General features: G+C 49.5%; 58 protein-coding genes (2 of these 58 only partly in view). 36 read left to right on the forward strand and 22 right to left on the reverse strand.

Features of this window, described 5'->3' with window-relative positions:
- Nucleotides 1-563 carry the 3' portion of an NAD(P)-dependent oxidoreductase gene (locus EDM56_RS20950; RefSeq protein ID WP_122919862.1) on the forward strand. The gene continues 76 nt to the left of window position 1, outside the view, so the window shows 563 of its 639 coding nt (coding positions 77-639); its start codon lies off the left edge, out of view; its stop codon occupies nt 561-563.
- 62 nt (nt 564-625) lie between these two features.
- Here the strand turns inward: EDM56_RS20950 and EDM56_RS20955 are convergent, their stop codons facing one another.
- The 3 genes from EDM56_RS20955 to EDM56_RS20965 form a co-directional block, all read right to left on the reverse strand.
- Nucleotides 626-1,828, reverse strand: coding sequence for an MFS transporter (locus tag EDM56_RS20955; RefSeq protein WP_122919863.1), 1,203 nt, complete (start codon nt 1,826-1,828; stop codon nt 626-628).
- 32 nt (nt 1,829-1,860) lie between these two features.
- Complete coding sequence (locus EDM56_RS20960) at nt 1,861-2,736, reverse strand: LysR family transcriptional regulator (protein ID WP_122919864.1); 876 nt, start codon at nt 2,734-2,736, stop codon at nt 1,861-1,863.
- A gap of 171 nt (nt 2,737-2,907) precedes the next feature.
- On the reverse strand, nt 2,908-3,978 hold the full coding sequence (locus EDM56_RS20965) for a branched-chain amino acid aminotransferase (RefSeq protein WP_122919865.1): 1,071 nt from the start codon (nt 3,976-3,978) through the stop codon (nt 2,908-2,910).
- 242 nt (nt 3,979-4,220) lie between these two features.
- Between EDM56_RS20965 and EDM56_RS20970 the strand changes: the two genes are divergently transcribed.
- The 7 genes from EDM56_RS20970 to EDM56_RS21000 all read left to right on the forward strand — a co-directional run bounded on the left by EDM56_RS20970 (nt 4,221) and on the right by EDM56_RS21000 (nt 10,041).
- Nucleotides 4,221-5,372, forward strand: coding sequence for a thiolase family protein (locus EDM56_RS20970; RefSeq protein ID WP_122919866.1), 1,152 nt, complete (start codon nt 4,221-4,223; stop codon nt 5,370-5,372).
- A 199-nt stretch (nt 5,373-5,571) separates the two neighbouring features.
- Nucleotides 5,572-6,456, forward strand: coding sequence for an ABC transporter ATP-binding protein (locus EDM56_RS20975; RefSeq protein WP_122919867.1), 885 nt, complete (start codon nt 5,572-5,574; stop codon nt 6,454-6,456).
- Between the two features lie 34 nt (nt 6,457-6,490).
- Nucleotides 6,491-7,231 (forward strand): ABC transporter permease, encoded by a 741-nt coding sequence (locus EDM56_RS20980; RefSeq protein ID WP_122919868.1) that lies wholly within the window; start codon nt 6,491-6,493, stop codon nt 7,229-7,231.
- Nucleotides 7,232-8,371 (forward strand): sensor histidine kinase, encoded by a 1,140-nt coding sequence (locus EDM56_RS20985; RefSeq protein WP_122919869.1) that lies wholly within the window; start codon nt 7,232-7,234, stop codon nt 8,369-8,371.
- Nucleotides 8,368-8,970 carry a response regulator transcription factor gene (locus tag EDM56_RS20990; protein WP_122919870.1) on the forward strand — a complete coding sequence of 201 codons (603 nt, stop codon included), beginning with the start codon at nt 8,368-8,370 and terminating at the stop codon, nt 8,968-8,970. Before EDM56_RS20985 ends, EDM56_RS20990 begins: the two co-directional genes overlap by 4 nt.
- A gap of 104 nt (nt 8,971-9,074) precedes the next feature.
- A complete protein-coding gene (locus EDM56_RS20995) occupies nt 9,075-9,284 on the forward strand; it encodes a hypothetical protein (protein WP_122919871.1) in 210 nt (69 codons plus the stop codon).
- A gap of 484 nt (nt 9,285-9,768) precedes the next feature.
- The gene (locus EDM56_RS21000) at nt 9,769-10,041 is read left to right on the forward strand and encodes a hypothetical protein (RefSeq protein ID WP_122919872.1); all 273 of its coding nucleotides are present in this window, start codon (nt 9,769-9,771) and stop codon (nt 10,039-10,041) included.
- Between the two features lie 60 nt (nt 10,042-10,101).
- On the opposite strand, the gene EDM56_RS21005 is transcribed toward EDM56_RS21000, so the two are convergent.
- On the reverse strand, nt 10,102-11,457 hold the full coding sequence (locus EDM56_RS21005) for a hemolysin family protein (protein WP_122919873.1): 1,356 nt from the start codon (nt 11,455-11,457) through the stop codon (nt 10,102-10,104).
- A 533-nt stretch (nt 11,458-11,990) separates the two neighbouring features.
- Between EDM56_RS21005 and EDM56_RS21010 the strand changes: the two genes are divergently transcribed.
- A complete protein-coding gene (locus tag EDM56_RS21010; protein WP_122919874.1) occupies nt 11,991-12,695 on the forward strand; it encodes a hypothetical protein in 705 nt (234 codons plus the stop codon).
- A 64-nt stretch (nt 12,696-12,759) separates the two neighbouring features.
- On the opposite strand, the gene cysK is transcribed toward EDM56_RS21010, so the two are convergent.
- Nucleotides 12,760-13,695 carry a cysteine synthase A gene (gene cysK / locus EDM56_RS21015; protein WP_122919875.1) on the reverse strand — a complete coding sequence of 312 codons (936 nt, stop codon included), beginning with the start codon at nt 13,693-13,695 and terminating at the stop codon, nt 12,760-12,762.
- Nucleotides 13,696-13,883: 188 nt separating this feature from the next.
- On the opposite strand from cysK, the gene EDM56_RS21020 reads away from it, so the two are divergent.
- Nucleotides 13,884-14,813, forward strand: coding sequence for a hypothetical protein (locus EDM56_RS21020; RefSeq protein ID WP_122919876.1), 930 nt, complete (start codon nt 13,884-13,886; stop codon nt 14,811-14,813).
- A gap of 27 nt (nt 14,814-14,840) precedes the next feature.
- Here the strand turns inward: EDM56_RS21020 and EDM56_RS21025 are convergent, their stop codons facing one another.
- Nucleotides 14,841-15,752, reverse strand: coding sequence for a TIM barrel protein (locus EDM56_RS21025; RefSeq protein ID WP_122919877.1), 912 nt, complete (start codon nt 15,750-15,752; stop codon nt 14,841-14,843).
- A gap of 34 nt (nt 15,753-15,786) precedes the next feature.
- Nucleotides 15,787-16,380, reverse strand: coding sequence for a YdeI/OmpD-associated family protein (locus tag EDM56_RS21030; protein WP_122919878.1), 594 nt, complete (start codon nt 16,378-16,380; stop codon nt 15,787-15,789).
- Nucleotides 16,381-16,590: 210 nt separating this feature from the next.
- On the opposite strand from EDM56_RS21030, the gene EDM56_RS21035 reads away from it, so the two are divergent.
- On the forward strand, nt 16,591-16,908 hold the full coding sequence (locus EDM56_RS21035) for a hypothetical protein (protein ID WP_122919879.1): 318 nt from the start codon (nt 16,591-16,593) through the stop codon (nt 16,906-16,908).
- Between the two features lie 72 nt (nt 16,909-16,980).
- Here the strand turns inward: EDM56_RS21035 and EDM56_RS21040 are convergent, their stop codons facing one another.
- From EDM56_RS21040 to EDM56_RS21050, 3 genes are all read right to left on the reverse strand, one after another.
- On the reverse strand, nt 16,981-17,436 hold the full coding sequence (locus EDM56_RS21040) for an SRPBCC family protein (RefSeq protein WP_122919880.1): 456 nt from the start codon (nt 17,434-17,436) through the stop codon (nt 16,981-16,983).
- Nucleotides 17,437-17,510: 74 nt separating this feature from the next.
- Nucleotides 17,511-17,723: a hypothetical protein gene (locus tag EDM56_RS21045; protein ID WP_122919881.1), complete on the reverse strand. Its 213-nt coding sequence runs from the start codon at nt 17,721-17,723 to the stop codon at nt 17,511-17,513.
- A gap of 67 nt (nt 17,724-17,790) precedes the next feature.
- Nucleotides 17,791-19,137 carry an MFS transporter gene (locus EDM56_RS21050; RefSeq protein WP_483995138.1) on the reverse strand — a complete coding sequence of 449 codons (1,347 nt, stop codon included), beginning with the start codon at nt 19,135-19,137 and terminating at the stop codon, nt 17,791-17,793.
- Nucleotides 19,138-19,350: 213 nt separating this feature from the next.
- On the opposite strand from EDM56_RS21050, the gene EDM56_RS21055 reads away from it, so the two are divergent.
- From EDM56_RS21055 to EDM56_RS21065, 3 genes are all read left to right on the forward strand, one after another.
- Nucleotides 19,351-19,950: a DedA family protein gene (locus tag EDM56_RS21055; protein WP_122919882.1), complete on the forward strand. Its 600-nt coding sequence runs from the start codon at nt 19,351-19,353 to the stop codon at nt 19,948-19,950.
- A gap of 120 nt (nt 19,951-20,070) precedes the next feature.
- A complete protein-coding gene (locus EDM56_RS21060) occupies nt 20,071-20,847 on the forward strand; it encodes an alpha/beta hydrolase (RefSeq protein WP_122919883.1) in 777 nt (258 codons plus the stop codon).
- 124 nt (nt 20,848-20,971) lie between these two features.
- On the forward strand, nt 20,972-21,496 hold the full coding sequence (locus tag EDM56_RS21065) for an acyl-CoA thioesterase (RefSeq protein WP_122919884.1): 525 nt from the start codon (nt 20,972-20,974) through the stop codon (nt 21,494-21,496).
- 63 nt (nt 21,497-21,559) lie between these two features.
- Here the strand turns inward: EDM56_RS21065 and EDM56_RS21070 are convergent, their stop codons facing one another.
- Both EDM56_RS21070 and EDM56_RS21075 read right to left on the reverse strand, forming a co-directional pair.
- The gene (locus EDM56_RS21070; protein ID WP_122919885.1) at nt 21,560-22,246 is read right to left on the reverse strand and encodes a response regulator; all 687 of its coding nucleotides are present in this window, start codon (nt 22,244-22,246) and stop codon (nt 21,560-21,562) included.
- On the reverse strand, nt 22,243-23,442 hold the full coding sequence (locus EDM56_RS21075) for a sensor histidine kinase (RefSeq protein WP_246009474.1): 1,200 nt from the start codon (nt 23,440-23,442) through the stop codon (nt 22,243-22,245). The genes EDM56_RS21070 and EDM56_RS21075 overlap by 4 nt, the downstream gene beginning before the upstream one ends.
- Before the next feature lie 206 nt (nt 23,443-23,648).
- Here EDM56_RS21075 and EDM56_RS21080 point away from each other — a divergent pair, with 206 nt between their 5' ends.
- The 3 genes from EDM56_RS21080 to EDM56_RS21090 are packed head-to-tail and all read left to right on the forward strand — an operon-like array spanning nt 23,649 to nt 28,411.
- Entirely contained in the window at nt 23,649-23,996 is a 348-nt protein-coding gene (locus EDM56_RS21080; protein ID WP_122919886.1) for a MarR family winged helix-turn-helix transcriptional regulator, read from the forward strand.
- A gap of 20 nt (nt 23,997-24,016) precedes the next feature.
- Nucleotides 24,017-27,154 carry an efflux RND transporter permease subunit gene (locus EDM56_RS21085; protein WP_122919887.1) on the forward strand — a complete coding sequence of 1,046 codons (3,138 nt, stop codon included), beginning with the start codon at nt 24,017-24,019 and terminating at the stop codon, nt 27,152-27,154.
- A 27-nt stretch (nt 27,155-27,181) separates the two neighbouring features.
- Nucleotides 27,182-28,411 carry an efflux RND transporter periplasmic adaptor subunit gene (locus tag EDM56_RS21090; RefSeq protein ID WP_122919888.1) on the forward strand — a complete coding sequence of 410 codons (1,230 nt, stop codon included), beginning with the start codon at nt 27,182-27,184 and terminating at the stop codon, nt 28,409-28,411.
- Between the two features lie 88 nt (nt 28,412-28,499).
- Here the strand turns inward: EDM56_RS21090 and EDM56_RS21095 are convergent, their stop codons facing one another.
- Nucleotides 28,500-29,555: a DUF4855 domain-containing protein gene (locus tag EDM56_RS21095; RefSeq protein ID WP_122919889.1), complete on the reverse strand. Its 1,056-nt coding sequence runs from the start codon at nt 29,553-29,555 to the stop codon at nt 28,500-28,502.
- A gap of 158 nt (nt 29,556-29,713) precedes the next feature.
- Between EDM56_RS21095 and EDM56_RS21100 the strand changes: the two genes are divergently transcribed.
- The gene (locus EDM56_RS21100) at nt 29,714-30,595 is read left to right on the forward strand and encodes a YitT family protein (protein WP_122919890.1); all 882 of its coding nucleotides are present in this window, start codon (nt 29,714-29,716) and stop codon (nt 30,593-30,595) included.
- Between the two features lie 328 nt (nt 30,596-30,923).
- Here the strand turns inward: EDM56_RS21100 and EDM56_RS21110 are convergent, their stop codons facing one another.
- Nucleotides 30,924-31,508, reverse strand: a complete 585-nt coding sequence (locus tag EDM56_RS21110) for a class I SAM-dependent methyltransferase (protein ID WP_122919891.1) — start codon at nt 31,506-31,508, stop codon at nt 30,924-30,926.
- A gap of 105 nt (nt 31,509-31,613) precedes the next feature.
- A complete protein-coding gene (trhA, locus tag EDM56_RS21115; protein WP_122919892.1) occupies nt 31,614-32,255 on the reverse strand; it encodes a PAQR family membrane homeostasis protein TrhA in 642 nt (213 codons plus the stop codon).
- Nucleotides 32,256-32,436: 181 nt separating this feature from the next.
- On the opposite strand from trhA, the gene EDM56_RS21120 reads away from it, so the two are divergent.
- Entirely contained in the window at nt 32,437-32,931 is a 495-nt protein-coding gene (locus tag EDM56_RS21120) for a GNAT family N-acetyltransferase (protein ID WP_183192538.1), read from the forward strand.
- A gap of 60 nt (nt 32,932-32,991) precedes the next feature.
- On the opposite strand, the gene def is transcribed toward EDM56_RS21120, so the two are convergent.
- Together def and EDM56_RS21130 are read right to left on the reverse strand one after the other, a co-directional pair.
- Nucleotides 32,992-33,513, reverse strand: coding sequence for a peptide deformylase (def, locus tag EDM56_RS21125; protein WP_122919894.1), 522 nt, complete (start codon nt 33,511-33,513; stop codon nt 32,992-32,994).
- Nucleotides 33,514-33,534: 21 nt separating this feature from the next.
- Nucleotides 33,535-33,774, reverse strand: a complete 240-nt coding sequence (locus EDM56_RS21130) for a helix-turn-helix domain-containing protein (protein WP_122919895.1) — start codon at nt 33,772-33,774, stop codon at nt 33,535-33,537.
- A gap of 223 nt (nt 33,775-33,997) precedes the next feature.
- Here EDM56_RS21130 and EDM56_RS21135 point away from each other — a divergent pair, with 223 nt between their 5' ends.
- The 11 genes from EDM56_RS21135 (at nt 33,998) to EDM56_RS21185 (ending at nt 45,310) form a co-directional block, all read left to right on the forward strand.
- Nucleotides 33,998-34,432, forward strand: coding sequence for a MarR family winged helix-turn-helix transcriptional regulator (locus EDM56_RS21135; protein WP_122920032.1), 435 nt, complete (start codon nt 33,998-34,000; stop codon nt 34,430-34,432).
- On the forward strand, nt 34,429-34,833 hold the full coding sequence (locus EDM56_RS21140) for a hotdog fold thioesterase (RefSeq protein ID WP_122919896.1): 405 nt from the start codon (nt 34,429-34,431) through the stop codon (nt 34,831-34,833). The genes EDM56_RS21135 and EDM56_RS21140 overlap by 4 nt, the downstream gene beginning before the upstream one ends.
- A 5-nt stretch (nt 34,834-34,838) precedes the next feature.
- On the forward strand, nt 34,839-35,837 hold the full coding sequence (locus EDM56_RS21145) for an NAD(P)H-dependent flavin oxidoreductase (protein ID WP_122919897.1): 999 nt from the start codon (nt 34,839-34,841) through the stop codon (nt 35,835-35,837).
- Nucleotides 35,838-35,941: 104 nt separating this feature from the next.
- Nucleotides 35,942-36,352, forward strand: a complete 411-nt coding sequence (locus EDM56_RS21150) for a C40 family peptidase (RefSeq protein WP_122919898.1) — start codon at nt 35,942-35,944, stop codon at nt 36,350-36,352.
- 156 nt (nt 36,353-36,508) lie between these two features.
- Nucleotides 36,509-37,903, forward strand: a complete 1,395-nt coding sequence (locus tag EDM56_RS21155; RefSeq protein ID WP_122919899.1) for a dipeptidase — start codon at nt 36,509-36,511, stop codon at nt 37,901-37,903.
- Nucleotides 37,904-38,177: 274 nt separating this feature from the next.
- Nucleotides 38,178-39,131 carry an MsnO8 family LLM class oxidoreductase gene (locus EDM56_RS21160; RefSeq protein ID WP_122919900.1) on the forward strand — a complete coding sequence of 318 codons (954 nt, stop codon included), beginning with the start codon at nt 38,178-38,180 and terminating at the stop codon, nt 39,129-39,131.
- Nucleotides 39,132-39,217: 86 nt separating this feature from the next.
- Nucleotides 39,218-40,732 (forward strand): spore germination protein, encoded by a 1,515-nt coding sequence (locus tag EDM56_RS21165; RefSeq protein WP_122919901.1) that lies wholly within the window; start codon nt 39,218-39,220, stop codon nt 40,730-40,732.
- Entirely contained in the window at nt 40,713-41,801 is a 1,089-nt protein-coding gene (locus tag EDM56_RS21170) for a GerAB/ArcD/ProY family transporter (RefSeq protein WP_122919902.1), read from the forward strand. Before EDM56_RS21165 ends, EDM56_RS21170 begins: the two co-directional genes overlap by 20 nt.
- Nucleotides 41,798-42,898, forward strand: a complete 1,101-nt coding sequence (locus tag EDM56_RS21175) for a Ger(x)C family spore germination protein (protein WP_183192539.1) — start codon at nt 41,798-41,800, stop codon at nt 42,896-42,898. Before EDM56_RS21170 ends, EDM56_RS21175 begins: the two co-directional genes overlap by 4 nt.
- Nucleotides 42,899-43,010: 112 nt before the next feature.
- On the forward strand, nt 43,011-44,597 hold the full coding sequence (locus EDM56_RS21180; RefSeq protein WP_122919904.1) for a multicopper oxidase family protein: 1,587 nt from the start codon (nt 43,011-43,013) through the stop codon (nt 44,595-44,597).
- Between the two features lie 23 nt (nt 44,598-44,620).
- Nucleotides 44,621-45,310 carry a response regulator transcription factor gene (locus EDM56_RS21185; protein ID WP_122919905.1) on the forward strand — a complete coding sequence of 230 codons (690 nt, stop codon included), beginning with the start codon at nt 44,621-44,623 and terminating at the stop codon, nt 45,308-45,310.
- Between the two features lie 72 nt (nt 45,311-45,382).
- Here EDM56_RS21185 and EDM56_RS21190 read toward each other — a convergent pair whose 3' ends face one another.
- Nucleotides 45,383-46,267 carry a LysR family transcriptional regulator gene (locus tag EDM56_RS21190; RefSeq protein ID WP_122919906.1) on the reverse strand — a complete coding sequence of 295 codons (885 nt, stop codon included), beginning with the start codon at nt 46,265-46,267 and terminating at the stop codon, nt 45,383-45,385.
- A 130-nt stretch (nt 46,268-46,397) separates the two neighbouring features.
- On the opposite strand from EDM56_RS21190, the gene EDM56_RS21195 reads away from it, so the two are divergent.
- Nucleotides 46,398-47,141, forward strand: a complete 744-nt coding sequence (locus EDM56_RS21195) for a TSUP family transporter (RefSeq protein WP_221175998.1) — start codon at nt 46,398-46,400, stop codon at nt 47,139-47,141.
- A 97-nt stretch (nt 47,142-47,238) separates the two neighbouring features.
- Complete coding sequence (locus tag EDM56_RS21200) at nt 47,239-49,200, forward strand: ATP-dependent DNA helicase (protein WP_122919908.1); 1,962 nt, start codon at nt 47,239-47,241, stop codon at nt 49,198-49,200.
- 107 nt (nt 49,201-49,307) lie between these two features.
- Here the strand turns inward: EDM56_RS21200 and EDM56_RS21205 are convergent, their stop codons facing one another.
- A complete protein-coding gene (locus EDM56_RS21205) occupies nt 49,308-50,099 on the reverse strand; it encodes an SDR family NAD(P)-dependent oxidoreductase (RefSeq protein ID WP_122919909.1) in 792 nt (263 codons plus the stop codon).
- A 171-nt stretch (nt 50,100-50,270) separates the two neighbouring features.
- Nucleotides 50,271-51,284, reverse strand: coding sequence for an AraC family transcriptional regulator (locus tag EDM56_RS21210; RefSeq protein ID WP_122919910.1), 1,014 nt, complete (start codon nt 51,282-51,284; stop codon nt 50,271-50,273).
- A gap of 337 nt (nt 51,285-51,621) precedes the next feature.
- On the opposite strand from EDM56_RS21210, the gene ppsA reads away from it, so the two are divergent.
- Nucleotides 51,622-54,222: a phosphoenolpyruvate synthase gene (ppsA, locus tag EDM56_RS21215; protein WP_122919911.1), complete on the forward strand. Its 2,601-nt coding sequence runs from the start codon at nt 51,622-51,624 to the stop codon at nt 54,220-54,222.
- Between the two features lie 186 nt (nt 54,223-54,408).
- On the opposite strand, the gene EDM56_RS21220 is transcribed toward ppsA, so the two are convergent.
- Both EDM56_RS21220 and EDM56_RS21225 read right to left on the reverse strand, forming a co-directional pair.
- Nucleotides 54,409-55,335, reverse strand: coding sequence for a cation diffusion facilitator family transporter (locus EDM56_RS21220; protein WP_122919912.1), 927 nt, complete (start codon nt 55,333-55,335; stop codon nt 54,409-54,411).
- 197 nt (nt 55,336-55,532) lie between these two features.
- Entirely contained in the window at nt 55,533-55,979 is a 447-nt protein-coding gene (locus tag EDM56_RS21225) for a CBO0543 family protein (RefSeq protein ID WP_122919913.1), read from the reverse strand.
- Nucleotides 55,980-56,186: 207 nt separating this feature from the next.
- On the opposite strand from EDM56_RS21225, the gene EDM56_RS32110 reads away from it, so the two are divergent.
- From EDM56_RS32110 to EDM56_RS21235, 3 genes are all read left to right on the forward strand, one after another.
- Nucleotides 56,187-56,309, forward strand: a complete 123-nt coding sequence (locus tag EDM56_RS32110; protein ID WP_281274974.1) for a hypothetical protein — start codon at nt 56,187-56,189, stop codon at nt 56,307-56,309.
- A 168-nt stretch (nt 56,310-56,477) separates the two neighbouring features.
- Nucleotides 56,478-57,143 (forward strand): GntR family transcriptional regulator, encoded by a 666-nt coding sequence (locus EDM56_RS21230; RefSeq protein WP_122919914.1) that lies wholly within the window; start codon nt 56,478-56,480, stop codon nt 57,141-57,143.
- A gap of 4 nt (nt 57,144-57,147) precedes the next feature.
- Nucleotides 57,148-57,419: the 5' portion of a PNPOx family protein gene (locus EDM56_RS21235; RefSeq protein WP_183192540.1), read on the forward strand. The gene runs 184 nt beyond the window's last position; only the first 272 of its 456 coding nucleotides appear in the window; it begins with the start codon at nt 57,148-57,150; the stop codon falls past the right edge of the window.

A 57,419-nucleotide genomic window follows, 5' to 3' on the forward strand; every position in this document is an offset into this window, starting at 1 on the left:
AAGTCACCGCGATTGTGCGCGATCGATCGAAGCTGGATGCGACAAATGTAGCGCTTCTGGAGAAAGACGTTTTTTCGCTGACAACTGCTGATTTGCAGGCCTTTGATGTCGTGGTCAATGCGTTCGGCGCGGGGCCTGGCAACGAGCATTTGCACGTCGAAGCGGGGCGTGTGTTGATTGAAGCTTTGAAAGGGACGAACACTCGACTGATCGTGGTCGGCGGCGCAGGCAGCCTGTTCGTAGATGAAGCAAAAACGCTTCGTGTCATGGAAACGCCTGATTTCCCGGCGATCTACCTGGCGACAGCGCAAAACCAAGGGAAAAACCTGCAGGATTTGCAAGCTACTGAATCGCTGAACTGGACGTTTATCAGCCCTTCCGCATTCTTCGATCCAGAAGGCAAACGTACCGGTTCCTACCGCAAAGGCAAAGATCATCTGCTGGTCAATGCCAAAGGCAACAGCTATGTAAGTTATGCTGATTACGCGATCGCACTGGTTGACGAGATCGAAAATCCACAACACCGCAATGAACGCTTTACGGTTGTTGGTGAAGCAGAATAATCGGATAGAATATACGAAAGCCGATGAGAGAAGAAAGAACTCTCATCGGCTTTTTTTTTCGCTTATGTTGTTGCCAATAAGCGTTTTTTGGAAATCGACGATAAGAAGATTGAGAGCAGGAGTGCGGCGATCAGGAAAAATGCAATCATCCCGACGACACCGGTCCAGCCATAGCTGCTCCAGAACGTTCCGCCGAATGTCCCGCCGACACTGGAGCCGACGTAGTAGAAAAACAAGTAAAGGGATGAGGCCTGCGCTTTGTCATGTGTGGCGATCCGGCCGATCCAACTGCTTGCGATGGAATGTCCGCCGAAAAAACCGAAAGTAAACAGTGCGATACCGACCACTTTCACCAACAGGCTGGCTACGAGCGTAAGACAAGCACCGACGAAAATGATCAATAAAGCGATCCACAAGACTTTGCGGCGCCCGTATCGGTCAGCCAGACGGCCCATCCAGGTGGAGCTGAACGTTCCGACAATATAGACGATGAAAATCCATCCGACCAATGTTTGACTGAGCGAGTAGGGCGGTTCTGTCAGCTGATAGCCGATGTAGTTGAACAGTGTGACGAAGCTACCCATCAGCAAGAAGCCGATGCCATACAGGCACAGAAGACGCGTGTCTTTGCAGTGGCTGATGAGCGATTGGAGCATAGTTGCGAGCTCCAGCTTTCGCGGGTAAAAGTTTTCGGATTTGGGCAGCATCCGCCAAAACATCAGGCTGGCGATGATGCTAACGACGCCGATTCCGACCATGGCGACGTGCCAGTTAAAGTAGTCGGTCAACATGCCGGTGATGATGCGGCCGCCCATGCCCCCGATCGAGTTCCCACTAATATAAAGCCCCATCGCAACACCAAGGCTCGTCGGATTAACTTCTTCGCCGAGATATGCCATGGCGATGGCAGGCAAACCGGCAAGCACGATGCCCTGCAAGATGCGAAAGAGGAGCAGCATGTGAAAATTGGTTGAAAACGCGGTGAAAACGACCAGAATGGAAGCAGCGAACAGGGCGATGGTCATCACGGATTTTCGCCCCCATGCCTCGGAAAGCGAACCGACCAACAGCATGCTGATAGCAAGTGCGATCGTTGTCACGGACAGCGAAAGGCTCGCAACGGTCGGCGAGATGTGAAATTCTTTGGAGAACTCCGGCATCAGCGGCTGCGTGCTATACAGGATGGCGAATGTATTCAATCCTCCCGCGAACAGGGCCAGATTGGCTTTGCGGAAGCCGGATGTTCCTTGCTCCAGATAACTCATGATGGGTAAACCTCTTTTCTTGCGTCGTGTCGTTATATTTCTTTCCCTGTGACAAAAGAGAGAAACCGCTTGGCGACGGGCGGCAGATAGCGATCTTCTTTCCACGCGATCCCGATGGTGCGGCTGCAATGCGGCGAGGTAACTCGTAAAGGCTTGACGTGCATGGTTTCCAGCACCTTGACGCCAGGGAGAAGTGAAACGCCGAGCTTGGTGGCGACAAGACCTGCGACGGTCGAAATGTCTTCGCCTTCAAAGGTGATGTGGGGCGAAACCCCGGCTTCTTTGAACAGCTTGTCGGTAATGTTGCGCAGCCCGTACCCGCGCTTTAAGGCGATAAACGGTTCATTGGCGATCTCTTTTAGCTCCACCTCATCAAACGCGGCAAGCGGATGATAGTTCGAGACAATGATGTACAAATCTTCCGTGAGGAGCGGCTCCCAGCGAATGCCGTCCTCGGGCTTCATCCTGGCAAAGAGGGCGATATCGATGCTACCCGTTCGGATTTGATCAAGCAGCACGTCAGAGGACGCCTGTGACAACTGAAAGGTTACTTGTGGATGATGCGCCTGAAACGAACTGATCAGTTCAGGGACGAACTCAATGCCCAATGAGTGCAAGAAGGCGAGTGAGACGTTGCCGCGATCCGGGTCGATCGCATCCAGAATTTCTTGCTTGCCGATTTCAATCTCCTGGATCGCGCGTTCCACCCGTTGCAGGAACCGTTGTCCATACTGATTGAGCACAATTGTCCGTCCCTGCCGTTCAAACAGCAGCACGCCAAGCTCTTCCTCCAGCCGGGAAATGGAACGGCTGAGAGCGGGCTGAGAGATGGATAGCAGCTCTGCTGCTCGTGTAAAATGCTGTGTTCGCGCAACTGTTTGGAAATACTGGATTTGGTGCCACTCCATCGTAATCCCTCATTTTTGCCACCAATGTGGTTGATCTGTTTTCATTATAGTTGTCATCAAATATAACTTCCAATACGAGTTTTGCATGAGTTTCATGCTTCGTGGTAATGGATCTGTGAAAAAAAACATAAAAAGACTGCCGAGTCGAGCTCGACAGTCTGCGCGAACGCATTACTTTTCAACTTTTACGGTCCAACCCAACGTGTCAGCCAGTGTACCGCGTTGGATGCCAGTGACAGTGTCGTACAGGCGCTGGGACAGCTCGCCGATGTTGCCTTCGTTGATCACGATGTTTTTGTCATCCCAGTTCAACTCACCGATTGGCGAGATAACTGCCGCAGTACCGGTACCGAACGCTTCTTCAAGCGTTCCGTTTGCATGCGCTTCGAACAGCTCTTCGATGGAGACTCTGCGCTCGACCACCGGCACGTTCCACGATTTAAGGAGCGCGATGATGGAGTTGCGGGTAACGCCATCCAAAATGCTTCCGTTCAGCTCAGGAGTGAGCACTTCGCCGTTCACTTTGAAGAACACGTTCATGCTGCCCACTTCTTCGATGTACTTTTTCTCGATCCCATCGAGCCACAGCACTTGAGAGTAGCCGCTCTCTTGTGCTTCCACTTGCGCGCGCAAGCTTGCTGCGTAGTTCCCAGCTGTTTTGGCTGAACCCATACCGCCGCGAACCGCGCGAACGTAGTGGCTCTCCACATTGATTTTTACTGGCTGGATACCTTCTGCGTAGTACGCGCCAACTGGGGAGAGGATGACGATGAACATATAGTTATGGGAGGCGTGCACGCCCAAGAATGGTTCAGTCGCGATAATGAACGGACGGATATAAAGGGAAGTGCCTTCTTCGACTGGGATCCAGTCGGCGTCGACGCGGACCAGTTCTTTGATCGCTTCGATCATGAATTCTTCATCGATCGCCGGAATGCTCAAGCGGTCATTGGATTTGTTCAGGCGCTCCATGTTTTTGTCCGGACGGAACAAAAGAATTTCGTTGTCAGACGTTTTGTACGCTTTCAGCCCTTCGAAAACGGCTTGTCCATAATGGAACACCATCGAGGATGGCTCCAGCGCGATTGGTGCATAAGGGACGATGCGCGCGTCATGCCAGCCTTTTCCGTCTGTATAATCCATGATGAACATATGGTCGGTAAAATGCTTGCCAAAGCCCAATTTGCTTTGGTCTGGTTTCTGTTTCGGATGTTGGTTCTGCTCGAATGCGATTTTACCCATTTTGGAAGACTCCCATCGTTTTTAATTTCTGTAGGTACTCTCATGATAATTATTTACTAAATTTAATTTATTGTAAATAACTTTGGCTAACAAGCGCTCAGTAATTCACCAAATTAGTCCATTTTCGAGGGCGGGAGGAGGAGCTTTACCAGCCAGTCCATGGGGCGTATAATGAAATTGAGTGAGTGTTCGTTCAATTCAAAACAAACATGCGATTCCGGTGAGAGAAAGGATGACGAAAGATGAGAGAAGCGGTCATCGTGGAAGCGGTACGGACCCCGGTTGGAAAACGAAATGGAGCATTGAGCGGCATGCGTGCAGACGATTTGGCTGCGACAGTGCTGAGTGAGATTGTGCAGCGCGCAGGCATTTCCGCTGCGATCATTGAGGATGTGGTTATGGGCTGTGTCACCCAAATCGGTGAGCAGTCGGTGGATATCGGCCGCGTGGCTGCTTTGATCGCGGGCTATCCGATCCATGTCCCGGGCACCACGATTGACCGCCAATGTGGTTCAAGTCAGCAGGCGGTTCATTTCGCCGCACAAGCCATCGTGAGCGGTGACATGGATGTAGTGGTAGCCGCAGGGATCGAAAACATGTCTCGAGTACCGATGCTCTCGAGTCGCCAAGACGTGGCGTATAGCGAGCAGCTGACGTTGCGCTATGAAATGATTCATCAGGGTCTCTCCGCAGAACGGATTGCCGAAAAGTGGGGATTCAGCCGCCAGCAAATGGAGGAATTCGCCCTGCAAAGCCATCAAAGGGCGGCAGCAGCCCAGCAGCAGGGCCGTTTTGAACGTGAGATCATGCCGCTCACCGTTACGCTGGCGGATGGGACGAACAAAACGGTAACAGCGGACGAAGGACCCCGGGCAGACACATCACTTGAAAAACTGGCGACTCTCAAGCCGTCCTTCATCGAAAACGGTAGGATACATGCCGGGGTAGCCAGCCAGATCAGCGACGGAGCAGCAGCCGTCTTGCTCATGACGCGAGAGAAAGCAGAGGAACTCGGTCTAAAACCACGTTTCCGTGTCATCACTCGCGTCGTCGTGGGCTCAGATCCGACACTCATGCTGACAGGTCCGATTTCGGCGACAGAGAAGGCATTGAAAAAAGCTGGGCTTACCATCGGCGATATCGATGTGTTCGAGGTGAATGAAGCGTTTGCCTGCGTGCCGATGGCATGGCTTGTGGAAACCGGTGCTGATCCGGCCAAGCTGAATCCGAATGGCGGCGCGATCGCCCTCGGACACCCGCTCGGTGCAAGCGGCGCACGACTGATGACCACGATGATGCATGAGCTGGAACGGACAGGAGGACGCTACGGCTTGCAGACGATGTGCGAGGGACACGGCATGGCGAATGCGACGATCATCGAACGATTGGGATAAAAATATCGAAAGGAAAGCAGCTGCAGCGATGCGGCTGTTTTTTTCGTGCTTTTTTGCGTTACAGCAGATGATGACGATCATACGAACGACATGACATTTATCATCTTCATCTGATGATGTTCATGACTGAGCAAGGGTGTGATTTCCTTGTAAGCTAGGTTCATACCAGAAAAACCGAACGAAATGGAAGGTGTCAAATATGAATCACGTCATTGAACTCGACCGCGTCTCCAAGCATTTCGGCGAGAAAAAATCAGTCGATGGGATCTCGCTTCAAATCGAGGCAGGTAGCGTTGTCGCGCTATTGGGGCCGAACGGCGCAGGGAAAACAACGACAGTCAGCTTGCTACTCGGATTAATGAAACCAACTGCAGGGTCTGTCCGCCTGCTCGGCGGTTCTCCAAAAGATGCGAGTGTGCGCGAGCGAGTGGGGGCTATGCTGCAGGAAGGAAGCGTGATCGATGATTTGAAAGTCGAGGAGACGATCCGTTTGTTCCGCAGCTATTACAATAACCCGCTGTCGACGGATGAGCTCTTGGCGATTTCCTCTTTGCAAAAGGAACGGAACCAATTTGCCACCGCATTATCCGGCGGCCAACGCAGACGGCTCAGCTTCGCCTTGGCGATGGCGGGCAACCCAGACGTCATTTTCCTGGATGAGCCGACGGTCGGTATGGATATATCGTCCCGGACGCTCTTTTGGGAGACGATTCGCTCGTTTGCAGGCAGCGGCCGGACGATCATTGTCACCACGCACTACCTGGAGGAAGCAGATGGCATCGCGGATCGGGTCGTCATCATGAATCAAGGCCGAGTTCTGGCGGACGGTACGATCGAACAAATCCGAGAATCATCCACTGGCAATCAGCATGTCTCATTTATAGCAGGACCGAGCGTAACGCTCAAAAGCTTGTACGACATTACCGGCGTCACGGATGTGCAGCGCGAAGGCAATCGTGTCAAAGTTTTTGGTTCTGACACGGACCGAATCTTGTTCGGCGTTGTGCAGCAAGGGCTCGACATTCGCGATATTTCGGTCCATAAAGGCGGTCTTGTTGAAGCATACCAATCGTTGGTTGGCTAATGGGAACGCACAAATTTGAGAGGGGAATCTGTAGATGAAGATGTTTGTATCGCAATGCAAAATGGAATTGTTGCGACTCGTACGTAACAAACGATTTTATTTTATGAGCCTTGGTTTTCCGATCTTGTTTTATATGATCTTTTCCAGTACGGTTGGAGAAAATGCCGAGGTTGGCGGTACCGTCTGGAAAGCCTACTACCTGATTTCTATGACCGCATTCGGTTTAATCAACGCAAGCATCAACTCGCTCGCCGTTAAAATGTCTCAGGAGCGTGCCCAAGGGCTTGTCCGGCTGCTACAGATTACACCGCTGTCGCCTCGCGCCTATATCGGGGCCAAAATACTTGCGCTTTCAATCGTGAACCTTGGGGTGATTGTCGCAATGTTTCTCACCGGTTATTTTGTCAAAGGCGTATCGCTTGCGCCTATGCAATGGATCGGATGCGGCATCTGGCTATGGGCAGGTTCGCTTATATTTCTCGCGCTCGGTTCTTTGATCGGTTCATCGCGGAAAGCCGAAATCGCACAAATTCTCTGTACCGTTCTGCAATTGGGGCTTTCGCTTACAGGCGGGCTATGGATGCCGGTTCAAAGCATGCCGGAAGTGATGCGTGAGATTGCATTCTGGACACCAACATTTCATTTCGCCAGCGGTGCATGGGAGCTTTTGGCTGGGCACGCGCCAGGCTGGGGGAATGCGATGATACTTGCTGCATACTTGATCGTGTTTGTGATAGGATCTAGCTATGTACATCAAAAACAGGAAGCGGTATAAATGAAATTTGGCAGTTCGTTTCAAGGGTTTCCCGAGAAGATGGGGATATTTGCATGGGTTTTACTTTTAAACTTGTTTATCCCGTTTCTCTATTTGCTGCCGCACCCGTTCGGCGAGGTTTGGCTTGGCTACCTGATGTTTCTCGTGATTGCTTGTGCCTGGCAACAAAGCACCTGGCGCGAGGAGAAAAACGGGCTTGCATACTTCGTCTGGGTGCAAATCATCGCGATTGCCTTTATGGGATACCGCTACAGCCCGAACTACTTGTATTTGGGCTTTTACGCAGTGATGGCGATGGGGAGGCTCATCTCGATCCGCTTGATCACCATTTCAGCTGCGCTGATGATGGTGTTGTTTTCCGGCACGCTATACGTGAATTATGCCCAGCAAGCGGCAATGGAGACGCTGCAATTCATCCCGTTGTTGATCATTTTGACCATGCTTCCTTATTCGATGCGGGCCAACCGCAAATCCAAAGAGCTGAAAAAACAGCTGGAATCGGCTAATGATGAGATTTCACGTTTGATTAAAAATGAAGAGCGTCAGCGGATCGCCCGAGACCTGCACGATACGCTGGGTCATACACTTTCGCTGATTACATTAAAAAGCGAGCTTGTGGAGCGTCTGGTGACCAAACATCCGGAGCGGGCGATCGCAGAGGCGCGAGAAATCCAGCAAACATCGCGCACGGCGCTTCAGCAGGTGCGGGAGCTGGTCAGTGACATGCAGACCATTTGCTTTGCAGAAGAGGTCGACCATGCGGGTAAACTGCTGAATGCTGCGGGCATTTCATTTACTGTGAATGAAGAAGGGGCGTTAGGCGAACTGCCACCTCTGATTCAAACGGTGCTTGGCATGTGTTTGCGGGAATGCGTCACGAATGTCGTCAAGCATAGCAGGGCGACTCACTGTGACATGCGTCTGGAATTGGCAAAAGGCGCCTATCGACTGGTCGTGAGCGATAACGGCAAAGGGATCGCCAAAGGCACCATGATGGGAAATGGGCTCCCGGGAATGCGCGATCGGTTGGCTCTCTTAGATGGAAAGCTGGCATTCGCCGATGCGGAGGGCAAAGGTAGCGTCATCACCATCACGATCCCGCGCATCAAGAAAGAGAGAACGGCGGAGGGCATGAAATGAAAGTCATACTTGCGGAAGACCAGGGAATGCTGCGCGGCGCTTTGTCTACCTTGCTTGCATTGGAAGATGACATTGAGGTCGTGGGAGAAGCGGAAAACGGCGAGCAGGCAATGCAGCTCATCAGGCAAAAACAGCCTGACTTGTGTGTGCTCGATATCGAAATGCCGCTGAAAAGCGGTTTGGATGTAGCGGAAGCGATCAAAGCGGAGAGTATTCCGTGCAGGACGGTCATCGTTACCACCTTTGCCCGAGCAGGCTATTTCCAGCGAGCGATGAAAGCTGGCGTGCAAGGGTATTTGCTCAAAGATTCGCCGGTTTCGGAACTGGCCGAGGCGCTGCGCAAAATCTTTTCAGGCGGGCGCGTCATCCATCCGGAGTTGGCATTTACCCTGTGGGAGGAGAGCAATCCGCTAACCGAGCGTGAGCAGGAAATCTTGCGTCGGCTGGCTAAGGGCGAAAGTGTTGCAGAGATAGCAACCCTGCTGTTTTTGTCCCAAGGAACGGTCCGCAACTACATCTCGGAGATCATGCAAAAGTTAGAGGCGAAAAACAGGATCGATGCCGTTGCAATCGCCGAAAGCAAAGGATGGATAAAATAACGGCCGTCTTTTGCAGTTACACTAGCAGAAAACGCAAATTTCCAGTAAAATAAAAACACGCGGCATGCCGAAACATTCGTTTGCAAATGACGGAGGAAATTAAGATGAGTGAAAACCAAAACGAAATCAAAGATACTGCAGCCCAGCCGGGGAAAATCAGCCTGCAAGAAGCGATGAAACGCAAGCTGGCACAAAAGAAACAAGAACAAGCAAACGGGAATCAAGCAGGAAACCAAAAGGCTTCGAATCAAGTTATGAAAAGTCAACAAACGAAAAAACCGAATAACCAACGCAGACGTACAGGTGGTTCGTAGGAATAGCGAACGGACGCAAACGTGAAAAAGGCCTTCTCCCAGGAAGCGTGTAAGCTCAATTTGAGGATACCGCAAGATGGGGAGCAGGCTTTTTTATCGTGCTTGCGCCGAGAATGGCGTTGCCCGAACATGGTATATACTAACATCAGTCTATGTGAGTCATGTCCGAAATGGTAAAGGATGAGGAAATGATGCGACAAGGGAGCATCACAGTCCGGCAGTTTACGGCATTGGTCTTTTTATGCACGATTGGGGACTCCATCCTGATCCTCCCGACCAATCTCGCCAGGATGGCGGAGCAGGATGCTCATGGGTGTATTTCGATTATACCTATTGCGTGGGAATGCCTCTCTTGCTGTTCAGTTTGGCTACGGGAAGAAGGGGATTAGGTGGAAGGCACCTGAATTCGTAATGGGGGGTAGGGGAAACATACATGTTCTGTCAGACGTCGGGTGATACTTAACCATAGGAGGGATTACTTACGATGACCAGCCCATACTTGCAGAATGAGATACCTGAAACGGAACTGGAAGGCAATGCGGCGCTTGAGCTTGCGATCGAACAGGCTGAGCAGGAGAACTGCGGGCACCAACACAAGCAGGACAACACCAAACTGACTTCAAGTTCTTCTGCTACCGCCCCCTATTTTGACGCGCAAAAGGATGAATCGAAAAGCAGCAAACAAGGCCAGGGAAATGGCGGGTTTCTCGAGCGAGCAATGTCGCGGCGAATGGAAAACGGGATGGACAAGCGGTAAGAAGGGAAGCGGGCATTAAAAAAGCTCCGGCAAAAAGTGCCCGGAGCCTGTTTTTGTTGGTTAGACGAGCGCGCCTTCTCGCTCTTGTGGGGTGGAAGCCTGCGTCGATTCTGCAGGCGCTTGCTTTGTGATGATGACACGTGTGATACGATGTGTATCCATTTCTGTGATGGTAAAGAGATGGTCCTCAAATGCAAGCGATTTGCCGACGGCGATTCCTTCATTCAATTGGCTGTAAACCCAGCCGCCGATCGTATCAACATCTTCCGATTCGAGCTCGAACGGCAGGTGGTCATCGAGATCATCCAAGAGCACTTTGCCCGCAACGGATAAGCCTTTCTCGGTCTTTTCGATTTCAGGGCGAACATTAAGATCGAATTCGTCTTGAATATCACCAACGATCTCTTCCAAAATGTCTTCCATCGTCACCATACCCGCGGTTCCGCCGTATTCGTCGATCACGATGGCGATTTGGGAACGGTATTTTTGCAGTTTCCGCAATACTTGGCTGATTTCCATCGACTCCGGCACTGTCAAAACAGGGCGGAGCAGGTTTTCGATCAGAACTTCCTTTTTACTTAAGGCTGCAAGGTAAAAGTCTGACGCATGGACGAACCCGATGATATTGTCTTTGTCTTCCGCAGCAACCGGAAAGCGGGAGTGGCGCAAAGACTTGATTGTATCCAGGTTCTCCTGAAACGAGTCAGTTGCAAACAAGCAAATCATATCGATACGGGGGATCATGATCTCCCGTGCTACAGTTTCGGAAAATTCGAACACATTATCCACGAGCGTTTTTTCAGTCTGGTCAATATGGCCGCTTTCATGGCTCTGGTTGACGAGGAGGCGAATTTCTTCCTCGGTATGCGCAGCTTCGTGTTCAGACACAGGCTCCAAGCCAATCAGCTTGAGCAGACGGTTTGCCGTCCCGTTTAAAAACCAGATCGCCGGATAAAACAACTTGTAGAAGGCGATCAACGGCATGGCGACCCACAAAGAAGTGCCTTCCGCCTTTTGAATCGCGAGTGATTTCGGTGCGAGCTCGCCCAAGACGATGTGCAAGAACGTGATCACCGCGAAGGCTGTGCCAAAGGCAATGGCGGAAATAATGTAATCAGGCAAGTGGAAGTTGCCTAACAACGGCTCGACGATCATATGGGCGATGGCCGGTTCCCCGACCCAACCTAAACCAAGAGATGCGAGCGTAATACCAACTTGGCATGCGGAAAGGTAACCATCAAGCTTTTGCGTGACTTTTTGCGCATAGACGGCGCGCGAGTTCCCTTCGTTGACAAGCTGGGCCAAACGGGTATGCCTCACTTTTACAAGCGCGAATTCAGCAGCTACGAAAAAACCGTTGAGAATCACGAGAAAAGCGACAAGCAGTAAATTGAGTACTATCGGTATACTGTCCAAAGTAGACGATCGATCCTTTCACATGCAATATTTTTATGAAGTTGACCTTTTATTAGTATAACAAGTTTCCGAAAATGGCTCAAAGCTGCATTCGGCTGTTTTTCGGCAATAGAACCCCATTTTTGCTCATCAGAAAAAGTGAACCATTCCTTTCGTAGCGTGAGGAGGTAGCAAACGCTCTCAGACCGTTTTTCTCGTCATGGAAAGTTCGTCCGAGCAAAAGCTCAGTGATCAAGTCTGTCAGCAGCTTGGAGCTGACCAGCTCGGTGCATAATGTCACATGGCGGTGGACGTCGATCAGCTGGCGAATGATCCCGGGAACCGGCGATTGCGGATCGAGCTCGACTACCGGAGAGCTTGCTTGCGATATTGTTCGTGGCTTTTATTTTGGTGACGGTAGATCTTACATCCATTTATTTACTAATATTGGGTGTAATTTGAAGTCGAACTATTTTTATAATTTCATTTGGGAAAAAACTAGAATACGATAGTGGGTATAATAGTCATGACAACAAGAAGGAGCTGGAGACACGATGAAAAAGATTTTCATGACAGGAGCAATCGCCTTATCCGTCCTGTCGCTTTCTGTAACCGCCAATGCTTCTGGCCAAACCGACTATGCTCTGGCGAAGGCCATTAATACCCAAACCGACGCGCAGCTGCATGCTGAGCAAAATCCAGAAATGGAATACATCAAAATCACGCGTTCCAACCGATTGTACGAGGAGATTTGGCACGACCGCACCAATCTGTTCGGGCGCACCGATACGTATCAGATCGACGGAAAAATCGAGCAAAGCCAATATTTGCTCAGCGGCGGACAACGCCAGGTAACGATCAAATACCCGAGCATCAATGTCGTTCGGACGTTCGGGAAAGTTGATCATTTCGATCCGAAGGTCGCAGTGGTGAACCAAAATGCGCTGAAAAATTCGTACATCGAGCAGATGGCAGCGGAATTTACGTGGAAAGACACGGGTGAGATCTATGTCTTGCCGGACGGGAAGAAATCCCGCAAAAAAACAGCTACCAAAACGATTGCTAACGGGGTTGTCACCAGCACGCTGTATGTCGATCCCGCAACCAATTTCCCGCTTCAGCAAGAAGTGACCTGGGATACCGTTACACCAGGTCAAGGAGGACATCACATTACTCACGAGACGAGAGAGTTTAAGCGTCTGCAAGGTGTATATTACAGCCTGTTCATGCTGCCAACGAACATTACATTGAATGAATAGTCGAAAGAAGCCTCGTTTCCATCCGAACCATCGGAGGAAGCGAGGCTTTTTTGTAACAGCTAGACTATTGGTCTTCGAACAAAGCGGTAGACAAATACCGCTCACCGGTATCCGGCAGGATGACGACGATCGTTTTCCCTTTGTTTTCGGGGCGTTTGGCAATTTGCAGCGCAGCGTATGCAGCGGCGCCGGATGAGATGCCGACCAGCAAGCCTTCGCCTTTCGCCAGCTCTCGCGCCGTTTCGATGGCGCTTTCCGATTTCACGCGGAAAATCTCGTCTACCACCGATCGATCGAATACTTCTGGGACAAACCCTGCGCCGATTCCCTGGATTTGATGCAGGCCACGTCTGCCGCCGGAAAGCACGGCTGATTCGAACGGCTCGACGGCGACGATCGTCACAGCCGGATTTTTTTCTTTCAACGCTTTGCCGACACCGCTGATCGTTCCGCCAGTGCCTACGCCAGCGATTACGATATCGACTGCTCCATCCGTATCCAGCCAAATTTCCTCGGCAGTCGTTTTACGATGGATGTCGGGGTTGGCCGGATTATTGAACTGCTGTGGGATAAACGAATTTTTGTGTTCATGGGCAAGCGCCTCGGCACGGCGAATCGCTCCGTCCATTCCCTCTTCGGCAGGCGTGAGTACCAGCTCGGCGCCAAGTGCGGCAAGCAGCTTGCGTCGTTCGATGCTATATGATTCTGGCAGCGTAATGATCAAACGATATCCCATTGAAGCTGCCGCGAATGCAAGACCGATCCCCGTATTTCCGCTTGTGGGCTCGATAATCACGGTGTCTTTGTTGATCAGCCCGCGCTCTTCGGCATCTTTGATCATCGCATAGCCGATCCGATCTTTAACGCTACCGGTCGGATTAAAAAACTCTAGCTTTGCAAGCAATGTTACATCGAGTTGATGATGCTCTTGAATGTTAGACAGCTCCAATAACGGGGTATTTCCGATCAGGTCTGTCAATTTTTTCGCGATGTTTGCCATGCAGTCTCCTCCCGTTTCGACTGTGTTAGTTTTTAATTGCAGGAATTCATAGTGGTTTCATCAGCTTTTTCATTGTAGCATGGAACAAGTACCCTGTATATTTGACACAGCCGGGGTGGAAGTGATAGCGGCCGGCGAATTTGCTTAAAGGCATCATCCATACGAATACAAGCAAATGAGGGAGAGCATTGAAAGAATCGGATATGTACGAGCCGGTGAAGAAATGGCTCGAGGAACGAGGATTCACCGCATACCCGGAGGTAGAATGCAACCGAGCGGGAGGACGTGCTGACGTCGTTGCAAAAAGTGGAGCGGTGGTGGGCGTCGTGGAAATGAAGCAATCGCTTACGCTCGATCTGATTGACCAGGCGCTGCGCTGGCGCGGCTATGCCAATTACATATGGATCGCGATTCCGCATAAACCGAAAGCATACAAAAAATTCGTCAGCATGGTTTTAGCTGATTACGGGATCGGCGTGCTTACCTTTAGTAAATATGGAACGATCTGGGCGGATAAAAATGCAAGGTTCATGCGCAGAACGCTGCCTCATTTAAAGGAGGCGCTGACACACCATCATTTGACTGCCGATGTGAAAGGGGGCCAACGAGGCGGGGGCTATGTCACGCCGTACAGGATCACAATGAACAATGTCCAGCTGTTCCTCAAGCGCAAAGGCGGCTGGTGCCGTATCAACGAAATCCTCGATTATTGCGAGACGCACTATGCCTCACCGCGCGCGTCTCTGGCAAAAGCGCTGCAAACCTTCGAGCGCAGCTGGTGCGAGATGAAAAAGGAGGCGGGTAAGCTGTATTTTCGCTACCGCAATCAGACAGCGAGCACGAACGATCCGTCGCAAAACCCGATCCGCCTAAGCGACAGGCAGCTGCGCGTCTTGCTCGCCTTGAGCACTGGTCAATGGCAGACACCGACACAGATTGCCAGACAGCTGCCCGGTGTGACGCGCGATTGGGCTGATCAATCAGGCTCGCTGTTTGTCAGTCCTTTATTGAAGGCGTTGATCAAGAAAGGCTTGCTTGAAAAAAATCCGGTTGGCCGTGGTCAGTATCGGGTGACATCAGCAGGGGAAGCGGTTCGCAAGGAATTCGCGAGTGAGTAAAACGGACGCTGTGCCACACCAAGTGTGTTATCCAGAGGTGCGCCCAATCAGCATTTTCACCCACTCGTATCCTTCCTGGATAAAAGCCGCGCTTGCCTGGTTATGCGGGGTGTGCTCGAAGATGAATGTGACCTGTGGCGATTGGGCAAGCTGCCGGATTAGGCTGCTGGTCTGAAAATGGATGCCGTCATTTTCATGGGAAGGATGGACGGGGATCCACCAATATTTTCCCTCGTCCTTATGCTCGACGTTGTGTAAATGGACAACTTTGATCTGGTTATGCCACTTGTCCACACAGCGGCTAACCGAGTCGCTGTCGGCCAGCAAAAAATCGCCGATGTCCATGCAAAGCCCGATGTCAGCCCATAGGGAGAGCGGAGAATCGTGAAAAAATTGAATCGCGGTAGGGGATTTGTCAAATCCGAGCTTTGGTTCGCAGATGATGGGCAGCCCGCTCGCCTGCTGGATGCTTCGCAACCGATCCAACCCTTGCTCCAACAGCTCGATTCCACGTGCGGGCACCCCCCGTTTGAAATAGGGGAAATGGACGAGTAGGTAAGTCGCGCCCAATTGCTGCAGCATGCGGCACTCATGTTCCACTTGCTTCCAAGCTAACGCAGAGTCCATAAAGACGGATTCAAGCAGGTCGTATTTGCTCCCTGTCCGCAGCAGAGGAGAGTGAATACCGAATGTGATTGTTTGATTGCGGTACATGTCCAGAAATGTGGAAAACGACGGTTCATCCGGAAATTCTCCGATCTCAATATGGTCAATCCCTTCCCAAAACAAGGCGGAAAAGTGTGCTGGGTCGGATAAGATGGTACTGCCGGATACGCCTAGCCGATGACGCAAGGTGATCGCTCCTTTTGTTTTTTTATTAACTTGCTTGCGGACAGAACGAGCGGGATAAAAAAACTGGCGGCAGCAATGGTCGCGCATCAACCCATTCCTGCCGCTGCTATATTTGCTGGTGCTAATCGTTTAATCCTTTTCCATTGAGAATTTGTTGCATACTTTTTTCAACCCTTGATTCTCGAGTTTTGGCTGTTTTGGGTTCAGAAAAATAATATATGTAAGCTTTTTGCCGCCCCGGCGTCAATGCTTCAAAAGCACTTTTCAAGGCAAGGTTTTCATCGAGTTTTTGTTGAAATTCTTCAGGAATGGTGTATTCTGATGTCTTCTTAAAATTCACTTCCAAACCGGCTTTTTCAACTTCAATAGCTTCATGAATATAAGCTTTCAAGACGTCTTCCATTTCAACAATTTCTTGAACGGTGGTGAAGCGAATCTGGCGTGCCGCCTGTACATTCTCCGTTTGTTGAATGAGTATTCCGTGGGTATCCTTTAACAAGGCACCTTTGTGAAACAGAATCGCACAATATTCTTTAAATCCATGGATTAAAACGATATTTTTTTTCTCAAACGTGTAACAAGGATGCATCCACTTAAAATCTTCGGTCAGATCACAGTCAAGAACGATACTTCTTAGCTTCTCAAACTCTTCCTTCCACTTTTTTGCTTTACTTAAAAATTCATCAACCTTAGGATTCATTTTAGTAGTTGTCATCCCGAAACGCTCCTCTTCTTTCTGTCACTTTTTGCCTTTACTTGAATATACATCAACCTGGTAATTCATGCTATTCTTTGTCAACGATTCGCGATTTTCCTTTACTGCACCGTTCGAGAATTGATTTGTTTCCTTTTGTGTAAACGAGCCCATGACACAACCGTTACAATAGAGTCATAGAGAGCGGATCGGGATGGGAGGAGGGGCTGCATGAGAAAAAAAACCTGGCACAGAATCGCGCTTGCAGTGGTTTGTATGATGGCGATTCTATTTATGACGTGCCCGACTGAAGACGATTATCGGAAGTGGCTGGAAGATGAGCACGGGATCATTTGCACTGGCAATAGTCTTGAAGATACGTGCCAGCAAGTTTGTAAGGGCGCGCCACGAAATATAACGTGGCAAGCGACCTGGGAGCAGGATACCGGGATTTATGTGAGGCGAGTGGACCGATACACCTATGAACAAGCGGGGGAGCTTGTGCTCTCGTCTTGGGGATTCTTGAAGCATTTTTTTGCATTGAGCTGATCGTGGGAGTCGTTGGCCCCAAACACAACAAAGGGACAAACAGCTGCAGAAGCGTGCTTGTCCCTTTTGCGCCTACAACGATAGTGGAGGAAGCGTCTTGCCTGTTTCCAGCAAGCTTTTCAAATTGCTCAAAATAGCTGGCCAACCATTGTTGATCCCCTCAAACGTATCATCGCGATCCACGATGTCCTGTGGAAGCAAATTTTCGTGAACGAGCGTCAGTTTGACGATCGAATCCATCTGCTTCAAGGTGAAGGTGACGCGTGACGGTTCATCGCGTTCGGACTGATCCGCAACATAATTCCAGGTGAATGACAACAGGCGGTGCGGTTCACAGGCAAGGATGATTCCGTGATCTGTGACTTCCCCATTCCGCGAATAGGCCACTTTGGACCCGATTTGCCAGTCGGACGCGATGCTCGTGCCGAAAAAATACGCTTCCGTATACGCGCTTGCTGTCAGCGCCTCCCAAAGCTTTTCAGGAGTTGTTGCGATGTACGTGGCATAAACAAATGATAAGTTCGCCATGACAATCCTCCTTACGACAACTGAATGATTTCGTCATGTATCAAGTAGCCAAATGGCTGGGGCACTGGATGTGGTCAATATTTTTTCGCATCTTGCGAAAATAAGGTGCGGAGCTTGGCATAAAGACGTATTGGCAGGCTGGGGAAGACGAAGGCAAGCTCGCCTGGAGCGAGGCTTGGGATATCATCAGGCGTTTCGATAGTAAAGTCGAGCTCCATCTGTTTGAGCGCATCGGAATATTGTTTGGCTTCAGCCCAGTTGATGACGAAGAACATTGATTTTTTCACACAGCGGCCTCCTTTTTTCACTATTGTAGCAAAGGAAGGCCGATTCGGGCTATGAAACGTTCGTGATTTACATTTTCATCGATTCTTTCGCGGTTGAATGGGCAAGCGGCACGCTCGCTGTCTTGCGCGAGCGCAGCAGGAAGGCGGTGAGCAGCAAGCCGAGTCCGTTGATGATGAAGACGACGCGGATCGGGATCAGTCCGCCCAGCATACCGCCGATTACAGGGCCGAGCATGGTTGCCATTTGGGTGGCGGATTGATTCAAGCTGAACGCTCTGCCGCGGAATTCCGGTTCCGTCACTTTGACGATCGTCGCATTAATGGAGGGGTACACCGCTGCGAAAAACAATCCATATACAAATCGAAGGATTCCGAAGCCGATCAAGTTGGAGACGAAAAATTGCAGCAGGTTGCCGAGCGCACCGCCGAGCAAGCCAATGAACAAAATTTTGTTGTAGCCGTATTTCGTTCCCAGTTTGCCCCAACGTGGCGCTGCCAAAACCGTCGCTACGCCGACTGCTGAGAAGATGATGCCGGAATGGAGGGACGCGTTTTCCTGAGACGTGCCCATTTGCATCACATATACCGTCAATAGCGGCTCCAGCAGCATGACAGACATCGTCACGATCATAACCAGTCCCATGAGTCCAATGAATGTCCGGTTGGACCAGGCAGTCTTCAAGTCGTCGAGCACATGCGAGCGTTCAGCAGACCGATTGAACGTGTGTTCTTTCGCGAAAAATGTCGCAATCAACGCCGCAACCAACACCACGAGACCTGAAAACAGAAACGCTTCGCGGTTGCCAAACCAGTGGCTGACGAATCCGCCGATCAACGGGCCAACGATCCCGCCGGTCGCACCGGCTGTCGCCATAATCCCAAGCGCGTAGCCAACGTGCTTTTCCGGTGTGTTCGTGCCTACAAGCGCGATGGAGGCAGGCACATAACCGGCGAGCAAGCCTTGGAAGACGCGGAGTACGAGAAACCAGTACGGGTCCGTGACGAAATAATTCAGGAAATACAAAACAGCCAAGCTGTAGCCGGATCGGATCAGCATTGGCTTTCGGCCATATTTGTCAGCGAGCGAACCCCAATACGGCGAAATCAACGCGCTGGCGAGAAAGGTAATCCCAAACGAAATGCCTGCCCATGCTTCCAAATGCTCGTTGATCCCAAGCGAGGTGTGAAGAAAAATCGGTAAAAACGGGATGGAAATCGAATAGGCGGTGCTACAGAAAAACACACCTGTCCACAAGACAATGAGGTTACGCTTCCATGAAAAAGACATGAGTTTGTCACAACCTTTACAAAATAAAGCAGGAATTTTAATACGTGATTTACATTCTACCACTTGATGCTTGTATTGACCAATCAAGAAAATTGAATTTAGTAAAGCATAAATGAAATTAATCACCAAAAAATACCATTTTGAGATATGGAAATTGACAATTCAGAAAAGCTATCATACAATTTTTGCAGGTTTTGCCTGGATCAGTCGTAGAAAAAATCAGCATTCGCCTGTCACGTTTTTGCCTTCATTACGTCTATATGGTAGAAGAGCGCAAAACCATTCATCGCAGCGGGCCATTGCTTGCGATGCCGACTGAAGAAAGGGTAAATCAAACGTATGTCTTACGAAAATTTGCTTTCACTGATTCAACAATTTGGCTATGCCGCATTGTTTTTCTCCTTGTGGCTGGGGATTGTCGGCATGCCGATTCCCGATGAAGTGGTCGTGATGACAGGTGGCGCGGTGACATCCAGCCACCTATTGGAGCCGGTGCCTGCCTTTCTGCTGACGTATTTGGGTGTCATTTCGGGCTTGTCCCTTGGGTATTTTTTAGGACGTTATGTAGGCACACCGATCATGGACAAGTTGCGCAAGAAGCGGAAAATGGAAACATACATCGCGTTTTCAGAAAAGCTGGTCGTCAAATACGGCAGCTTCGCGCTTTGTATCAGCTACTTTTTCCCGATTGTCCGTCACGTCATGCCGTACCTTGTTGGGATCAACAAAATGACGTTTCGCCGGTATGCACTGTATTCGTATACGACTGGTTTCGTTTGGACGCTGGTGTTCTTCATTGTTGGCCGCTTCGTCGGCAACCATGTGCAGGAAGTCGGGACGATGGTTCACGACTATGGCATGATGCTGCTGTGGATCCCGGTTGTCATTGCAATCGGCTACGGCTGCTATTACTATGTGCGTACGCGAAAAGTCTTGTAGAACCGTGACGATCAATTGTGCAAACAGTAGAATTGCAAGTGAACATGAAAAAGCTCCCCAGATATTTTCTGTGGAGCTTTTTGTACGAGAAAAATTGTGTGTAGCGGAGGAGGTTGTAAAATGAAAGAACACGTATGGATCGAAAGTAGGGGAAAACGTTTATCCGCGATGCTGCATCAGCCAGATCAGCGTGAAACGACCGCAATCGTCATCATGTGTCATGGCTTCACCGGGGAAAAGGTCGGAGGTGGTCAACGGTATCTCCAACTCGCCAATGCAATGGAAGGGGCAGGCTTTGCCGTGATCCGGTTCGAGTACGCTGGATCGGGGGAAAGTGAAGGCACGTTTGCGGAAGATACGTCGGTCAGTGGCTGGAAAGAAGATGTGCACAACGTGATTGAGTGGACGGTAGGGCAGCCAGCATATTGCGAGTCGTCGATTTTTCTGCTCGGGCACAGCTTGGGTGGATGCATTTCGTTGACTTATGAGGACACGGAAAAGCGAATTGCTGGCAGAATTGCACTTGCTCCGGAGGTGGAGCCGGCAGTCAATTATCGCGAACGTATCATTGGTCCCGAGCTATGGGAAAAATCGCTTGCCGGCGAGACGATTTCGCATTTTTATGGTTCTTCTTATACGCTGCAGCCGCAGCTGGTGCAAGATTTGGCAGCAAAAAAGCACACGGCACTAACCGCATGCCATTCGTATGACTGCCCGCTCTTATTGGTACACGGTACAGCAGATACGGCGATTCCGTATGCCTCTACCCAGCAACTGGCGGAAACGTACCAAGGACCGGTTCAGTTGGAGCTGATCGAGGACGCTGATCATGGTTTTTCCCGTCATCTGGATGTGGTGAAAGAGCTGCTCATCGAATGGCTACATACTCACGCGTGATGAGGCGGTGGCGAGTGTGAAAAGTTTTCCACGTTGCGTCGAGGAGGAAATCATTCACGGATGCAGAAGTGAAAGGGCATGCAATCATTCAATCATGAGGCACATAAAGGAAGGAGTCGTTTCCATGCAAGCGGAACGATTTGTACGCGAATCCCGTACATTTAAAGCGAGTCATGTGTTGCCGCCCGATACAAACAATCACAATACATTGTTCGGCGGTAAGCTGATGGCGCATATCGATGATGTCGCAGCGATTTCTGCGATGAAGCACGCGAGAGGCCCTGTTGTCACGGCCTCGACTGATTCGGTCGATTTTTTGCAGCCGATTCGGGTGGATTATGAAGTGTCGCTTGAAGCTTTTGTCACCTGGACGCACAACACTTCGATGGAGGTTTTCGTCAAAATCGTCTCTGAAGATTTGCATACGGGGGAACGGACCGTGTGCGCAACCTCGTTTCTGACGTTCGTAGCGATCGGGAAGGATGGCAAGCCGACAAAAGTTCCGAAAGTCATCCCGGAAACCGAGGAAGAGAAGTTTTTGCACCAAAATGCAGCCGAGCGGGCCGAAGCGCGTAAACAACGGCGGATGCGCAGTAAGCATTTGGCTGACTTACTTGGAACTAGGCGGCCGTGGGAACCAAAGGAATAATGCGAAAAAACCTCATCGATGCAGGAGGGATCGACTTCCTCCAAACGATGAGGTTTTTACTGTTTATTGAACGATTTTGTTACGCAGTGCGATGGCAACCGCTTGTGTCCGGTCATCGACACCCATTTTTTGCAAAATGCGGTGCACATGGGTTTTGACGGTCCCTTCGGAAATGAATAAATTTTGCGCGATTTGCTCGTTGCGGTATCCGTAGGTGAGCTGCTGGAGCACATCCTTTTCCCGATCAGTCAAATCCTCCAGCAGCGTATATTCTTCATTTTGACTATCCGTAGCGAACGTATTGTTGGAATGTAGCACTTCCGCGAGAGCCTGTGCGGCCGTTTCCGTCCGAAACAATGCCTCACCCTGATACGCGCGGCGGATTAATTCCAACATTTCCAGCGAATCCGCGTCTTTGAGCATGTAACCGACAGCACCTGCCCGGATGCCTTCGACCACATATTCCTGGATGTCAAAGGTGGTCAAAATCAGCACTTTGACGCCAGGCGAGCTGCGAATGATCTGACGAGTCGCTTCAATGCCCGAGCATTTTGGCATCTGCACATCCATTAAGATGACATCTGGTTTCACTTTCTCCACGAGCTCGATCGCTTCCAGGCCGTCAGACGCTTCGCCGACCACTTCCATTTCCGGCTGCATTTTGATCACATAGCCGAGCCCTTGCCGTATCATCGTCTGGTCATCTACCAGGACGACTCGTATTTTCCGTTGGTCGTTCTCTTGGGTCATCGTTGCATTCTCCCTTCTGCAGGCTTGGTTCGGTGCGGAACCGCGATATCGATTTGGAAGCCGTGCGGTTCGCGCGCGAAATAGGTGACTTTGCCATTGATTTTTTTGATGCGCTCAACCATGCCTTTCAAGCCGAAGCCAGGTGTCCATTCGTCCTTCGGGGTGATTTTTCCATTATCACGGATCGTCATGAACAAATAGTCTGCGTTTTGATCGAAACCGACGTGGAAATGGGTGGCCTCCGAATGGCGCAGCGCATTTGTTACCGCTTCCTGAATGACACGATAAAAGACAATCGTCATCTCTTTGGTTAACGCTAGTTCTGGATCGTGCGTTAACAATTGGCACGACAGTCCTGTATTTTTTTGCGTCAGCGACAAAAATGCGCGGATCGGGGACATCCCCAATGCGGTGTTGTCGCTTGCCAGGGTGTGGACGGAGCTGCGGATATTTTCCAGTCCCTTTTTGGCAACATCGAGCATGTTGGTGACAGCCTCCTGCGCATCGGTAGGACCATCTTTTAGCATGTATTGCAAGGCGCGCATTTGCACGATGATGGAGGTCAGGCTATGGCCCAATTCATCGTGGATGTCGCGGGCGATTCTCGTCCGCTCTTCCAGCACAGCTACCTGCATCGTGTTGACGGAAGCTTCCTGTAGCTCCGCATGTGTTTCCTGCAGCTCTTGATGCGCTTCCTGCAGCTCAGCTAGGTGAATCTGGTTTTGCCGATAGGCTTCCGTCTGAATGCGGTAGCCGCGCGCTCCACTGAAGATACCGGCAAATGTAAGAAGAAACGGAATGATTTCCAAATACTTGTGGTGGATCAAGAATAGCAGTACGGCTGTCGTCACGCCGAAAAACGCTGCGATCCAGAACGCCTCTTTTCCTAAAATGCGCAGCCCGATAAAAATTGCGAGCATGATGATGAGCCCGAAGCCCTCATCTCCCCAAAAGACCCCTTTAATTAAGGTAAGGACACCGACGGTATAGACGGCGAACCGGAGCAAAGCGGGGTTGCGGCGATGCTGAGGGATCAGGAACATCCCCATGTATACGGCAAACAGCACGAAGGAAGTCAACAGCTGCATGGCGTTTTTGGATGCAAACGCGTTGGGTAACCATGCCAGAAGCATGAGAATGAAAAACCAGATCGGCGTCACATGCCTGTTCATGTAAGCAGAGATTGTTTCAAACACGCAAATCCTTCTTTCTTAAACGGTTTGTTGCCTTATCTTCCATTCTATCATGGGGTGTCATCTAACTCTAGATAGAGCCGCTCATCTCACTTTCTACACCTAGCGGTAGACGTCACTATTTCCATTTCTCATTACAATTAGGATCGAGCAAGTATTCCTTAATCCGAAGGATGTGTGTGGAAAGGTATGTAGAATGGAGGGCTTTGATGGAGGAATTAATACGGCTCGCAAAGCTCTTGCGGGAGGCGAGTGAGCTATTTTCGAGTAAATCCAATCAAGAATTGGATACGTCGGATATCACTTGGCAGCAAGTTCTCATCTTAGAGCAAATTGTACAGAATCCAAAAACCATCGGTGAGATCAGCAAGGCGGTCGAGATGCCGTACAGCACCATTTCTGGGCTTGTGGATCGATTGGAACGGGAAAATCTGGTCAAGCGAGTGCGTGATGAACACGACCGGCGCATGATTTGGGTGGCGCCCACGGAGCGTGTCAGTTTGTCATGCAGTACAACCGGGAATCGTTCCAACAGCAAGAAACGGGCATCTAGTTGAAATAAGAGAGGTGAGTCAGTTTGAATTTGTCTGAGATTTCGATCAAGCGTCCCGTCACCATTATCATGTTGACGATCGCGATGCTGATTTTTGGTGCGATATCGCTGCCGCGGCTGCCGATTGACCTGATGCCGGAGCTGAATTTTCCGGTTGCGGTCGTCGTGACTTCAGTCGATGGAGGGGCATCACCGAGTGAGGTTGAGAAGCTAGTAACGAAGCCGATCGAGTCAGCGCTAGGAACCGTTGCCAATCTGGATAGCATTCAATCCGTTTCAATACAGGGTGCTTCGCAGGTTATCCTCATGTTTAACTGGGGAACTGACCTCGACCAAGCGACCCTCGATATGCGTGACAAAGTAGACCGCATTCGCGGCATGCTGCCGGATACGGCCAATTCGCCGCGCGTTCTACGCATTGACCCGAACAGCCAGCCGATCATGAACTACGCCTTAACCGGCGAAACCGATGTGAACAAGCTGAAAAAGTTGGCGGAAGATACGATTCAGCCGCGCCTGGAGCGCATTGACGGGGTTGCCTCCGCTGCCTTGAATGGTGGTCAAAGTCGTGAGGTAGATGTCGTACTCGATCCAGCTAAAGTAGCCGCTTACGGTCTTTCCATCGAACAGATTCAGCAAGCCATCGGCAGCAGCAACCAGTCTGGCTCGGCCGGCTCGGTTCGTGAAGGGGACGGCAAGCTGAACATCCGCGTGCAAGGCGAGTTCGCCAATGTTGAACAAATCGCCCTGACGCCGATCTCTGTGGGCAATGGCTCCACAATTCGTTTGAAAGATGTGGCGGATGTCAAAGACACGTTGTCTGAGATCAGCCAGCTGAGCTATGTGAACGGCAAACCGAGCTTGGGCATCTCCATTACCAAAGCTTCCGGCGGGAATACCATTGAGGTAGCCGATCAGGTTAAAGCCGAGATTGCTGACATTCAAAAACAACTGCCAACAAACGTAAAAATTACATCAACACTTGATTCATCCAAATACATCAAAGACTCGATCTACACGACCGCAGAGCATGCTCTCTTGGGGGGATTGTTCGGGATCATCATCCTGTTCTTCTTCCTCGGCAGCTTCTCGTCGATGTTGATCGCCATCATCGTACTGCCGGTCTCGGTTGTCGCAACGTTCTTGCTGATGTACATGACCGGACAGACGATCAACTTGATTTCACTATCCGGTTTGACGCTGGGGTTAGGTTCTCTGGTTGACTTCGCCGTCGTTATTTTGGAGAACATTTTCCGTCAGCGTGAACAGGGCAAAGGCATGATGGAAGCGGCGCTGGTCGGCGCCAAAGAAGTGGGGACAGCGGTTATGGCATCCGCACTGGCGCAAATTTGCGTATTCTTGCCAATCGCGCTTACCCAAGGGATCGCATCCGAGCTGTTCGGTCCACTGGCACTCACCGTCGTGTATTCGCACATCGCGGCGCTTGTCTTCTCAATCATGCTGGTGCCGATGCTCAGCTCCCGCATTTTGAAGAAAGTGCCAAATCACGCCGATCACACCGGTTACCGTGGGTTCAATCCGATCATTTGGTTCAACCTGTGGTTCCGCAAAGTGGAGATTTTCTATCAAAAAGCGCTCAAATGGGCTTTGGGTCACCGGAAAACCGTATTCACTGCAACCGTGATCCTTTTGGTCGGTTCTTTGGCTATGACCCCTATGCTTGGTGCCGAGTTCATCCCAAGCATGGATGAAGGACAAATCAACATCACGATTAAAATGCCAAACGGCACGATGCTCGCAGAAACAGAAAAAACGACCAAAGAAGTGGAAAGCATCGTATCCCAGTATAAAGAAGTGGAAGTTATGTCCTCCTCCATCGGGATGGGCGGCTCCGCGGTTGTTGCGACTGCTTCTTCCAATCGCGCGACCGTCACCGCCATGCTGGTGGATGTGACCAAGCGAAATCGCTCGACGTCTGACATTTCACAGGAAATGCTGAAAAAACTGGCGCACATCCCGGGAGCGGACATTACCGTTGCCACAACGCAAGGCTTCTCCACAGGTTCACCGCTGCAAATCACGCTGCGAGGCGATGATTTGGCTGTCTTGAAAGACATCAGCTCTGTTATGAAAGATGAAGTTAAAAGCGTTAAAGGGACGACAAACGTCGCGACCAGCTTGGATGAAACCCAACAAGAATACTCGGTTGCCGTCGATGCGGAAAAAGCGAGTATGTACGGTCTGACAACAGGCCAGATCGTGTCCAGCGTCCGCACCGCGTTCCAAGGGCAAACCGTCACGAAATACCGTACAGGCGACGATGAAGTCGATGTGCGGATCAAAATGCCTGAAGGCTTCCAGGAAGACATCAACTACCTGAAAAACTATCGCATCTCGGCTCCGGGCGGCGCGCAGGTTGCCATCTCCGATGTTGCGAAAATCTCGAAGGTCGACGTGCCAATGACAATCAACCGTTCCAACCAAACGCGTGAGGTCAAAATCACCTCTGATTTGGCTGGACGTGACCTGAATTCGGTTAGCTCGGAAGTCAAAGCAAAACTGGATAAATTGACATTGCCAGATGGCTATACCATCGATTTCGGCGGTCAGAGCAAAGACATGGCGGAATCGTTCGGCAGTCTTGGTCTGGCAATCATCTTGTCCGTCGTGCTGGTGTACATGGTTATGGCTGCGCAGTTCGAATCGTTCTATAGCCCGTTCATCATCATGTTCTCCATTCCGCCAACGATTACGGGTGTTATCCTCGGTCTGTTCGTTACCGGCACACCGCTGTCCGTAACTGTCTTGATCGGGTACATTTTGCTGGTCGGTCTGGTCGTGAACAACGCGATCGTGCTGATCGACTACATCAACCAGCTGCGTGCAAAAGGGATGGAACTGCGCGAAGCGATCCTGGAAGCAGGACCGATTCGTCTGCGTCCGATCTTGATGACGACGCTGACCACGATATTGACCATCGGACCTCTTGCTGTCGCGAGCGGCTCTGGTGGCGAAACGCAAAAACCGATGGCGATCACCGTAATTTTCGGTCTCAGCTTCGCGACACTCATCACCTTGATCTTGGTACCAGTCGTCTTCTCATGGTTCGATGACCGCGGCAAAAAGAGACGGGAGAAAAAAGAGAAGAGAAGACTGAAAAAATTGCAGAAACAAAACAAAGGAACCGTCGTAGAAGCATAGAGCGGGTTTTTGAAAGGGAGGGAGACCATGAACGTGAATAAAAAAGGTATCGCATTGATTCTCGCGGCCGTGCTGGTGACAGCAGGCTGCGCGAGCAAGGAAGCGGCAGGACCGGCAGAAGCACCGGCTGCCCCGACACCAGTCCAAGTCGAAGCGGCGAAAATGGGTCTAGTGACATCGGAGGCAGGTTTCTCGGCGAAGCTTGCACCAAGCGAAGAGGTCCAAGTTAGCCCAAAAGTCACCGGCAAAATCACTACGCTGCCTGTTAAGCTGGGACAATATGTGAAGCAAGGCGACTTGCTCTTCCGTTTAGATGAACAAGACATCCAAAACTCGATTGCGCAGGCGGAAGCTTCCTACAAGCTGTCGCAAGCGAGCTTGAATCAAGCGAAAAACAGCTCCAGCCAAGGCTTGGAGCAAGCCAAAAACAGCCTGAAGCAGGCGGAACAAGGTTTGTCTGATGCACAGGTGAACCTGCAGCGTATGCAGCAGTTGTTCAAAGAAGGCGCGATCTCCACGCAACAATTCGAACAGGCGCAAACCAGTTTGAACAATGCGCAGACAGCGTATGACAACGCGCGAGAGTCGTATCAATCCGCAGAGCAAATGAGCAACATCCAAGTGTCGGAAGCATCGGTGAAGCAGTCGGCAGTCAGCTTGCAGAATGCCCGCGAGCAACTGGCGAACGCTGTTGTCACAGCACCGATCAGCGGCTATGTCTCTTCGGTCAAAGGAGCAATCGGCCAATTCGCTTCTCCACAAGGGCCTGTTGTGGTGTTAGTCAATACCAATCCGCTGATCGTGAAAGCGAATCTGTCGGAAGCGGAGATCACAACAGTTAAAGTAGGTTCCGCAGCGAAAGTGAACGTTACGTCATTGAACAAACAGCTGGATGCAAAAGTGACGGCGGTCAGCCCTGTGATGGATTCCATGCTCAAAGCATATCCGATCGAGATCACCATTCCGAATCCGTCCAATGAGCTGAAGGCAGATATGGTTGTCAATGTGACGTTCCAAGGCCAAAATGCTGGCAAGGCGCAAAAACTGATCGTTTCCCGCAAAGCTGTATTTGATCGTGATGGGAAGCAAAATGTGTTTGTCATCAACGGGGATGTTGCCAAAGAGGTAGAGGTAACAACAGGTGACAGCTCCAGCGACGATATCGAGGTGCTCACGGGAATTTCCCAAGGGGATCAGGTCGTCGTCAAAGGACAAACGCTGCTGAAAGACGGCAGCAAGGTAACGATCGCGAAATAAACAAAAGAGCGATTCGGGCGAAATAGAGTGGCGAAAAACCTAGGGCAGCTAGCCTAGGTTTTTCGCCATTACGTACATATCATTTCGGTTAATCAGTCTGCGGTTCATAGATACCGTGCAAGTACCAGTAGATTTGGTCATAAAGCGGACCGTCCGATTGATAAAGACTGACGAACGCCTGCTTTCTGCCGTTCTTGCCAAAGAACCAGCCACCCGAATACCACGCCAAGGGAGACGTTCGCATATATGGTCCGAACACGTTACCGGCTGGATCGGTCCCGCCAGTTGCGCCGAGCCTGAGATATTCCTGCAGCCGTGCGCGCTTGGCAGCATCATAGGTGACGCCCAAATCAAACTCGATTTCGACGCCTAAACCGTTTGCATAGCTTTGTACAGCTGCTGTTTCGATGAGCTGGGTTGGCTGGAAATAGTGGTTGGGCTGTAGGAAGGAGAGGGAGAAGCCGAGCTTTCGCCACTGGTCCCAGCCATTTGCTTGCTGATACGGTATCCAGAGAGAGTGCAGTAGCGACCCAGCGGCACATCGCGCACGGATCGCCCGATTGACGGCACGGATCACGGACCGGTCATCATTCGCGGGTCCTGTAAAATAGACACTTTCCTGGACCCAGTAAAAGCCCATTAAGCGAAGCTGACAGTCAAGAGAGGCAGTGTCCCATCGGGCGAGGAAGTCGTCCATCCAGCGGATGATTGCTCGAATCCGGTTCGCATCATCGCCGACAACGCTTGGATTCGGATAGGGCAAAGCAACCCAGACACGCGTCCATTCGGCAAAGCATGTTTTTTCATGCGCGATCCGAAGTGCATCCAGATTGCGCGTGCATAAGAAAAGCTCATCTGTATAAATCGTCCAGTCCGCGACTGTCGCTGGTGCTTGCTCATTGCGGGTCAAATAACGCGGCTCACCCTGCTCGTTTAACACGGCGAATGCGAGAAACAAGACATCTGTAAACATGCTCCCGTTGATGGTGCCGGTTTGCCGGTCAAGATGGGCAATGACCGGGAGCAGGTCACTAGGCTCCCAAAACTGGTACTGTGGAATGCTATCAGAACCGATGCTGTAACCGGTATAAGCGAGAAAGAGCTGGTTCACGCAGGAACAAGCAAGATTCGGATAAGGAGACATGATCGCTTCAACCCCGCTTTACGAGTGAAAAACATAAATGCACGCCACAGCATATGACACACCGCTTGCCAATTATACGCATGCGAAGAATTAACCCACTACCAATCGGACAAAATGTGAGAGTTCACATAGATCCACTTTACGTTAGGATGATGAGAATGGAAGGAATCGCTGCAAAAGTCAATCATAAACGAATGCGCAAGGCGCATCTGGTGCGCAGGGCGCTAGGTATTATCATCGGATCACTGCTGGTTTCAGTCGCGCTGGAAATCTTTTTGGTACCCAATAACATCATTGATGGAGGCATTACAGGTATCTCCATCATGCTGTCCCATCTCACCCATTTGCCACTCGGCTTGTTTCTGGTCGTGCTGAACTTGCCGTTTCTGTTTATCGGTTACAAGCAAATCGGGAAAACATTTGCGATCTCCACACTAATCGGGATCGTGATTATGTCGCTTGGCACGTCTTATCTGATACCTGTGCCGAGCTTTACGCAAGATAGCCTGCTCTCTGCGGTTTTCGGCGGAATTATCTTGGGGATCGGCGTTGGTTTGGTCATGCGTGCGGGCGGTTCGCTCGACGGAACCGAGATCGTCGCGATTTTACTTTCGAAAAAAACGCCGTTTTCCGTCGGGGAACTGGTTATGTTCTTCAATATTTTCATTTTAGGCAGCGCCGGGTTCGTATTCGGCTGGAACAATGCGATGTATTCGTTAATCGCGTACTATATCGCTACCAAAATGATCGATGTCACGATCGAAGGGCTTAACCAATCCAAGTCGGTTTGGATCATTAGCGACAATCCCGTTGAGATCGGGGATGCGTTGTCGGCCCGCCTCGGCCGTGGTGTCACCTATCTGGAAGGGGAGGGCGGCTATTCGGGTGACGTGAAGAAAGTCATCTTCTGCGTCATTACGCGAATTGAGGAAGCCAAGCTGAAAGCGGTCGTTGAGGAGATCGATCCGAGCGCATTTCTGGCGATCGGCAACATTCATGATGTGCGCGGCGGTCGATTCAAGAAAAAAGACATTCACTAGCAATAACCGCAATAGAAAAAGGACTTGGTGTATCAGCCAAGTCCTTTTCGCTGCTCACTAGACAGCGAAAGTAAAACGTATAAAGCCCGTCACGGTGTGTTAGCCAGATGTGGCCATAATGCAAATCAACGATATTTTTGCGATGGCCAGACCAAGTCCGGAACCAGGCAGGAGGCTGTCCTCGTTGCGCGAGTTCTCCGCACTTTCAGCAAAGCGACGGCTTTCAGGCCGTCTTCCGCCTCTGTGACCTAAAACCCTTCGTTGCGCAAATAAATGTGGAGGACGTCCCGGATGTCGGCGTAATCTTCAACCACAAGAATGTTTGGCTTCAATTCGGCTCGCATCTTTTTTGGCAAACGTACACGAAAGCGGGCGGAACATTGACAGGCACGAATTCAATTGAAAGCAAGTCAAAGCGATCGGACAGCTGTTTTTTCATTTGGTGGGAGTATTGAAACGCGATGAAAAGCCCGCCGGGTTTCAGTGTCGCATCGATCTGCTCCAAAATCCGGTCGCGAACTGCTTGCGGAAAATTGAAAAATGGCAGACCGCTCAAGATGCAATCGAGCTGTTCGATTCCTTCACGCAATAAGGCGGTTTCCAGTTGGCACGCATCTTCATAGACCGCATAGTCGGGGTATTGTCTTGCCAAGTGGGCGCGCAGCGTGTCGTCTTTTTCGAACAAGAGCACATGCTGCGGCTGGGGGCTTGTGGCAAGCAGGTGTTTCGTGATCGCCCCGGTGCCAGATCCGAGCTCGGCGATCGCCGTCACGTTTCCCCAAGGGACGGCATCGAGCATCGTTTTCGCCAAAAAGGGGGAGCTTGGTGTTACACTGCCGATTTGCTTTGGGAAGCGGATGAATTTATAGAGAAAGTAGAGACGCTCTTGGAGAGCAGCTGTCAGGTTAAGCATAAGAAAATCCCTCCTTGTTTTACCGTATCATCATAACGAATAAATCTAGAAAAAAAGTGAGGGATTTTCTTATTTTTTTCTTAAATGTTTGGAAATGTCAGAGGATCAGGCTGGCAAGAGCTGCAGCACGGAAAAAAAGTGGGCGGTTGATCCACCGAGCACGAACAGATGCCAGACGGCGTGATGAAACGTAAAGCCTCTCCATACATAAAAAATCGCGCCGACCGAGTACAGCACGCCACCGATAATGAGCAGCATGAGTCCGATCCCTTGCAAATGCATGGCAAGATCGTTCCAGGCAAAGATGATCAGCCACCCCATGACGACATACAGAAGCGTGGAAAGGAACAGAAATTTTTTCGCGAAAAAGCATTTGAACACAGTCCCGCCGACTGCCATTCCCCAGACGATACCGAACAACGTCCAGCCTAGCCAGCCTTTTACGGCGAGGAACAAAAATGGCGTGTACGTACCCGCGATGAAAAAGTAGATGGAGGAATGATCCATGACCTCGAAAACGTCTTTCGCTTTCCCTGTTGGCAGTGCATGCAGCATGGTGGAGGAGACGTACAACAAGAGCATGGTCACACCAAACAGGGTAAAGCTGACGACATGCCAAGCCGAGCCGAAGCGGGCGGCGAACGTGACCAAGAGGACGAGCGCAGGAATGCAGAGCAGTGCGCCGAGACCATGTGTGATTGAGTTGGCAACTTCTTCTGCTTTTGAGAAGACGTGTGTGCTAGCCATGACGACACTTCCTTGTGTGCGGCACCAAAATGGTGTCTGATTTTTCGTTAGTATAGCACAAAACGCCTTCCAATCCCTACCTGCTACGTGGCAGGAAAAAGGATTGTCGATCAGCCGGAGAACCAGTAAACTGGAAAAAACAGAGAAGAAATTGAAAAGCTGGAGGATGGAGAGTAGACGAATGATTACGAAAGTGGATGAATGGCAAATTGAACCGTATTTGGATTTGCTCGCTGCGGCTGAGCATGTCAGGCTGGATCGACGGCTTCCTGACCACGATGAATGGCTGCGCAACCGGGTCCACCTGCATTTTGCGAGAGGGGCGCAATTTTTTGGCTATCATGCGGAGGAGGAGTGTGAACCCACGGGGATCGTCGTGATTTTGCATGAAGAGGCGCCCAGTGGCATTCCGACGCTTGGCGCGAGGGGTGAGATTTTGGACATTGCGGTCAGCGAACAGCTCCGTCGGAAAGGTGTCGGGTCTATTTTGCTGGCACATGCGGAAAAAGTGTTGCGAGAACGCTGTGTCTACTGTATGTTTGCCATGACCGCGGCGGATGATTACGATGTCATTGCATTTTATGGGAAAAACGGGCTCGTTCCGGTCGCCACGCTGCCGGATGTGTACGGCCAAGGATATGAGGGGAATATTTTTTTGCGGAAAATCTTGCGGTAATCGCCAATTGAAGACATGAAAGCAGAACCAGCCGTGCTACATAGGCTGGTTCTTTCGCGTTTATCCCCATTCAGTACGTGACAGGCGGATGGCGTCCATCAAATTGGCGCGCTTTTTCGTTTCGTTGTGGTAAAGCGCATTTTTTTCGATATGGTCGATGAAGAGAATCCCGTTTAGGTGGTCGATCTCGTGCTGCATGCAGCGGGCCAAGTAATCACGCCCGTGAAGCAGCACAGTTTCACCTTGGCGATTCAGTGTTTTGACGGTTACCGATTTCGCACGTTTGACCGTCCCTGTATACCCGGGAAAAGACAGGCACGCTTCCGGCCCAACCTGCTGCCCGCTCATTTCCACGATTTCCGGATTGATCAGCTCAATCAGACCGTCGCCGCAATCCATGACAACGACACGCTTCAAGATGCCGATCTGTGGTGCCGCCAAGCCGGCACGGCCTTCCTCGTCATAAAGGGTTTCGGCTAAGTCGTCGAGCAGCTTGATGACTTTGGCATCAATCGCTATCACCGGCTTTGCCATCTTTCGCAAAATAGGATCGCCGAAGGGCAAGATGGTTTTGACAGACATGGAGTTATCCCCTTTCTTCCGTTAGGCGCCTTTTCTCTGGGTAGGAGTATGCGACCACAGATCATTGGGCGTGCAAGCCAAAGCCGTGCACAAGGCATCGAGTGTTTCCGCTTTCATCTGCTTTGGCTGCTCATTGAGCAGCGCGCTGATCGATGGGGCAGAAAGCTGATACCCTGCTTTGTCCTTCAACAGCCGTGCTAGTTCGGCTCCGGTCCATATTCCTCGCTCCGCCATTACTTGGCGCAACATCCAGATCAACATCACATTCACCCTTCCAGTCGAACAAGCAACCTGTTATTTAGGTGCTGCCTAATTTTTTTATGTATTACCTAATATACCAGATACCGATGAAAAGGGAATCATTAGCAGTAACTTTTTGTTGTCTTGGGCGGGTGAGAAAGCTTCTATCCAATTAACTTGTATACAAGGTGAAATTTGCGTGTTATATTCAGAATTGACAGATAAAATGACAGGAGCGAATGAAATGGAACCTATTGAGGAATGTTTGACGTTTTTGCTGGGTAAAGCGCAGCAGCGTTCCTACCAAATCGGCAAGCAGCTACTGCAGCCGTACGGTGTCACCCCTGTTCAATATGCAATGTTGCATCTACTGTATGAGCGGGACGGGCAAAACGGTGCGGAGCTAGGGGAGCGCTTGCGGTTGGATTCCGCCACCATGACCGGATTAATCGACCGGATGGCACAAAACAGGTTGGTCGAGCGCAGGCCGGACCCGTGCGATCGCCGCGTCAACCAGATTTTCGTAACGGACAGAGGGCAAGAACTTCAAGCGGTATTGCACCAAAGTATGCAGGTGGCAGAGGAGGAGACGGTTCAAGCCTTGACTGATGACGAGGTGTCTTTACTGAAAAACTTGCTGTATCGAATCGGACTACACGAAGGAGAGGGAAAAAGATGAACATGAAACCATTGGAAGAAACCATTGTCGGTGCATTGGGAATCAAGATGGTCGAGGTATCGAAAGATCGCGTGATCGCGACAATGCCGGTGCATGCCGCTACACACCAGCCGTTCGGACTGCTACATGGCGGCGCATCGGTAGTGCTTGCCGAAACGGTCGCAAGCTTCGGTACGTGGTACAACGTTGATCAAGAACGTGAAGTGGCGGTGGGTTTGGAAATTAATGCGAACCATCTCCGTCCGAAAAAAGACGGGATCGTCACGGCGATCGCGACTCCGCTGCACAAAGGGCGCACGACGATGGTCTGGGACATCAAAATACAAGACGAGGAAGAGCGTTTAATCTGCATCTCCCGCTGCACGGTGGCGATCGTTAAAACCGAACAGGGGAAGGGGTGAATCGCATGGCAGCACATCTACTCGCCAGATGGCTCGATCAGATGGTGCTTCCGGCCATTTCCGCCCCGATGTTTCTGGTATCTGGCCCGAGGCTAGTGATCGAAAGCTGCAAAGCCGGAATCATCGGTTCCTTTCCCGTCTTGAATGCCAGGACTTCGGATCAACTGGAGGAATGGCTGCAAGCGATCACAAATGAGCTTGCGGCAATCAAGCAAGCGGAACCCGAACGGTGCGTTGCCCCTTGGGCGGTGAACCTGATTGTCCATCATTCGAACAAGCGATTCGACGACGATCTGGCACTGATCACCGCGTACCAGCCACCGCTCGTCATCACCTCGCTCGGTGATCCGATGCGCGTGGTGGAGGTCGTACATGCATACGGCGGCCTTGTTTTTTCCGATGTGAGCACGGTGCACCATGCTCGAAAAGCCGCGCAAAAAGGGGTCGATGGGCTGATCCTCGTCTGCAACGGAGCTGGCGGCCATGCCGGGGTGATCAATCCGCTTGCGTTCATGGGCGAAGTCAAGCAATTTTGGCAAGGCATTACGGTGCTTGCGGGGTGTGTGTCGCATGGGCATGATATTTTGGCAGCGGAAGTGCTCGGCGCCGACCTAGCTTACATGGGGACGCGTTTCATCGCAACGGAGGAAAGTATGGCGAGCGACAGCTACCGAGAGATGCTGCGGCAAGCCACGCTTGAGGATCTGCTTTATACCGACGCGTTCAGTGGTGTCAAAGCTAATTATCTCGTGCCAAGTATTCGAGGTGCAGGGCTCGATCCCGATGCATTGCAGAAAAAAGCGGAGATGGATTTCACCTTCGTCAAAGCTGATGGGACGGGTGCCAAGGCATGGAAAGACATTTGGTCAGCTGGCCAAGGCGTTGGTGCTGTGAAGAATGTGCAGTCCGTTGCATCGGTGGTAAGCGAGCTTCGCTGCGAATATGAGGCAGCGTACCGAACGCTTTCAGAAAAACAAATCAAAAGGAACGCGCCCTTTCACTGACAGTCTGCCGCCCAACTTTTCCAGCTCGCATCCAACCGTCCAGACGGGCAGACGCCATTCCTACATATGCTGATGACAACTGCTATGTGGGGATGTGATATTGTTTGTCCAACTGGAAAAGAAAAGCGGATAGCATCATTGGGCTTGGGAAAAAGTACCTCGGCACTCCTTACTTGTTCGGAGCAAAACCCGGTTCTACGCGGCGATTCGATTGCAGCTCATTCACGCAGTACATTTACGGCAAACATGGGATCGAATTGCCGCGCATTTCCCGCGAACAAAGCAAACACGGAAGGCCAGTTACACTCGGGGAAATCAGGCGTGGTGACTTGCTCTTTTACAAGACGCACAAGCGCCGGCATCGTAAAGGGCTGCAAAAGATCGGGCATGTCGCGGCTTATTTAGGGAATAATCATATGATTCACGCTGCGGAGGAAGGCGGTATCGGTATCATCAATATCCATCAGTATCCAAAAGGCGTGCTGGCAAAGGCGCGCAGGGTCATTCTTGATTGATAGATGAAAATGAAGAAAAAAGGCTGGCGACAAACCATTTGTCACCAGTCCTCTTTTTTGCGAGAATAGGAATGAATATTCGGAAATTGGCTCTGCTTGCGTTTCATGCTGTGAGGGAACGGGCAAAGCGCTTACAAAAAAGGAGTGATCGGATACATGGCAGACACGGTTCAGTATGACACCTATTTCAAGGAGAATCGGGAACGGCACTTGCAGGAACTACAAGCATTTTTGTCTATTCCAAGCATAAGCTCACTGCCTTCACACCAAGCGGACATGGAGAGAGCGGCGAAGTGGCTCACGACGGAACTGATGGCGGCAGGAATGGAAAATGCCATCGTATTGCAGACTGCAGGCCATCCAGTCGTGTATGCGGAATGGCTGAATGCTCCGGACAAGCCGACAGTCCTCATCTATGGCCACTATGATGTGCAGCCGGTTGACCCGCTCGCACTATGGGACACGCCTCCATTTGAACCGACCATTCGCGATGAAAAGCTGTATGCACGGGGGGCGACCGATGATAAAGGGCAGCTGTTCATGCACATCAAAGCGATCGAGGCACTCATGGCATGCAGAGGCGAACTCCCTGTCAATATCAAGGTTTGCTTTGAGGGGGAAGAAGAGATTGCAAGCCCCCATTTTGAAGCTTTCGTTGCGGAAAATCAGGACTTATTGGCGGCCGATGTTGTGGTAATTTCCGATACGCCGCTGTGGGAAGCGGGGCAGCCAGCGATTTATTACGGGCTGAAAGGCTTGTGCGGGTTGCAAATTGATTTGCGCGGGCAAAAGGAAGACCTGCATTCTGGATTTTTTGGCGGCCTGGTGCACAATCCACTGCATGCGATGGCACAGCTTTTAGCGAGTCTTGTTGCCGAAGATGGACGCATTGCCATAGAAGGATTTTACGATGATGTGAAATCGCTTTCAGAAGAAGAGAAAACGGCGTTTGCCCGAATACCGTACGATGCGGAAGCGACTCGTGAGTCCCTTGGCGTCGAATCGCTGTTTGGCGAACCGGAATACTCGGCACTTGAACGCAATTGGGCCAGGCCAACACTGGATATCAACGGCATGTGGGGCGGCTTTCAAGGAGAGGGGACGAAGACGGTCATACCTGCTGAAGCCCATGCCAAAATCACCTGCCGCCTCGTAGACGGACAAGTCCCCGAGCGAATATTGGAAAAGATCGAGCAGCATTTGCAAAAACACAAGCCTGCAGGCATGACTGTCTCGACCAGCTGGTTGCCGGGGAAAGCGAGCCCCTATTCGACACCGGTGAGCCATCCGGCTATCCAGGCTGCAGCCCGAGCGTACATTGCTACCTATGGGGCTGAACCGCTATACACCCGCGTAGGCGGAACGATTCCGGCCGTAGAAGTATTCCACCGCTTGATGCACCTGCCAATCGTATTGATGGGCTTTGGGATGCCGGATGAGAATTACCATGCACCGAACGAGCACTTTTATTTGGTTAATTTCGATACGGGCTTGCGGACCATTTGCTGCTTCCTGGACGAAATCGCCGGTTTGACGTCGATCAATGGCTAAAAGTTTCGTACCCCAAACACGCTGCCGCTCAAATAGTGATGGCGTGTTTTTTTGTGCTTTGCTGTGATGGGGGACGATACCCTTATTAACTTTGTTTGTAGATCGATTTCATGTGACGCCGACACAGGCAACTACCGTAGGGAGTACTATTTCCATCGGATTTGCTCATGAATGCTTGCTTTATGGGCCGATCTCTGACAAATATGGACGTAAACAGGTTCTAAACCGCTGAGTAGGCTGCGCCTGTAAAAGCGGAATGTAGAATGAAAGGAGAATGAGAGTGAACGACTTGCGTTTAAGTGTACTGGATGTATCGCCGATTTATCAACATGTCTCACCGTACGAAGCGCTGCAGCAGTCGCTTTTGCTCGCGCAGACGGCGGAAAAGGCTGGGTATACCCGCTATTGGGTGCCGGAGCATCATGATTTGCCGCATCTGGCTTCCTCATGTCCGGAGGTTTTGCTGGCGCATATCGGATCGCAGACATCCACGATTCGGATTGGGTCGGGTGCCGTTCTTTTGCCCTATTACAAACCGTACAAAGTGGCGGAGGCGTTTGCCCTCTTGGCCACGCTCTATCCTGACCGAATTGACTTGGGGATCGGACGTGCACCAGGAGGACCTGCCCATGCTTCACTCGCTTTGAGCGAGTCCTATTTGCAGCAGGTGTATCAAATGCCGGCGCTTTTGCAAGATGTGACCGCACTTTTAAATAACACGTACCAAATTGACGGAAGGCCGGTAATTGCCCGCCCGATCCCTCCCGTACCCGCACAGCTCTGGCTGCTTGGGACAAATCGGAAAAGTGCTGAATACGCGGCTGCGGTCGGTGCGGGGTTTGTGTTTGGCCAATTCATGAGCGATACGGATGGCAGTGAGATCGTGGAGCTGTACCGCAACAACTATCAGGCGACGGACAAACATCCTGCCCCACGCGCAATCATGGCAATCGGAGTCGTATGCGCGGAAACGCCGGAAACGGCTGAAGCATTAGGAGAAGAAGCGAAACGCTGGAGCGGCGCGGCCTCCTTAACGCCGGAATCTACCCCCATGCCAAGCACGGGTAAGAAAATGCTTGTCGGTACGCCTGAGCAAATTCGTTCCGAACTGGTCGCGCTGCAGGAGAGAACGGGTATCGACGAATACATGATCACCACACCAATTCCGGATTACGAAAAGCGTCTGCGTTCGTACCGCTTGTTGGCTCACGCCGTTTTGGGGGAATAGCCTTTATCTTACCAGTCACATGCTATTCCAGTGAATAATTTCCACTCGCCAAAGAGAAATATAAAAAGGCGAGGGGGAACTGGACCATGCGTTTCTTTGAGAAAAGGACCAATCAGGAAAATGAATGTGGCGATGGCAGCCTGTCGATCCGTTCCCACGAAGAGCTGCGCGATTATTTGCATACCGCTTTTTTTGGAACCGATGATTTGGTCATCGATTTGATCGAGCGAAATGATGAAATCATGGCACTGATTCAACTGGCAACACTGACGGATCTGGAAAAGGTGGACGAACAGATCCTGAGTCCGTTGAATCGAAACCACGACCGCTTGTTCCTGAATGCGATCAAGCCGGCCAAAATGCAGGAGCTATACGCACCAGAGCAGGTTGTCGAAGCGCTTACCAGAGGAAACTGCGTTGTTTACATTGAAGGGTATCCGTGTTTTTACAGCTTCAACACGTCGATCATGGTGCAGCGGAGCATTGCCGAGCCAATCAACGAGAAAGCGTTCAGTGATTCGCATGAAGGCTTCAACGAACGGTTGGAAACCAACCTGTATTTGCTACGACGCAAGATGCCGACAAAAAACCTCGTGCTCCGCTACTTTGAAGTCGGACAGTCCGTCAATTCGCGTGTCGCTGTCGTATTTGTCGGACAGTTGGCGAATCAGGAAGTCGTCGATGAGGTGGAGATGCGCATTCGCTCCCTTCGCATCGATTATGTATCATCAGCTGGCGTGCTCGACCAAATGATTGAAGATACGCCTTTCTCGCCATTCCCGCAAATTTTGAGTACAGAGCGGGTCGATCGTGTGTCGGCGAATTTGATGGAAGGACGCATTGCGGTCATGGTGGAGGGATCGTCCAATGTGCTGATTCTCCCCGTCACGTTCTTCGCTTTTTACCAATCACCCGATGATTACAACATTCGATGGATTAACGGCAGCTTTTTTCGTTTTTTGCGAATGGCCAGCTTTTTTCTGGCGATTACGCTGCCGGCGATTTACATATCAGTTGTCAGTTTTCATTTTGAGACCATTCCCAGTGAATTGGTTCTCCCTATGCAGGTGGCGGTCATGCACATTCCGTTTCCTCCGATCATTGAAGCGATTGTGATGGAATTGACGATTGAATTGCTCCGCGAGGCAGGTCTTCGTCTGCATACAGCTGTCGGGCAGACGATCGGCATCGTCGGCGGTTTGGTCATCGGCGACGCCATCGTGCGAGCAGGGTTCGTTTCCAACGTCATGATCATTGTGGTGGCGTCGACGGCGATCGCATCCTTCGTCGTGCCATCGCATGACTTCCGCGAGACGGTGCGCATTTTGCGGTTTCCGATGATGATTTTGGCCGCTACGTTTGGCTTTTTGGGCATCACGTTTGGCTTTTCGTTTTTGCTCATTCACCTGTGCAAGCTGGAAGGCTTCGGGGTACCGTACTTTTACCCGTTTTCCCCTTTTCGTTTAAATTCGTTGCAAGATTCCTTTGTCCGATTGCCAATTTGGTCGATGAACCGCAGGCCTATGGATAGCCGTCCCCAAAAACGGATTCGAGAATTTTTCTCAAGGGGTTGGGTAAAAGATGAGCATCCAAAAAGATAAAATCACCGTCAACCAACTCGCTTTTTTTACAATCCAAACGGCTATCGGCGAGGGAGCGCTCACGCTCCCTTACGGCGTCCATTCAGCGGCTTCCTCTGACGGGTGGATCTCGACAGTCATTGTCGGGATCATGAGCCAGATTAGTATCATCGTCATCTGGCAAGTATGCCGCCGTTTTCCGGGACTGACACTGATGGAATTTCTGCCGCAGCTGCTCGGCAAATTTGCGGGTCGGCTGCTTGGCTGCATATACATCGTCTATTTTATCGGGATCGCCAGTCTCGTAGTCGTAAACTACTGTCGAATTATCAACAGCTGGATTTTTCCCGAAACACCAAAAAGCGTCATCATGATTTTGATGATGATTACGGCCTATTCGCTTGCGAACGAACGGTTGCGTGTGATCGCCCGTTTTTGTGTGGTGATCTCCATCATGCTGCTTTTTCTGATCGGGCTGGTGGCCATACCGCTTTGGGAAGGGAACTTTTTGTATTTTTTGCCAGTTGGACAGGCCGATTTCGGAAAGCTGGCTGCCGGGGTGAGGGAGGCGACGATCGCGATGGCCGGATTTGAACTTTTGTACATGGTATATCCGTATGTCGATGGTACAGCAAAGCAAATTCGCAAAGCCATGCTTTATTCGTACCTCTTTGTGACGGCTTTCTACTTGATGATCGTCATTGCAAGTTTTATTTTTTTTAGCCCTGATGAACTTCATCTCATTCCAGAGCCGATGCTTTATATGCTCAAGGCTTTTACATTTCGAATTGTGGAGCGGACCGATCTTCTGTTTTTATCGCTGTGGGTTGTCATCGTTCTTACGTCGATCGTAAGCTATGTTTACCTCGCAGCTGCAGGGATCAAAAAAATGATGAACCAGGAGCGCAATTCAAAAACGACTTTGGCTGTCGTCATCCTTTGTTCCTTGTTGTCGCTGATTCCCAATCACTTTTTACTGATCGCTTCCATCAATAAGTACTATTCTTACTTGACGCTGGTCATGAACTACGCCGTCCCAGTGTTTCTGCTAATCGTCTGCATGTTCAGGACAAGGGGGAAGGCTGCTTGAGGAAAAAAATCGTGCTGACCGTTCTCGTCGTGTTGCTTGCTCTGCTTACCACGGGATGCTGGGACCTCACATTGTTGAAGGAAGTTCGCCTCGTGCTCGGCACTGGCCTGGATGAAGCGCCAGAAGGGAAGACGTTGGTGACCTATGTGATACCCGATATATCGCTGAACAAGAAAAACACGATTCAAGTCATTTCGACCACAGGAAAAAATGTGCGTGACGCTCGCATCCATTTGGCAAAATTGCTGACTGCGGTTCCTGACGGTTCGAAAAGCCGTTACCTACTGCTCGGCGAGCGGGTGGCAAGGAAAAAAATTTACACGTATCTCGACGTGCTGTACCGTGACCCGAAAAGCGCGCTCAATGCAAAAATCGCCGTGGTCAAAGGCCGTTCATCCGACTTCCTCTTGGAAGAGCATAAAAAGAAGCAAGGGGCAATCGTGAACATGGATAAACAAATCGTCAGTGCTGAAGCGGCGAGCATTGTCCCCAAGGTACATGTGCAAGCGATTTGCACGACGATGTTTGATCCGGGACAAGATGTGATCATGCCTTATTTGGAAATGGGCAAGAACGGCGCAAGCGTCAAAGGTGTAGCATTGTTCAACAGCCAAACCATGACCGGCACGCTAGATACCATGCACTCGATCATCTGCAACTTGCTCGCGGATCACATGGGCAAACGAACAATCATCACCTTGCAGACGACAAACGGCAAAAATCTGAATGATGAAATGACGCTGCATATTTTAAAGCGGCTGCGAAAGCTTGACGTGCAGGTGAAAAAAAACCATGTTTACGCAAATGTTTCCTTGCTATTGCACGTCGGGATCGAGGAGTTTCCGATTGATCATTTAACCGAAACGAAACGAGTTGCTGAGCTTGCGGCATTATTGTCAAAAGAACTGACGACTCATGCGAATGACGTGATCGCCAAACTGCAAAAAGCGAACTGTGACGCCCTTGGCATCGGTAGACAAATCATCGCGTACCATCATGACTACTGGAAAAAGGTGTCGTGGTCGAAAACGTATCCGACGATCACGATTGAGCCAACCGTAAAAGTCGAGATTTCAAGACCCGGCATCATTTTCTGAACAACAATGCGATACCTCTCAGGGGTATCTTCATATTTTCTACAAAAGTCTTTGCTACAGTTTGCGTAAGAGCGAAAAAAAGCAACGCAAACGAATCGAGGAGGCTTTTGGGATGAAAAAAAAGATGCTGATTGCAGTGGCTGGTGCAGCAGTCGCGTTTGTAGGAGCTGGCATTTGGGCATGGATAACGGCGGACAGCAGCGCAGCCGATGGCATAGCGAAGCCCACCGTTACGACGGAGAATGGCAAAACGATCAAAACGTTCACTCTGGTGGCTGAGGAGACGGAGTGGGAGATTGCGGCCGACAAAAAAGTCGAAGCATGGACGTATAACGGGACCGTGCCAGGTAGTCAGCTTCGTGTGCAACAGGGAGACATCGTCCGGGTGGAGCTGAAAAACAAGCTGAAGGAGCCAGTGAGCATCCATTGGCACGGCTATCCAGTCCCTAACAACATGGATGGTATACCGGGGATGACGCAAAATGCGGTTCGACCCAATGAAACCTTTACGTACCTGTTCGAGGCCACGATTCCCGGTACGTATTGGTATCATTCCCATCAGGACAGCGCTAATCAAGTCGACAAGGGGCTGTACGGCACGCTGATTGTAGAAGACAGCGCCACGCAAAAGCTGAACCGTGATTATACGCTGGTGCTAGACGAATGGATGACCCAAGCGGACGGTGCGAGCGGCGGCATGAATCACGGGGGGATGGACCATGGGCAAATGAACATGGGGACAAATGAAACCATGGCAGGCATGGACCATAGCCAAATGCAGATGAATAATCAAGCTACAGCTTCCTTACCGCCGGGAGCCATGCATGATCAGATGATGCAGACCATGTACAACACATTCACTGTCAACGGTAAAAGTGGCGAAGCGATCACACCGCTCGCGGTCGAAAAAGGAGATAACGTCCGTCTGCGCTTCGTCAACGCGGGCTATCAGAGCCACCTGGTTTCGCTGCAGGATCAGCCCTATCGGATTGTCGGTGTGGATGGGCAGACAGTCAACAGCCCGCAAACAATCACAGGCCAGCCGCTGCGCATCGCGCCGGGGGAGCGGTATGACGTCGAGTTCACCGTCGAAGCACTGCAAAACTGGCAGATCGAAAGCCTTGACCAGTCGGCAGCAGCCAAGCAAATGAGCATTCCGATCGTTGTAAAAGGGGCGACGGGGAAAGTCGAGCAAGGTGTCAAGCAGACCAAACCAGTCGATTTGTCCACCTATGGTGCCGATGGAACGGGCAAATTTACACTGAAGACAAACTATGATTTGACCTATCAGATGGATTTGGGTGAAAAACCAGGGAAAACCGAGATGGACGCCGTATTTACCATCAATGGAAAGGCGTACGGAGAGGTTCCACCATTGGTGGTGAAAAAAGGGGATAAGGTTTTGGTGACGATGCGCAACGTCGGCTCCTCGGATCATCCCATGCATCTGCACGGCCATTTCTTCCAGGTACTGCAGAAGGACGGACAACCAATTGCAGGCGCGCCGATCATGAAAGATACGTTGAATGTGAAACCGGGCGAGACGTATGTCGTGGCATTCGAGGCTGACAATCCCGGCGATTGGATGTTCCACTGTCATGATCTGCACCACGCGGCAGCAGGGATGGTGAGCGAGGTGAAATATGCAGGCTACAAATCGTTTGTTCCCGATCCGTCCGTAGGCAACAAACCGGAATAAAGAGAGGATGGAGGGGGGAGACCGTGTCATCAACCATTTTGATCGTCGATGATGAACCCAAAATCGTCGAGGTGTTGACGCTCTATTTAAAGGCAGATGGTTTTCATGTGCTTACCGCATCGACTGGGTTACAAGCTGTTGAATTTGCCGAAAGCTATCCGATCGGCTTGATCGTTCTGGATCTCATGCTTCCTGACTTGACAGGAGAAGAGGTGTGCCGAAAGATCCGCGGATTCTCTCGGGTGCCGATTCTCATGCTTACCGCGAAAAGCACGGAGGCTGACCGTGTGGCAGGTTTGTCCATCGGTGCAGACGACTACTTGGTCAAACCGTTCAGCCCGCGCGAACTGACCGCGCGCGTTCGCGCCATTTTGCGCCGAATCGGTGACCATAAGGTGCTCAGCGATCTATTGGAAATCGGGGCACTGCACATTTCACTGGAAGCGAAAACTGTGAAGAAAGACGGCAGCTTGCTTGAGCTGACGCCCAACGAGTATCGCCTGCTCGTGACGTTAGCCCGTTATCCCGGGCGGATTTGGTCGCGCGACGAGCTGGTGTCCGAGGTACTAGGGATCGATTTTGCCGGAATCGACCGGACGATCGACACGCATATCAAAAACTTACGGCAAAAAATTGAGGACGATCCGCGAGAGCCAGCTTACATCAAAACGGTGTACAAACTGGGCTACCGGTTGGATTTGCCGGAACGGTGATTCTAGATTTCCAGCAAAGGAAACGGAGGAACTTCTTATTAGGGAGTTCCTCTTTTTTGTTCGGGATGTGTCTCAAAGCAGCCTTTTCACTACTTCATAAAATGATTGTGTGACAGGGGAACTCAAGTCGTCATCTTTTCGCGAACAGAAGTAGATAGGCCTTTTCATATCGATGCCCTCGATAAAGACGCGGCCGATCTCTCCCTTTTCAACCATATCTTTCACCACCAAAGCAGGAACAAGCATGGCCCCATATCCTTCTTGAATGGTTTTAATGGACATATTCATCCCGTTATATCGAAGCGTCATTTTCGGTGGAGAGAGATCATGAATTCGGCACAATGCCAACAGTTGTTCCCGAATACTACTTCCTTCCTCCCTCATAAAGAAAGGTTCTTCCATCATTTCGTCAAGGGTCGTCTTTTTCGAATCGAGTCGGTGACCCTTTGGTACAATAAACCAAAGTTCATCGTCAAACAACTTTTCATAAAAAATATCCGGATGCTTTGATATGCCCGCGATGATTGCCAAATCCGCTTCATAGTGCAATAACTGCCGATTGGCTTCACTTGAATTAACAACGGTTATGATGATATCAACGTCAGGATTTTCTTTCTTAAACGTAGCGACCCATTTCGGCAATAACACATTCGCTGGTAGTCCCGTCGAAGCTATACGCAATGTTCCAATTTTTCCTTTTCGAAAATCATCGAGTTTCCGTTCTAATTCTTTCTCCATGGCAAACATGCGTTGGGCGTGAAGGTAAATGAGTTCTCCAGCCTCAGTCAAACGAATCCCTCGTCCATTAGGTTCAAGCACTTTCACTCCAATTTCATTTTCCAGCTTCCGAATTTGAGCGGTCACAGACGGCTGACTGATGGCAAGGTCAATTGCTGCGCCAGTTACGCTTTTTCGATTGGCAACCTCAAAAAATACTCGCAGTGCATGTAAATTCATTCAGCTTCACTCCTGAACAGCATATATAGTTATTATCTATGAATACATACAAAGTATATATTATACTGATGACTCCTCACAATTTATGATTGTGATTGAGGTGATACTCTTGCATGACGTGACTATTGGCATGTTAATCGTATTGTTTGGATTAGGGTCCTTAGCTTCTTTTATTGATTCTGTTGTAGGAGGAGGGGGACTTATTTCCATACCAGCTCTCTTGCTAACCGGACTTCCTCTTCCAATGGTTTTAGGAACGAACAAATTGGCTGCGACGATGGGGTCATTAACCAGTACCATTTCTTTTATCCGCTCTGGAAAAATGAATGTGCATTTGGTTCGATATCTCATCCCTTTTTCCTTGATCGGAGCCGTTTTAGGATCAATGACTGTTCGACAATTGACAACCTCATTTCTTAAACCATTGGTCATTTTTCTGCTTATCGGAGTAGCGGTATACACGGTGTTTAAAAAAGACTGGGGAAAAAGCTCGACGTATTCAGGACTAACAAAAAAGTCGGGATTGATAAGCATTTTGGTTGCTTTCTTGCTTGGCTTTTATGATGGATTCTTCGGAGCAGGAACCGGATCATTTTTAATTTTTGCTTTTCTCTCACTTGGGTTTGACTTTGTCACAGCTGCGGGAAATGCAAAAGCTTTAAATTTTTCTAGTAATGTGGCTAGCTTGGTTACGTTTATCTGCTTAGGCTCTGTAAGCTTTTTACCTGGAATCATTATGGGTTCCGCAATGGTAATCGGTGCATTAGTTGGCTCGCGAATGGCCATCCGTAAAGGTTCAAGCTATGTCCGTCCGCTCTTTATTGGAGTAACCATCATCTTAATCGGTAAGCAACTATGGGATGTCTTGCACTAAAGTCTGGAAGAAGCCTTGCCAGATTCACAACGATCAACTATAATAATTTATTTGGAAACCAAATGGTTGATTGACGTTTACTGGGGGCAGAAAAGAAGTGGAACGGTATCCTTTTGCGTATGACCCTTCCGAGCCGTTCATCCAGCAGGTGAGCGATTGGATTGCGGACGTTTTTTATGACATTTTACCTGAGGCAGGCTTTGAAGTAAGGGATGAGCAGATTTATATGGCGTTTCAATTGGAACGCGCGTTTGCGGAAAAACAGACGATTTTCGCTGAAGCGGGGGTTGGAACCGGCAAGACGCTGGTGTATTTGCTGTATGCGATCTGCTATGCCAAATATACGAGAAAGCCTGCGATTATCGCCTGTGCGAACGAATCATTGATCGAACAGCTGGTCAAGCCGGAGGGCGATCTGGCGAAGCTGGCGCAGCATTTGGGAATGACCATTGACGCCCGGCTGGGCAAATCGCCGAATCAGTATCTCTGCCTCAACAAGCTGGAGGAAGCGCGTTATAAAGATGACGAAGCCGAGCTTTATACCGACATGTATGCACAGCTGCCGTCCTTTGTCCACACATACGAAGCTTTGCAGACGTTCCATCCGTACGGCAACCGCAGCGAATATCCGCAGCTGTCGGATAAACAGTGGAATAAAATCAACTGGGACCCGTTCCAAGACTGCTTCGTGTGCGACAAACAGCATCGGTGCGGGCAAACCTTGTCGCGTGACCATTACCGCAAATCGGCGGACGTGATCATTTGCTCCCATGATTTTTATATGGAACATGTATGGACCTATGAAAGCCGGAAGCGTGGCGGACAGCTGCCGCTTTTGCCGCCGCATTCTTCCGTCGTGTTTGACGAAGGGCATCTGCTGGAACCAGCAGCGCAAAAGGCGTTGACGTACAAGCTGAATCACTCGATTTTTGAGGAGATCATCACGCGCCTGCTCAAAGGCGAGATTCGGGAATCGCTGGCAGAGGCGGTGGAAGAGGCAATCGGGCAAAGCGGGCTCGTCTTTTCCCTTTTGGCGAAACAAAGCAAAGCAGTACCTGGATCTGCACGTAAAGAAATCGTGTATACGGCTGAACTGCTAGCCGAGATCCAAAAGCTGAGCGATGTGATCGCCTGGATTGAGGAAGATTTGGCATTGGAGAGCGGCTTGTATTCTTTGGATGAATATCAGCTGCGCATCGTCAACGAGCATCTGGACATGATCCAGCTTGCCCTCAGCCTGTACCGCCAAAAAGATACCGTCATCTCATGGCTGACAGTCGATGCGGAAGGCGATACACTTGTGCTTATGCCGCGAATGGTGAAGGAAGTGTTGAAGGAACAGGTATTCTCGCAGAAAATGCCGATCGTCTTTTCCTCTGCCACACTGTCGAGTGAAGGCACTTTCGATTACGTGGCAAGCAGCTTGGGCATCGAGCGCTATCTCTCATTTACGGTCGCTTCTCCTTATGCGTATGCGGAGCAGATGAAGGTGTACGCGCCAAAGCTTGCGGCAGACCAACCGCTAACAATGCAAAAAACGCAGTTTGCACTGCAGTCGATCAAGCATACGGATGGACGAGCCTTACTCTTGTTCCCGTCGTTTGAGGAGTTGAACCAGTTCAGGCAGGCGCTCGCAGAGGATGAAGTAGCGGCAGGGGTTCGTTTTTTGTTCGAGGGGGACCAAGAGATCAGCCATCTCATCTCGTCGTTCCAGCATGACGAGAAAAGCTGCCTGTGTGCGGTAACGCTATGGGAAGGGCTTGATGTACCGGGGCCATCGCTTTCCAATGTCATCGTCTGGGCGCTTCCTTACCCACCGGATGATCCGGTCTTTATGGCGAAACGGAAAGCGAGCGCGGAGCCGTTTGCAGAGGTGGATTTGCCGTATATGCTGCTGCGTTTGCGACAAGGGTTCGGCCGTCTGATCCGCACGAGGGATGATTCTGGAATTGTTGTATTGCTGAGCGAACAGCTGCATCAGAATGAACTTGTGCGAGCAAGGGTGCAAGCAATCTTGCCTGCTGGTGTGGTTTGGAACGAAACAGCGGATTTTGCCTAAAAGAAAGCCTTGGAGCATGTCTCCAAGGCTTTTTTGCATTTTCTAGAATGGCTCGTGTTTGGTGAAAGTAATGTTATAGACTGGGGGGTGACCCTATTTGGATGATGTTAAAAAATGGTTGGCACCATACCTCCGTCCATACGAATTGGTGAACCTTTAAATGCGGTTGCATAAGGACTGGATACGAATGTAACCAGCCTGCCTATTTCAAAAGGCTTGATAAACCGCTGTAATTCGGATTGGGGCAGGCTTGCAGCCATAAATCGCTTTTCTTTTTCCGAAAATGCCATATCTTCAGGAAACAAACGATCAATGATTTGATATACGTTTTCGGATAGTGTTGGTCCTGGCATGATTGTATTGGATGTGACTTCTGTTCCTATCGTTAATTTAGATAGGCTTTTTGACAGCGATAATAGCATAGATTTCGTCATGCCATACTGAGGCATTTTCCCTGAAGGCATGATCGCTTCTTCACTTGCTATAAAGATGATTCGCCCATAATTATTCTTCAACATGCTAGGTAAGTAAAATTTAGATAATCCATTAGCGGCAAGGACATTTGTCCGGAAGTATTTTTCCCATACTTCATCGTCAACGTCTTCATAGGACATGATTTCATATATACCCATATTGTTCACAAGAATATCGACGTGGGGATATTTCTCAAATAAAGCTTCTCTTTGCTGCCTTTCCACAATATCGGCCGTAGCATTCTGAGGAAAAGTTGCCGGGAATTCCGACTTCAATTCATTTACAGTACGTTCTACCTCTTCATCATTCCGTCCATTTACGAGGACGTTGACTCCTTCTCTCGCAAGCTCAATGGCAATTGCTTTCCCAATACCTTTCGTCGATCCAGTTACTAAAGCAGTTTTGTTCCTTAATCCCATATCCATAACACTTGTCTCCTTTGTTGTCATTCTCGGCAAGCTGACTAGAAGGTAAGCTTGGAACATGCTTGTGCTCCGAATAGAGATTATCGTACTTTGTCTGGACCGTTCGGTAACTAGCGTACGACGCCAAATTTCTTGCATAACCCGCCAAAAGATAGTCCTGATTGGAACGGGTTAGGTTAGGGGGCTATGTCGGCTAACGTATTCGGAACGCCAATTTGCGGGTGTATCGCCTTCCCACAGGCGAAAGGCCCGGTAAAACGAGTTCTGATCTTCATACCCAATTAAGAAAGCCACTTCTTTTATATCGAGCTTGGGGTCGGCCAAGTATTCTCGTGCCTGTTCATGTCGAGCCTGTGTTAACAGTTGCTTGAAGGTTGTGCATTCATCAGTAAGTCGGCGCTGCAAGGTACGATCGCTCATGCCCAGCTCGTTCGCAACAGCTCGAATAGTAAGGTGGCCTCCAGTTAGACTTCGCTTCAAGATCCACTTGGCCATCTCAGCGACTGAACGACTGAACCGTTCATCCAATGATCGGTCCAAAACAGGTGTCAAGATCTCCAGCAATTCATTGTTATACGATAAAAAGAGGCGGTCCAAATCGCTTCGATGGAGTGTTAATCGGTTATAAGTGGTACCTATCCGTATTGGGCAACCGAAGTAAGCTTCGAGGGTAGCTACGTCACCCATCGAGTGAGAAAATTCCACGGACTTTGCAGTTATAGGCGTACCCGTACCCCGTCGCCCAAGCTCTAGAAGAAAGGCTAATGTGGTTCCAACCAGCACTGGTGGTACCGGTTCCACAATGGGCATCCAATTCAATTCGATTGTACAGCTCGCGCCTTCTTCTGTTATACGCAAACTTTCCGGTGGGCACAGTTGTTTGTACCGGGCCATTCGATGAAGAGCGTCGCGATAGTCACGAGCATGGTAGGTCGCTAAAACAGTCGGTGGATATTGTGCCGTGTCAAAGTTGGTTAAAAGCTTGATGATTCCGATAGCAGTGTCACCAACCAGATCTGAGTATGCTTGCCAGATTCTGAAATATTGGACAGTGGTGACGTCTGCTGGTTCTGTACGAAGAGTGAGCGGCAGGTGCGCTTTGCGAGCTACGTCGTGTGGGACAATTCCTTGTCGTTGTAATCCCGCCAAAAATCCTGCCGGTAATTTTATACGGTCTGATTTCATTACGTATGGATCTCCTTAAGTTGTTAACCAAGAACATCTCGATTGGAAGAGGCTAATGGAATGTTTACGAGCGGCTGGTATGAGGTGGATCGGCTAGAAAAGGTATGCGAACCCCATTCACATGGTTGACGAAACGTAGTGGAAAAATCAAAAAAGAACCTGGACAGTTTTCCCAGGTTCACGATATTGCGCATAAAAAGACACGATGATATAATCAGATCACGACTGATAAAATTCCGAATAGTCGAAGTAATTGCATCCTACACTTTAATCGTACCATGCCGGTAAACTCTTGTCAAATGTTTTTTCTAAATTTAATGGTTAGGGGAGATAGTGAATGAGTACGTTGGTTCTCGGCTTCCAGGAAATCGAAAAAACGCAGCTTTTGCTCGTTGGCGGAAAAGGGTTGAATTTAGGGGAGTTATCCAAAATTGAAGGAATACAAGTACCAGAAGGATTTTGTGTAACAACCTTGGGATTTCAAAAAGCCATCGAACAAAACGAAACGTATCATGCATTATTGGATCGATTAACCATGTTAACAGTAGAAGATCGAGATGAAATCGGTGAGATCAGCAGGAAGATTCGACAAATCGTGATGGACGTAGAAATTCCTTCCGATGTTGTGAAAGCAGTTGCTCACTATCTCACCCAGTTTGGCGAGGAACATGCCTATGCAGTTCGTTCTAGTGCGACTGCTGAAGATTTACCACATGCCTCTTTTGCTGGTCAACAAGACACCTATTTAAATATCATCGGCAAAGAAGAAATATTGCAGCATATCAGCAAATGTTGGGCTTCCCTCTTTACGGATCGTGCTGTAATCTACCGTATGCAAAATGGATTTGACCACCGTCACGTTTATTTATCCGTTATCGTTCAAAGAATGGTTTTCCCACAAGCTTCTGGGATTTTATTTACCGCTGATCCGATTAGTTGTAACCGAAAGCTGCTATCAATCGATGCCAGTTTTGGACTTGGAGAAGCACTTGTCTCCGGCTTAGTATCTGCCGATTGCTATAAAGTACAGGGAGAGGAAATCGTCCAAAAGAGGATTGCAACCAAAAAATTGGCTATCTATGGACGAAAAGAAGGCGGAACCCAGACAGAGCAGATCGATCCTGATCAGCAAAAGGTGCAAACACTTACGGAACAACAAATTTTACAACTGGCACGCATCGGAAGACAGATCGAAGCTTATTTTGGTTACCCACAAGATATCGAATGGTGTTTGGTTGATGATTCATTTTATATAGTCCAAAGTCGTCCAATCACGACGTTATACCCGATCCCTGAAGCGAATGATCAAGAAAATCACGTTTATATATCTGTTGGTCATCAACAAATGATGACTGACCCCATCAAACCACTTGGATTGTCTTTTTTCCTGTTAACGACTCCAGCACCCATGCGTAAAGCTGGTGGAAGGTTGTTTGTTGATGTTACGCAAAGGCTGGCTTCACCTGACAGCAGAAACAACTTATTGCATGCCATGGGACAACACGATCCGCTCATGAAAGACGCACTTATGAACATCATTGAGCGAGGAGATTTTATAAAATCGTTGCCAAATGATACTAAAGCATCGAGTCCAACTAGAGGCAATACAGATATACCGGCACAATTTGAAAACAATCCATCAATCGTTTCTGATTTGATTAAGCGTAGTCAAACATCCATTGAAGAGTTAAAACAAAACATCCAAATGAAATCAGGATCAGATTTATTTGATTTTATTCTAGAAGATATTCAGGAATTAAAGAAGATTTTATTTGACCCACAAAGTTCAGCTGTATTTATGGCTGCTATGAATGCTTCATCCTGGATCAATGAAAAAATGAACGAATGGTTAGGTGAAAAAAACGTAGCAGACACGCTTTCTCAATCTGTGCCAAACAATATTACGTCGGAAATGGGTCTGGCGCTAATGGGTGTCGCTGATGTGATTCGCCCTTATCCAGAAGTAATTGATTTTTTGCAGCATGTAAAAGATGATAACTTTTTGGAGGAACTGGTTACGTTTGAAGGTGGACAGGAAACCAGGGATGCTATCCAAGCTTATCTCGATATTTACGGAATGCGATGTGCCGGAGAAATCGATATGACGAGAACTCGTTGGATCGAAAAACCAATTACACTTGTCCCCATGATTCTAGGTAACATCAAAAACTTTGAGCCTAATGCTGGCAAGCGGAAATTTGAGCAAGGGCGAGAGGAAGCTTTGGAAAAAGAACAAGAGTTACTAGAAAGATTGAAACAATTGCCGGATGGTGAACAAAAAGCCATAGAGACAAAACGAATGATCGACCTCGTACGGAATTTTATCGGTTATCGTGAATATCCAAAATACGGCATGATTAATCGCTATTTCGTTTATAAGCAGGCCTTGCTAAAAGAAGCCGAAAAACTCGTAGAAGCTAGCAAAATTCATGAAATAGAAGATATATACTATCTGACTTTTGAAGAGCTTCACGAAGTCGTACGCACAAACAAACTGGACTATCAGATCATCAGCAAACGAAAAGGCGATTACAAATACTATGAAAAACTAACTCCCCCACGAGTAATTACGTCTGATGGTGAAATCTTTGTAGGTGAGTACAAACGAGAAAATCTCCCGGCCAACGCGATTGTAGGTTTACCTGTTTCTTCCGGAGTGATTGAGGGCAGAGCACGTGTCATCTTGCACATGGAAGAAGCTGATCTGGAAGAGGGAGATATATTAGTCACCGCCTTTACTGACCCTGGTTGGACACCTTTATTTGTGTCCATAAAAGGTTTAATCACCGAAGTTGGTGGACTAATGACCCATGGAGCAGTGATCGCGCGTGAATATGGCTTACCTGCGGTTGTCGGGGTAGAGAATGCTACCAAACTGATTAAAGATGGGCAACGAATCCGCGTGAATGGAACAGAAGGGTACATTGAAATATTGTAATGGCTAAATCGGAAGGGGGAGACTGGGTAGCAATTGCAATGTGTGAATAAGTAAGAAAAGCGGTAGTTTAAGACTTTATTATCAGTCTTAAATCCGCTTTTTCTTTTTGTGGATCAGTCTATTTCGTTATTTTTTCAAAGGTTGCCGAATTCTCAGTCGAAAAATGGTGTCAGATCAATCCTGTTTTTAGGTCGCCCACTCCACGTCGGTGGTAAACACAATCGTTAACCATAGATCAGAGCTTTCTTCACCGATGGCATTGCCGATTTCATCACGGATGGCGTCCCACTCTTCAAGGCGTTTCGTCGGCCACCCAGTTGGCACAATGAAGTACAGCTCAATCTGTTTGCCCCGGCCAACCTTTGCGACGTAGGCGCGGTGGGAGACGAATCCATAGCGCTTCACAAAGTCCTGTGCAACCTCGTCTACATGCTGCTTGAGTGACTGTGGGGTGATGAGTAGTACATCCGCTAAGGCCTGCTTCACTGTTGAGATCGGCAGCGGAATAATCACTAAGCAGATCAATGCAAGAACGACCGGATCGATATAGGGCGTAATCCAAGCATAATCCGTGCCTTCAATGGCGTATCCAACGCAAAACGCGATCAAAAGTGCGCCGGTAATGGCACCTGTCATCATCCAGGCCTTGGCGTCAAGCGCCACGAAATCCGATCGAATGGTCTTGTTTGCACGTGTCTCGAAGATTGCCATTGAACAGCAGGTGATCACCGTCACAACAGCATAGACGATGGCGAAAGTGAACTCAAGATCGCGTCCTCCCGTCATCAGGCTGCCAATTGCGTTAATCAACGCGTAAACGGCTGCCCCCATGAGCATCAGACCGTTAAGGCCAAGGACGATCGGCTCCAAGTGCCAAAATCCCATCGTGAAGCGTTCTCGCAATTTTCCCGTTGGGCCATTCGGTGCGGTGTATGAGGCAATCAACTTAGAAACAATCAAGGCCAAGACGCTCATGCTGGCGTCGGTCAGAGAATAGACCCCATCAAAGACGATGGAGAACGACCCTGACAGTAGGCCGAAGATGATCCCAACGCAAGCAACGAAGAAAGTGACACCAATTGAGGTGCGAAGAATCCTTTGTTCAGTGTTCAATTTGTACCCTCCAGTAATCCCATACGGTTGTCTGTTAATGATAGAATTTTACCATAAGTAATAAAAGTGATTCTATTTTGATTTTAACAAAGTGCTCAAAGATTGAGCTTGTCCTGTGGAAAAACTTTGCAAAAATATTTAAGCGTCGGGGAGGAACCATTTGCGTTGGTTCCTCCATTATTGATCTCTTCTGCATTTTAATAAAAACCTTTGCTTTTCAGAAAGCGATAGTACAAAAAGACAAGAAAATTGGGGATAAGGTAGCTAACATATGTGAAAATGATATTCCATCCATTCCCGTAAATAACTTTTCCAAGTAGAAGATTAATGACTTCTAAACTGGTGGCTGTAATCGAAATGACGATGATCCAGAAGAAGGCATGTTTGTTCAAATGGATCAAATACACAAGCAGGCAGGCAAGGATTGGGAATAAGCCAATATCATAAGGCAGAGAGGATAGGGACTTATCATTGAAAATGGGCAATATTTGCCAAAACCCATTCGATATGCCCCAATGATCGATGATCGTTGCGATTACAGAAAAAGCAGGGGCGATGGTTAGTACAATCCGATCATTTTTATTGTATAGCCATATTCCAAATATCCAAGGGATAACGAATGCAAAAAAGATATGGTATAGCATTGATTGGCTCCCATTTCAAATTTACTATCGATTATTTCCACTTTTGTTCGTATTTCATGCATAAGCTGAGACAACCATTTTAGCAATCGGGCGATATTTTGGGCTCACATCTGAAAAAGAATGCAAGGCTGTCTCTGTAAGTTCCAAGCAATCTCGGGGCATAGTAAAAAAGGCGTGAATCCATCCATGCAGAGAGGAAGTGACACCGTGTCCAATCACCAAAATACGCAATTCAACAACAAAAAAAATAAAGGCGATCAAACAAATACTGCTGCCAAGAAACAAAAAAGCGAGAAAGACAAAAACTTGAACATGCAAGACCCTCAATAGAAAAGCAGATCGCCAACAGACGAAGGGAAGCGCCATTCGCAGTAGCACATGACGAAATGGCGCTTTTTGACGAGTTATTGTAAGAAAATTTCTGAAAATCACTTGACGACAAGTTGAGATTTTATGTATTGTGTATACATCAGACACAGCTGAAAGGAGTTGAAGTCCATGGCAGGCTTCCATTTGAAACCGATCGAAAAAGAAACCACGAAAGAGAAAGTCTATCATCAAATCAAACAAGTCGTACTCAATGGCCAACTTTCAGCAAATGAAATTTTTACTGAAGTGAAGATGGCCGAGCACTTGAACACTTCGAGAACACCGGTCCGGGAAGCGCTGCAAGACCTTTTAAAAGAAGGATTGCTAATTACCGTCCCAAGGAAAGGATTGGCTGTCCGTAAAGTGACGAAAAGCGAAGTGGAACAAATCTTCTTCTTGCGGGAAGCCATTGAAAAAAAAGTAGTGCAAAAAGTAAGCGGAACGATTACGGAAAGACAGCTTAACGTTCTGAAAACGATTTACCACGAGCAAGAAGAAATGATGCAAAACAATGATGAGATATCTTTTATCAACCTGGATCAAAAATTTCACATCACCCTTGCCGTATTTGCTGATTATGAGCTGGTCAAGGAAATCTTGTTGAATCTCCACAATCTTACGCATTTAATTGGCTTGCAGGCTTTGAAGAAGGAAAATCGGATGAAGGAAGTGCTCGACGAACATCTGTCGATCATTGAGGCTTTGCAGTCCGGGGAAGCGGATGCAGCGACCCGATGTGTGGAACTGCACCTTGCTAAGACGAATGAATCGATCCATACGAAATGGGAGGACTAACTGCATGGGTAAACCGCGTGAAGAATTGCATCCAGATATGATTTCCCTGCTTCAGGGAAACACGATCGTCCTGCTAAACGTAGTCAACAAGCAAACGGAAAGGGTCTACACCACGGCTTTATCGTGGGTGTATGCCATCACGGAGAAAACCGTTCGTTTTGCGATTGATGCTAAATCCGAATTTGTAAGCATGTTGGAGAACGATCCAAATCTAGTTCTTACGTTTATCGGCGTTGAAAGCGTTTACGCTGTCAACGGGAAAGCGACGGTAATATC

Source organism: Brevibacillus fluminis (genome assembly GCF_003710825.1).
Taxonomy (GTDB): Bacteria; Bacillota; Bacilli; order Brevibacillales; family Brevibacillaceae; genus Brevibacillus_D; species Brevibacillus_D fluminis.

Excerpts from the sequence above, each read along its gene's own strand:
- EDM56_RS20995 (WP_122919871.1), top strand. The coding sequence starts at position 9,075 with ATGAGTGAAAACCAAAACGAAATCAAAGATACTGCAGCCCAGCCGGGG.
- EDM56_RS21155 (WP_122919899.1), top strand. The coding sequence starts at position 36,509 with ATGGCAGACACGGTTCAGTATGACACCTATTTCAAGGAGAATCGGGAA.
- EDM56_RS21080 (WP_122919886.1), top strand. The coding sequence starts at position 23,649 with ATGGAGGAATTAATACGGCTCGCAAAGCTCTTGCGGGAGGCGAGTGAG.
- EDM56_RS21135 (WP_122920032.1), top strand. The coding sequence starts at position 33,998 with ATGGAACCTATTGAGGAATGTTTGACGTTTTTGCTGGGTAAAGCGCAG.
- EDM56_RS20980 (WP_122919868.1), top strand. The coding sequence starts at position 6,491 with ATGAAGATGTTTGTATCGCAATGCAAAATGGAATTGTTGCGACTCGTA.
- EDM56_RS21120 (WP_183192538.1), top strand. The coding sequence starts at position 32,437 with ATGATTACGAAAGTGGATGAATGGCAAATTGAACCGTATTTGGATTTG.
- EDM56_RS20985 (WP_122919869.1), top strand. The coding sequence starts at position 7,232 with ATGAAATTTGGCAGTTCGTTTCAAGGGTTTCCCGAGAAGATGGGGATA.
- EDM56_RS21180 (WP_122919904.1), top strand. The coding sequence starts at position 43,011 with ATGAAAAAAAAGATGCTGATTGCAGTGGCTGGTGCAGCAGTCGCGTTT.
- EDM56_RS21070 (WP_122919885.1), bottom strand. The coding sequence starts at position 22,246 with ATGACCCAAGAGAACGACCAACGGAAAATACGAGTCGTCCTGGTAGAT.
- EDM56_RS20965 (WP_122919865.1), bottom strand. The coding sequence starts at position 3,978 with ATGGGTAAAATCGCATTCGAGCAGAACCAACATCCGAAACAGAAACCA.
- EDM56_RS21035 (WP_122919879.1), top strand. The coding sequence starts at position 16,591 with ATGAGAAAAAAAACCTGGCACAGAATCGCGCTTGCAGTGGTTTGTATG.
- EDM56_RS21140 (WP_122919896.1), top strand. The coding sequence starts at position 34,429 with ATGAACATGAAACCATTGGAAGAAACCATTGTCGGTGCATTGGGAATC.
- EDM56_RS21055 (WP_122919882.1), top strand. The coding sequence starts at position 19,351 with ATGTCTTACGAAAATTTGCTTTCACTGATTCAACAATTTGGCTATGCC.
- EDM56_RS20990 (WP_122919870.1), top strand. The coding sequence starts at position 8,368 with ATGAAAGTCATACTTGCGGAAGACCAGGGAATGCTGCGCGGCGCTTTG.
- EDM56_RS21190 (WP_122919906.1), bottom strand. The coding sequence starts at position 46,267 with ATGAATTTACATGCACTGCGAGTATTTTTTGAGGTTGCCAATCGAAAA.
- EDM56_RS21225 (WP_122919913.1), bottom strand. The coding sequence starts at position 55,979 with ATGCTATACCATATCTTTTTTGCATTCGTTATCCCTTGGATATTTGGA.
- EDM56_RS21210 (WP_122919910.1), bottom strand. The coding sequence starts at position 51,284 with ATGAAATCAGACCGTATAAAATTACCGGCAGGATTTTTGGCGGGATTA.
- EDM56_RS21230 (WP_122919914.1), top strand. The coding sequence starts at position 56,478 with ATGGCAGGCTTCCATTTGAAACCGATCGAAAAAGAAACCACGAAAGAG.
- EDM56_RS21130 (WP_122919895.1), bottom strand. The coding sequence starts at position 33,774 with ATGTTGATCTGGATGTTGCGCCAAGTAATGGCGGAGCGAGGAATATGG.
- ppsA (WP_122919911.1), top strand. The coding sequence starts at position 51,622 with ATGAGTACGTTGGTTCTCGGCTTCCAGGAAATCGAAAAAACGCAGCTT.
- EDM56_RS21030 (WP_122919878.1), bottom strand. The coding sequence starts at position 16,380 with ATGACAACTACTAAAATGAATCCTAAGGTTGATGAATTTTTAAGTAAA.
- trhA (WP_122919892.1), bottom strand. The coding sequence starts at position 32,255 with ATGGCTAGCACACACGTCTTCTCAAAAGCAGAAGAAGTTGCCAACTCA.
- EDM56_RS21110 (WP_122919891.1), bottom strand. The coding sequence starts at position 31,508 with ATGCTTAACCTGACAGCTGCTCTCCAAGAGCGTCTCTACTTTCTCTAT.
- EDM56_RS20955 (WP_122919863.1), bottom strand. The coding sequence starts at position 1,828 with ATGAGTTATCTGGAGCAAGGAACATCCGGCTTCCGCAAAGCCAATCTG.
- EDM56_RS21025 (WP_122919877.1), bottom strand. The coding sequence starts at position 15,752 with ATGCGCGACCATTGCTGCCGCCAGTTTTTTTATCCCGCTCGTTCTGTC.
- EDM56_RS21170 (WP_122919902.1), top strand. The coding sequence starts at position 40,713 with ATGAGCATCCAAAAAGATAAAATCACCGTCAACCAACTCGCTTTTTTT.
- cysK (WP_122919875.1), bottom strand. The coding sequence starts at position 13,695 with ATGGCAAACATCGCGAAAAAATTGACAGACCTGATCGGAAATACCCCG.
- EDM56_RS21160 (WP_122919900.1), top strand. The coding sequence starts at position 38,178 with ATGAGAGTGAACGACTTGCGTTTAAGTGTACTGGATGTATCGCCGATT.
- EDM56_RS21010 (WP_122919874.1), top strand. The coding sequence starts at position 11,991 with ATGAAAAAGATTTTCATGACAGGAGCAATCGCCTTATCCGTCCTGTCG.
- EDM56_RS20975 (WP_122919867.1), top strand. The coding sequence starts at position 5,572 with ATGAATCACGTCATTGAACTCGACCGCGTCTCCAAGCATTTCGGCGAG.
- EDM56_RS21000 (WP_122919872.1), top strand. The coding sequence starts at position 9,769 with ATGACCAGCCCATACTTGCAGAATGAGATACCTGAAACGGAACTGGAA.
- def (WP_122919894.1), bottom strand. The coding sequence starts at position 33,513 with ATGTCTGTCAAAACCATCTTGCCCTTCGGCGATCCTATTTTGCGAAAG.
- EDM56_RS21165 (WP_122919901.1), top strand. The coding sequence starts at position 39,218 with ATGCGTTTCTTTGAGAAAAGGACCAATCAGGAAAATGAATGTGGCGAT.
- EDM56_RS20960 (WP_122919864.1), bottom strand. The coding sequence starts at position 2,736 with ATGGAGTGGCACCAAATCCAGTATTTCCAAACAGTTGCGCGAACACAG.
- EDM56_RS21195 (WP_221175998.1), top strand. The coding sequence starts at position 46,398 with ATGTTAATCGTATTGTTTGGATTAGGGTCCTTAGCTTCTTTTATTGAT.
- EDM56_RS21065 (WP_122919884.1), top strand. The coding sequence starts at position 20,972 with ATGCAAGCGGAACGATTTGTACGCGAATCCCGTACATTTAAAGCGAGT.
- EDM56_RS21040 (WP_122919880.1), bottom strand. The coding sequence starts at position 17,436 with ATGGCGAACTTATCATTTGTTTATGCCACGTACATCGCAACAACTCCT.
- EDM56_RS21100 (WP_122919890.1), top strand. The coding sequence starts at position 29,714 with ATGGAAGGAATCGCTGCAAAAGTCAATCATAAACGAATGCGCAAGGCG.
- EDM56_RS20970 (WP_122919866.1), top strand. The coding sequence starts at position 4,221 with ATGAGAGAAGCGGTCATCGTGGAAGCGGTACGGACCCCGGTTGGAAAA.
- EDM56_RS21205 (WP_122919909.1), bottom strand. The coding sequence starts at position 50,099 with ATGGATATGGGATTAAGGAACAAAACTGCTTTAGTAACTGGATCGACG.
- EDM56_RS21060 (WP_122919883.1), top strand. The coding sequence starts at position 20,071 with ATGAAAGAACACGTATGGATCGAAAGTAGGGGAAAACGTTTATCCGCG.
- EDM56_RS21090 (WP_122919888.1), top strand. The coding sequence starts at position 27,182 with ATGAACGTGAATAAAAAAGGTATCGCATTGATTCTCGCGGCCGTGCTG.
- EDM56_RS21095 (WP_122919889.1), bottom strand. The coding sequence starts at position 29,555 with ATGTCTCCTTATCCGAATCTTGCTTGTTCCTGCGTGAACCAGCTCTTT.
- EDM56_RS21145 (WP_122919897.1), top strand. The coding sequence starts at position 34,839 with ATGGCAGCACATCTACTCGCCAGATGGCTCGATCAGATGGTGCTTCCG.